General features: G+C 36.4%; 49 protein-coding genes and 4 pseudogenes (1 of these 53 only partly in view). 6 read left to right on the top strand and 47 right to left on the bottom strand.

Features of this window, described 5'->3' with window-relative positions:
• Positions 1 to 89 precede the first annotated feature (89 nt).
• Together JCM19043_RS04835 and JCM19043_RS04830 are read left to right on the top strand one after the other, a co-directional pair.
• Positions 90 to 1088: a response regulator gene (locus JCM19043_RS04835; RefSeq protein WP_062320478.1), complete on the top strand. Its 999-nt coding sequence runs from the start codon at positions 90 to 92 to the stop codon at positions 1086 to 1088.
• A 144-nt stretch (positions 1089 to 1232) separates the two neighbouring features.
• Positions 1233 to 2213, top strand: a complete 981-nt coding sequence (locus tag JCM19043_RS04830; RefSeq protein WP_197274741.1) for a hypothetical protein — start codon at positions 1233 to 1235, stop codon at positions 2211 to 2213.
• A gap of 177 nt (positions 2214 to 2390) precedes the next feature.
• Here JCM19043_RS04830 and JCM19043_RS04825 read toward each other — a convergent pair whose 3' ends face one another.
• From JCM19043_RS04825 to JCM19043_RS04760, 15 genes are all read right to left on the bottom strand, one after another.
• The gene (locus JCM19043_RS04825; protein ID WP_062320476.1) at positions 2391 to 3221 is read right to left on the bottom strand and encodes a carbohydrate ABC transporter permease; all 831 of its coding nucleotides are present in this window, start codon (positions 3219 to 3221) and stop codon (positions 2391 to 2393) included.
• Positions 3218 to 4099, bottom strand: coding sequence for a carbohydrate ABC transporter permease (locus tag JCM19043_RS04820; protein WP_062320474.1), 882 nt, complete (start codon positions 4097 to 4099; stop codon positions 3218 to 3220). The genes JCM19043_RS04825 and JCM19043_RS04820 overlap by 4 nt, the downstream gene beginning before the upstream one ends.
• A gap of 85 nt (positions 4100 to 4184) precedes the next feature.
• Positions 4185 to 4382: a hypothetical protein gene (locus tag JCM19043_RS04815; protein WP_062320472.1), complete on the bottom strand. Its 198-nt coding sequence runs from the start codon at positions 4380 to 4382 to the stop codon at positions 4185 to 4187.
• Positions 4383 to 4567: 185 nt separating this feature from the next.
• Positions 4568 to 5473 (bottom strand): ABC transporter substrate-binding protein, encoded by a 906-nt coding sequence (locus tag JCM19043_RS04810; protein WP_062320470.1) that lies wholly within the window; start codon positions 5471 to 5473, stop codon positions 4568 to 4570.
• Positions 5474 to 5657: 184 nt separating this feature from the next.
• Positions 5658 to 6074, bottom strand: coding sequence for a TIM-barrel domain-containing protein (locus tag JCM19043_RS16285; RefSeq protein ID WP_156321338.1), 417 nt, complete (start codon positions 6072 to 6074; stop codon positions 5658 to 5660).
• A gap of 14 nt (positions 6075 to 6088) precedes the next feature.
• A complete protein-coding gene (locus JCM19043_RS04805) occupies positions 6089 to 7171 on the bottom strand; it encodes a glycoside hydrolase family 31 protein (RefSeq protein WP_197274740.1) in 1083 nt (360 codons plus the stop codon).
• A gap of 94 nt (positions 7172 to 7265) precedes the next feature.
• Complete coding sequence (locus JCM19043_RS04800) at positions 7266 to 8840, bottom strand: response regulator (RefSeq protein ID WP_062320468.1); 1575 nt, start codon at positions 8838 to 8840, stop codon at positions 7266 to 7268.
• Positions 8815 to 9477: a sensor histidine kinase gene (locus JCM19043_RS04795; protein WP_062320466.1), complete on the bottom strand. Its 663-nt coding sequence runs from the start codon at positions 9475 to 9477 to the stop codon at positions 8815 to 8817. The genes JCM19043_RS04800 and JCM19043_RS04795 overlap by 26 nt, the downstream gene beginning before the upstream one ends.
• Positions 9438 to 10637, bottom strand: coding sequence for a sensor histidine kinase (locus JCM19043_RS04790; RefSeq protein ID WP_231631398.1), 1200 nt, complete (start codon positions 10635 to 10637; stop codon positions 9438 to 9440). Before JCM19043_RS04790 ends, JCM19043_RS04795 begins: the two co-directional genes overlap by 40 nt.
• 201 nt (positions 10638 to 10838) lie before the next feature.
• Positions 10839 to 13094, bottom strand: a complete 2256-nt coding sequence (locus JCM19043_RS04785) for a family 16 glycosylhydrolase (RefSeq protein WP_156321336.1) — start codon at positions 13092 to 13094, stop codon at positions 10839 to 10841.
• Positions 13052 to 13501: an InlB B-repeat-containing protein gene (locus tag JCM19043_RS04780; RefSeq protein ID WP_062320462.1), complete on the bottom strand. Its 450-nt coding sequence runs from the start codon at positions 13499 to 13501 to the stop codon at positions 13052 to 13054. Before JCM19043_RS04780 ends, JCM19043_RS04785 begins: the two co-directional genes overlap by 43 nt.
• A 394-nt stretch (positions 13502 to 13895) precedes the next feature.
• Positions 13896 to 14534: a nitroreductase family protein gene (locus tag JCM19043_RS04775; RefSeq protein WP_062320461.1), complete on the bottom strand. Its 639-nt coding sequence runs from the start codon at positions 14532 to 14534 to the stop codon at positions 13896 to 13898.
• Positions 14531 to 14974 carry a MarR family transcriptional regulator gene (locus JCM19043_RS04770; protein ID WP_062320460.1) on the bottom strand — a complete coding sequence of 148 codons (444 nt, stop codon included), beginning with the start codon at positions 14972 to 14974 and terminating at the stop codon, positions 14531 to 14533. The genes JCM19043_RS04775 and JCM19043_RS04770 overlap by 4 nt, the downstream gene beginning before the upstream one ends.
• A gap of 237 nt (positions 14975 to 15211) precedes the next feature.
• Complete coding sequence (gene glpX, locus JCM19043_RS04765; RefSeq protein ID WP_062320459.1) at positions 15212 to 16183, bottom strand: class II fructose-bisphosphatase; 972 nt, start codon at positions 16181 to 16183, stop codon at positions 15212 to 15214.
• Positions 16177 to 16644, bottom strand: coding sequence for an RpiB/LacA/LacB family sugar-phosphate isomerase (locus JCM19043_RS04760; protein ID WP_062320457.1), 468 nt, complete (start codon positions 16642 to 16644; stop codon positions 16177 to 16179). Before JCM19043_RS04760 ends, glpX begins: the two co-directional genes overlap by 7 nt.
• Before the next feature lie 334 nt (positions 16645 to 16978).
• Between JCM19043_RS04760 and JCM19043_RS17320 the strand changes: the two genes are divergently transcribed.
• Both JCM19043_RS17320 and JCM19043_RS17315 read left to right on the top strand, forming a co-directional pair.
• The gene (locus JCM19043_RS17320; protein WP_231631397.1) at positions 16979 to 17302 is read left to right on the top strand and encodes a DeoR family transcriptional regulator; all 324 of its coding nucleotides are present in this window, start codon (positions 16979 to 16981) and stop codon (positions 17300 to 17302) included.
• Positions 17254 to 17754, top strand: coding sequence for a DeoR/GlpR family DNA-binding transcription regulator (locus tag JCM19043_RS17315; protein ID WP_369813763.1), 501 nt, complete (start codon positions 17254 to 17256; stop codon positions 17752 to 17754). The genes JCM19043_RS17320 and JCM19043_RS17315 overlap by 49 nt, the downstream gene beginning before the upstream one ends.
• Before the next feature lie 253 nt (positions 17755 to 18007).
• Here JCM19043_RS17315 and JCM19043_RS04750 read toward each other — a convergent pair whose 3' ends face one another.
• From JCM19043_RS04750 to JCM19043_RS04685, 16 genes and pseudogenes are all read right to left on the bottom strand, one after another.
• Positions 18008 to 18778 (bottom strand): nucleotidyl transferase AbiEii/AbiGii toxin family protein, encoded by a 771-nt coding sequence (locus JCM19043_RS04750; RefSeq protein ID WP_062320455.1) that lies wholly within the window; start codon positions 18776 to 18778, stop codon positions 18008 to 18010.
• A complete protein-coding gene (locus tag JCM19043_RS04745) occupies positions 18762 to 19463 on the bottom strand; it encodes a type IV toxin-antitoxin system AbiEi family antitoxin domain-containing protein (RefSeq protein ID WP_062320453.1) in 702 nt (233 codons plus the stop codon). Before JCM19043_RS04745 ends, JCM19043_RS04750 begins: the two co-directional genes overlap by 17 nt.
• 720 nt (positions 19464 to 20183) lie before the next feature.
• A pseudogene (gene mmsB / locus JCM19043_RS04740) lies at positions 20184 to 21345 on the bottom strand (multiple monosaccharide ABC transporter permease).
• On the bottom strand, positions 21342 to 22877 hold the full coding sequence (gene mmsA, locus JCM19043_RS04735; protein WP_062320451.1) for a multiple monosaccharide ABC transporter ATP-binding protein: 1536 nt from the start codon (positions 22875 to 22877) through the stop codon (positions 21342 to 21344). The pseudogene mmsB and the gene mmsA overlap by 4 nt, the downstream one beginning before the upstream one ends.
• A gap of 89 nt (positions 22878 to 22966) precedes the next feature.
• On the bottom strand, positions 22967 to 24040 hold the full coding sequence (gene chvE / locus JCM19043_RS04730; RefSeq protein ID WP_062320449.1) for a multiple monosaccharide ABC transporter substrate-binding protein: 1074 nt from the start codon (positions 24038 to 24040) through the stop codon (positions 22967 to 22969).
• Between the two features lie 224 nt (positions 24041 to 24264).
• Positions 24265 to 25686, bottom strand: a complete 1422-nt coding sequence (locus tag JCM19043_RS04725; protein ID WP_062320447.1) for a response regulator — start codon at positions 25684 to 25686, stop codon at positions 24265 to 24267.
• On the bottom strand, positions 25683 to 27116 hold the full coding sequence (locus JCM19043_RS04720; RefSeq protein WP_062320445.1) for a sensor histidine kinase: 1434 nt from the start codon (positions 27114 to 27116) through the stop codon (positions 25683 to 25685). Before JCM19043_RS04720 ends, JCM19043_RS04725 begins: the two co-directional genes overlap by 4 nt.
• Positions 27113 to 28093: a substrate-binding domain-containing protein gene (locus tag JCM19043_RS04715; protein WP_082394417.1), complete on the bottom strand. Its 981-nt coding sequence runs from the start codon at positions 28091 to 28093 to the stop codon at positions 27113 to 27115. Before JCM19043_RS04715 ends, JCM19043_RS04720 begins: the two co-directional genes overlap by 4 nt.
• 405 nt (positions 28094 to 28498) lie before the next feature.
• On the bottom strand, positions 28499 to 30406 hold the full coding sequence (locus tag JCM19043_RS04710) for a hypothetical protein (RefSeq protein ID WP_062320441.1): 1908 nt from the start codon (positions 30404 to 30406) through the stop codon (positions 28499 to 28501).
• Between the two features lie 372 nt (positions 30407 to 30778).
• Positions 30779 to 30985, bottom strand: a complete 207-nt coding sequence (locus JCM19043_RS04705; RefSeq protein WP_062320440.1) for a hypothetical protein — start codon at positions 30983 to 30985, stop codon at positions 30779 to 30781.
• 28 nt (positions 30986 to 31013) lie between these two features.
• A complete protein-coding gene (locus tag JCM19043_RS04700; protein ID WP_062320438.1) occupies positions 31014 to 33929 on the bottom strand; it encodes a carboxypeptidase-like regulatory domain-containing protein in 2916 nt (971 codons plus the stop codon).
• Entirely contained in the window at positions 33914 to 34087 is a 174-nt protein-coding gene (locus JCM19043_RS16280; protein WP_156321335.1) for a hypothetical protein, read from the bottom strand. Before JCM19043_RS16280 ends, JCM19043_RS04700 begins: the two co-directional genes overlap by 16 nt.
• Positions 34088 to 34107: 20 nt before the next feature.
• Positions 34108 to 37107 carry a leucine-rich repeat domain-containing protein gene (locus tag JCM19043_RS04695; RefSeq protein ID WP_062320436.1) on the bottom strand — a complete coding sequence of 1000 codons (3000 nt, stop codon included), beginning with the start codon at positions 37105 to 37107 and terminating at the stop codon, positions 34108 to 34110.
• Between the two features lie 5 nt (positions 37108 to 37112).
• A pseudogene (locus JCM19043_RS16275) lies at positions 37113 to 37235 on the bottom strand (CpsB/CapC family capsule biosynthesis tyrosine phosphatase); the annotation flags it as partial.
• A gap of 570 nt (positions 37236 to 37805) precedes the next feature.
• On the bottom strand, positions 37806 to 38495 hold the full coding sequence (locus JCM19043_RS04690; protein ID WP_062320434.1) for a CpsD/CapB family tyrosine-protein kinase: 690 nt from the start codon (positions 38493 to 38495) through the stop codon (positions 37806 to 37808).
• A gap of 3 nt (positions 38496 to 38498) precedes the next feature.
• The gene (locus JCM19043_RS04685) at positions 38499 to 39236 is read right to left on the bottom strand and encodes a YveK family protein (RefSeq protein ID WP_062320432.1); all 738 of its coding nucleotides are present in this window, start codon (positions 39234 to 39236) and stop codon (positions 38499 to 38501) included.
• A gap of 546 nt (positions 39237 to 39782) precedes the next feature.
• On the opposite strand from JCM19043_RS04685, the gene galU reads away from it, so the two are divergent.
• Together galU and JCM19043_RS04675 are read left to right on the top strand one after the other, a co-directional pair.
• On the top strand, positions 39783 to 40655 hold the full coding sequence (galU, locus tag JCM19043_RS04680) for a UTP--glucose-1-phosphate uridylyltransferase GalU (RefSeq protein ID WP_062320430.1): 873 nt from the start codon (positions 39783 to 39785) through the stop codon (positions 40653 to 40655).
• Between the two features lie 207 nt (positions 40656 to 40862).
• The gene (locus JCM19043_RS04675) at positions 40863 to 41840 is read left to right on the top strand and encodes an LCP family protein (protein WP_062320428.1); all 978 of its coding nucleotides are present in this window, start codon (positions 40863 to 40865) and stop codon (positions 41838 to 41840) included.
• A gap of 48 nt (positions 41841 to 41888) precedes the next feature.
• On the opposite strand, the gene JCM19043_RS04670 is transcribed toward JCM19043_RS04675, so the two are convergent.
• The 16 genes and pseudogenes from JCM19043_RS04670 to JCM19043_RS04595 form a co-directional block, all read right to left on the bottom strand.
• Positions 41889 to 44648, bottom strand: a complete 2760-nt coding sequence (locus JCM19043_RS04670; protein ID WP_062320426.1) for a glucosaminidase domain-containing protein — start codon at positions 44646 to 44648, stop codon at positions 41889 to 41891.
• A gap of 98 nt (positions 44649 to 44746) precedes the next feature.
• Positions 44747 to 45340, bottom strand: a complete 594-nt coding sequence (locus JCM19043_RS04665; protein WP_156321334.1) for a hypothetical protein — start codon at positions 45338 to 45340, stop codon at positions 44747 to 44749.
• 100 nt (positions 45341 to 45440) lie between these two features.
• On the bottom strand, positions 45441 to 46043 hold the full coding sequence (locus JCM19043_RS04660) for a hypothetical protein (RefSeq protein ID WP_156321333.1): 603 nt from the start codon (positions 46041 to 46043) through the stop codon (positions 45441 to 45443).
• Positions 46034 to 48097 (bottom strand): glycosyltransferase, encoded by a 2064-nt coding sequence (locus tag JCM19043_RS04655; RefSeq protein WP_062320416.1) that lies wholly within the window; start codon positions 48095 to 48097, stop codon positions 46034 to 46036. The genes JCM19043_RS04660 and JCM19043_RS04655 overlap by 10 nt, the downstream gene beginning before the upstream one ends.
• Positions 48098 to 48269: 172 nt before the next feature.
• A complete protein-coding gene (locus tag JCM19043_RS04650; protein WP_231631401.1) occupies positions 48270 to 48860 on the bottom strand; it encodes a bifunctional 2-polyprenyl-6-hydroxyphenol methylase/3-demethylubiquinol 3-O-methyltransferase UbiG in 591 nt (196 codons plus the stop codon).
• 19 nt (positions 48861 to 48879) lie between these two features.
• Positions 48880 to 49083 carry a hypothetical protein gene (locus JCM19043_RS04645; protein ID WP_062320411.1) on the bottom strand — a complete coding sequence of 68 codons (204 nt, stop codon included), beginning with the start codon at positions 49081 to 49083 and terminating at the stop codon, positions 48880 to 48882.
• Between the two features lie 42 nt (positions 49084 to 49125).
• Positions 49126 to 50028 carry an ATP-binding cassette domain-containing protein gene (locus JCM19043_RS04640; RefSeq protein ID WP_062320409.1) on the bottom strand — a complete coding sequence of 301 codons (903 nt, stop codon included), beginning with the start codon at positions 50026 to 50028 and terminating at the stop codon, positions 49126 to 49128.
• 19 nt (positions 50029 to 50047) lie between these two features.
• Positions 50048 to 50844, bottom strand: a pseudogene (locus JCM19043_RS04635) (ABC transporter permease).
• A 27-nt stretch (positions 50845 to 50871) separates the two neighbouring features.
• Positions 50872 to 52136: pseudogene (locus JCM19043_RS04630) on the bottom strand (nucleotide sugar dehydrogenase).
• Positions 52137 to 52139: 3 nt separating this feature from the next.
• Positions 52140 to 53432, bottom strand: coding sequence for a glycosyltransferase (locus tag JCM19043_RS04625; RefSeq protein WP_062320407.1), 1293 nt, complete (start codon positions 53430 to 53432; stop codon positions 52140 to 52142).
• Positions 53429 to 54241 (bottom strand): glycosyltransferase family 4 protein, encoded by an 813-nt coding sequence (locus tag JCM19043_RS04620; protein ID WP_197274739.1) that lies wholly within the window; start codon positions 54239 to 54241, stop codon positions 53429 to 53431. The genes JCM19043_RS04625 and JCM19043_RS04620 overlap by 4 nt, the downstream gene beginning before the upstream one ends.
• A gap of 201 nt (positions 54242 to 54442) precedes the next feature.
• Complete coding sequence (locus JCM19043_RS04615) at positions 54443 to 54658, bottom strand: hypothetical protein (RefSeq protein ID WP_062320403.1); 216 nt, start codon at positions 54656 to 54658, stop codon at positions 54443 to 54445.
• An 81-nt stretch (positions 54659 to 54739) separates the two neighbouring features.
• Positions 54740 to 55270 carry a hypothetical protein gene (locus tag JCM19043_RS04610; protein WP_062320401.1) on the bottom strand — a complete coding sequence of 177 codons (531 nt, stop codon included), beginning with the start codon at positions 55268 to 55270 and terminating at the stop codon, positions 54740 to 54742.
• Positions 55271 to 55365: 95 nt separating this feature from the next.
• The gene (locus tag JCM19043_RS04605; RefSeq protein WP_062320399.1) at positions 55366 to 55713 is read right to left on the bottom strand and encodes a hypothetical protein; all 348 of its coding nucleotides are present in this window, start codon (positions 55711 to 55713) and stop codon (positions 55366 to 55368) included.
• A gap of 12 nt (positions 55714 to 55725) precedes the next feature.
• Positions 55726 to 56796, bottom strand: coding sequence for a glycosyltransferase family 4 protein (locus JCM19043_RS04600; protein WP_231631396.1), 1071 nt, complete (start codon positions 56794 to 56796; stop codon positions 55726 to 55728).
• 198 nt (positions 56797 to 56994) lie between these two features.
• Positions 56995 to 57671 carry the 3' end of a M14 family zinc carboxypeptidase gene (locus JCM19043_RS04595; protein WP_197274738.1) on the bottom strand. 2395 nt of this gene lie beyond the right edge of the window, so the window shows 677 of its 3072 coding nt (coding positions 2396–3072); its start codon lies off the right edge, out of view; the stop codon is at positions 56995 to 56997.

Genomic DNA, 57671 nt, shown 5'->3' with positions numbered 1-57671 from the left:
GCATTGAATTGACTAACTGAAAGTAAAAATTAAAGCGCCAGACTATATATATGTATTTATATCTATCAAAGCGAAAGGATGTGTCGGCCATGTATCGGGTGATGATTGTCGATGACTGGGAGATTTTTTTAAAACAACTCAAACGAAAGGCAGACTTTGAAGCACATGGCTTTACCGTCGTCCATGAAGCCCCTAACGGACAAGAAGCTTTTCACTATCTGTTGGAACATGACGTTGATCTCATTATTACAGATATTCGAATGCCCGGCTGGGACGGGATTGATTTACTAAAAGCGATGCGTGAAGCGTCGATTGAGACGCATGTCATTTTCTTAAGTGAATATGAAGACTTTCAATATGCCAAACAAGCGATTCACTACAACATTACCGACTACCTAGTGAAACCCGTCAATGCGCGTGAATTACAACGGAGCTTAGCAGCATTAAAACAACAATTAGACCAACAAGCTGTCCGTCAACATGTTGATGATGAACAAATAGCCGCTATCATCCAATGTATCACTCTTAAGCAAGACGCTCTGTCATGGATCCAACCATTTCTTAAAGACTTAGATGAAGCGACTGACATAGAGCGTCTTAAAGCACAAATAGACACGTGTCTCGAAGCCGTGACAAAAGGTATTCTACAGAGATTTCCTTGGTACTTAAGGTTTCAACTGCCTTTTACCGTAACAATAGATAACAAACAAGCCCTTACCGATGCGATGGAGACCATCGCTTGCCCAGTGAAGCGGTTGTTTTACACATCCGCTAAGCAGCCTCTGATTGAAAAGGTCTGTCAGTTTGCCTTAACAACAGATGACAAAGTGACGATTAAAATGATTGCGGATGCGCTATTTGTGAATAAGAACTACTTAGCGGATACATTTAAAAAAGAAACCGGACTGACGCTTGGTGATTACTTGATTCAGGTAAAAATCTATCGGGCCAAGGTCTTACTCCTGACCACAACCGATAAATTATACGAAATCAGTGACCGGCTCGGTTACCGCAATCCGGAATACTTCAGTCGCGTCTTTAAAAAAGAAACCGGACTCACCCCCCTACAATTTAGAGACCAAGCGTAAACGCTATTTTACTTTCATATCAGACCTGTACATTTTAACGGGTGGAACTGGACATAATGACTTAAAAATTCTGATCAACTCCTTTATGATGAGAAGCGTGCACAACATGTGCAATACATCACAATTGAAAAGGGAGTTCACAACATGAAAAAATATCTTGCGTCATTTATGATGGTTTTAGCTTTTAGCGCGCTGCTTTTACTTAGCGCTTGCGGGACAGAAAGTGATAGTAACGCTCAAGCAGAAGAACCAGAAACAGACAAAGAAGACACCACCGCCGATACGACAAGCGCGGCAACAGAAAATGGGGAATATGAAATGACCACCCTTGATTGGTCAGCTCAACCACCAAGTGGGTTAATTAAAGGGAGCTACTACTACACCGAAGAACGCTTTAGACAAGGTCACCTTGGGACACTTGAAGTTGTTAAAAACGATGACGGGATTGCGTATATTGAATTTAACGAAATGACACGTCCGAACTACTATAACCGTTTCTTCCAAAACGTACCGAAACGTCTATCTGAATATAACTTCAGTATGGGTGAGAAAAAAGGTGCGGCTTGGATTCAAAGTGTTGTCTTAGTTGAACAACAAATGTTAGACAATCAAACCTTAACAGGTGAATTTGATGTGGTGAGTGGGGCATCAAATAGTATTCATCAATCCATGTTACCAATGGCTGAAAAGATTGATGCGCAAATGAGTGAAGAAACAAGTCAGGTATACTACGGGATTGCTGAAGATATCGGTGGCGGCTTAACGGGATTCTTACAAGTCGTGTTAGATGGTGAGACAATTACATCTGTTCGCTATGATGAGATCTTTGCCGATCATCCAGATGATATTGAAGACCCAGCTTTAAAACAATATTACCGCCAATCAAAATATGAAAGTGTTATTTATGATGAACCCTCACGCATTGGTTTCAACGTTCAAATGGATGCTTTAAATGAAAAAGTAGTCGCAACACAAGACTTACTTGACCTTTCTGAGTTACCAGCGATTGACGAAAGTGGCGATTACGCTTCAAGCGGCTTTACCATTCGTAACGATGCGTGGGATAACTACTTAATGTTAGCGGAAAAAGTACAAGCAGAATTAGTTAAAGACGGTTTACGTTAAGACAAAAACGTTTGTGCTGACACGACAATTCCATTAACTATCTTCTCCTTACCTAAGTATACCCAGTGTCAGTCAACGCTTTGTCTTATGTAATAGATGTGAAGAAAGAACAACCAGCAAAAGCCCTTTATTAGCACATGCTAATAAAGGGCTTTTGTCATGAATAGCATTAAATGATTAACCTTTCACAGAACCAGCTACAACGCCTTCAATGACACGTTTTTGCATCATAATATAGAAGACAACAAGTGGTAAGACTGATAGGACTAACATTGGGAAGAACGATGTCCAGTTCGTTGAGAATGGTCCAACGTTTTTATAGACTTCTTGGAGTAAGACCGCTTTATCTGGTGACTGCAAGAACAGTAACGGTGTTAAAAAGTCATTCCAAATCGCCAACGCGTTCAGAATAACGACCGTTGAAATAATCGGTTTTAATAACGGGAAGATCACTAGCCAAAACGTTTTAAACGTCCCGCATCCGTCTAGAAATGCCGCTTCTTCTAATTCAACTGGGACGGTACTAATGAATCCCCGTAATAAGAAAATCGATAGCGGTAAGTTAATACAGAACACACTGACTAAAATTACGCCCGTATGGGTATTCATTAAATTTAAACCAGAAATGATTTGATATAACGGTACAATCGCAATTTGAAACGGAATAATTAAACCGACTAAAAAGATATTGTACATCGTTTTAAATAGTTTCGATTGACTGCGAGAAATCACATAGGCAGCCATAGAGGCGAAGACGACTAACAAAATCACGGCGGAAACGGTAATGACTAAGTTATTCTTTAACGCATTCCCGTAATTCATCGCTTCTAAAGCCCGTTCATAATTCGCAAAGTTTAAGGAACTTGGTAATCCAAGAGGACTTAACGCCGCTTCTTCTGGCGTTTTAAATGTCGTCACGACTAAGTAATAGAGGGGTAAGCCGACGACGATTGAAATAAGCACAAAGCCTAACCGATATAACCATGTGGTCGCTTTTTTTCTCATCATGATATTTTTCGCTCCCATCTATTTAAGAAGATAATGACTATGCGTGATAGGATAAAGACGACAATAAAGAACACGACCGCGAGCGCCGAGGCATAAGCATTTCGTCCACTGTTAAATCCTTCTCTAATCATCGTTGTCATGATGGTCTCTGTCGCATAACCCGGACCACCTTTAGTCATCGCAAAGATGACATCAAAGACTTTCATACCACCAATTAAGCTCATTAATATATTAAACGAGACTGCTGGATAAAGTAGTGGTAATGTCACCGTAAAGAATTTACGGACACTGCCAGCGCCATCGATATCTGCGGCTTCATATAGAGCAGAGTCAATGCTTTTTAAATTCGCAATATAGATCACCATAGACCAACCGGACCACTGCCATACTTGCGTAATTAAAACAGAGTATAAAGCAAGATCAGCATCCCCTAGCCAGTTAATAGGTTGACCACCAAAGAACTGAATGATGCGGTTAAAGAGTCCAAAATCAGAGGAACTCATAATGTATTGGAACAAGAAACCTGTGACTAAAATACTTAACACGGCTGGAAGAAAGACAAGTGACTTAGTAAAATTAGCCCCTTTCATTTTCTTATTCAGAAAGACCGCCAGTAAAATGGCGACGATATTTTGGAAGATAGTGATTAACACTGCATACTTGACGGTATTACTAATACTCGCCATTGTTTTTGTATCACTAAATAATTGCTTATAATTCGCTAAACCAACAAAATCTAAATCGGCATTATAAACAGACCAATTCGTTAAACTATAGAAAAATGACATCAGTGTCGGAACAATAAAAAGAATAAAGAAACCAACAAAGGCTGGTAAAATCATCAGTAGAAATACACGTTCTCTTTTCTTACCGTACATAAGAAAACCCCTTCACAGATTTTTAACGGTTTATTTGTGAGTGAAAGGATCGGGTCTCTGACCGATCCTTTCTGTCCACATCCGCTTAATTTAGCGTATCAATTAATGTTTGGTTCGTCTCATCGGCATCTTGAAGTGCTTCTTCTACCGTCTTCGTGCCACTTAATACCTCTTGAAGTGACTTACCGTATGATTCAACAATCGGGTTACCTGAGAACCATGAGGCAGTCCAAGGGGCATAAACATTCCCTAACTTGAACGCTTCTTCACTATCGGCATACACCTCACCTAAGTCAACTTCTACCCCTGTTAAAAATGAGCTACCGGCATTATCTGCGACAAGTTTATGTTGAGCTTCTTCAGTTGCGGTGAGTTCTAATACCGCAAGGGCTTCATCGACATGTTTTGAGTTCGCATTAATCGCAAGCGCGGAACCCGGGCCACCTATCAGCCAACCTGGACCTTCTTCTACCCCTGGAATAGGAACATTCCTAACTCAATATCACTATTTTTCTCATAGATCGTTTCAATAGCCCACGGACCACTTTGCCACATCGCTGCTTTACCTGTCGCAAAATCATCCAATGCTTGATCGTAACTTAAGCCAAGCATCTCTTCTTTTAAGATGCCTTCTTCAATCAGGCGGTACCATTCTTCTACGTACGGTAACCAAGCTTCAGAAAGCTTTGCTTCACCTTCGTTAAATTGATCGTTAAATGCCATGTTGTCTTCGTTTGAATAGAATTCATTGTTCACAATCCCAATGCTTTGTTTCATCATCGGTTCCCAAGACTGCGCTCCCATTGCTTGTGGTGTCATGCCTTGTGCTTCTAGTTCTTTACTGACCGCGATTAATTGATCCAGTGAACGCGGAACCTCTACGCCGTATTCATCAAAGATGGCTTTGTTGTAGAAGAAACCTTCAAACCATGATTGTAACGGTGCGGCATAGACACTACCGTCAACAGAATACGGGGCCGTTCCTGAGGCAGCGTATTTTGACATAAAGTCATATTCCGTTAAATCTAATAAGTAATTAGCACGCGCCAATAGTTTTGCTTCGCCACCGACTTCAATAATGTCAGGACCTTCTCCTGCTTGAAGTTGTGAATTTAACACGTTGTTAAAGTTATCAAGTGCCACAAACTCAAATTCAACCTTGATATTTGGCAGTTGTTCATCAAGATAAGCTAAGTATTGTGCGCGACTTGATTCTGGGTTATACCCCATCATTCTAAGGGTAATCACTTCTTCATTTGTCTCATCTGATGAAGGGGTATCAGCATCACTTGAGGTATCCTCTCCACCACACGCCATTAATAATAGCGAGGTTAATACTAAACTAATCAATAGGGTAAGCGTTTTCTTTTTCATGTTCATCTTCCTTTCAAATGTTATACACTCATCTTACAAAACTCTCAGTTGTTAATAAATCAAGGATATTATGCTCTTTCTATCAACAAATTACGTTCGTATCATAAAGCGATACGCGATCGAGTTAATCACGTGCTTAAGATAAATAAAAGCTACCCTAACGTACATTAAGGTAGCTCGTTAATTAATGCGCCTGGTACTCTAAAACGATCGGCACGCCAAACGTATTCGTTAACGTCATCATTTCTCCCTGGCTATCAATAAGCTGATCCGCCATTTTCCACGTCCCTTTCGGTACATAGACAGATCTGTTCGTTGCGCCCTTTTGATAGATTGGAGCAACAAGTAACGTGTCCCCTAACATAAATTGATCGGTCACCTCAGCAACTTCTTCATCTGGGAACTGATACACCATGTAGCGAACAATCGGCTCACCGGTTGTTTTTGCTTGTTGAACCGCTTGAAGCAACACCTCACTTAAACGCGCTCTTTCACTGACACCATTCAGAATCGCCGCCATATAATCCTCATCTAAAAATCGGTCCGGTCGAGCTGAAAACTGCATCATCGGCATCAGTGAGGCAATCTCACTATGACGCACGAATAATTCTTGATCTAGGCACGTGACTCCAGTTCTAAGAAGTTTAAATATTCGCCCCCGCCAATCATATCCGGTGAACAAAACGGATGCCCGGTAATGCCTTGTAGGAGACTATTAGGCATCAGTGAGGCAATACCTGTGTCGCCCCAATCATGGTCTTTATCGCAAAGTCGCTGCATTAATGATAGGCCACCGGCATGTGTCGTCACCCGAAATTCGTTAAAAGCGAAACGCGAGCCAAACTCTGCCCAAAGTAACGAATGCTCATCTGGCGTTACCGGTCGGTAAGTAACGTTATCCTCGCGGTAATATAGACTGTCTCCCCCATCAAATTTAAAGCCAGCCACCCCTAAGTCTTTAAGTTGTTGTAGCTGTTGGTCAAGCCAGTGACGCGTTTTTGGATTAGTCAAGTCGAGTACAGCGGAGTGTCCGTTCCACCACTCGGTGATAAAGATAGTCTCATCTGGATTTTTCACTAATAAATCATGATCTTTTAAATAACGGTACTCGACCGTGTCCGGTGTAATATAAGGACATATCCATAACATCACGTGAAAACCTTTAGCGTTTAACGTTTGAATCATTCTCTTCGCATCAGGAAATTTCCCTTGGTTAAATGACCATTTACCGTAATAATCTGACCAACCATCGTCAATCATTAAAACACCAGCCGGAAGACCACTCGAAAGAAGACCGTCGGCATAGCGAAGCACGTCTTTTTGATTTTGATTAAACGTTAATTCAATCCACGTGTTATAGACCGGTTGAGTAAATAATTCCTCGGCTAATGTGATGGATTGAAACGGGAAAAAGTGTTGCATCGCATATACATAAGCCCCGCGCAAATCTTTTTGTCCTGTAATCACCTCTACTGTATCAGGTAGTTCAATCGTGCCCTTATTAAACCTTACGACAAAACCTTCTTTTTGATACATGACCCGTCCTTTCGTTGATAAAAATAACGGCATCAGTTGATTAGGACTCGTATTTAGACGCGAGTCACACGTGTAGTCATCTCGCGCTGAGATGGGTTGTTTGATCCCATCGTGTACATAGCCGCCATACCAATATTCATTTGGTTCCATTGACATTATCATGCCATTTCCCTCCATTTATCTTCCTTTATTATGTCTCTATTTAACCTTAATCGTCTTTTGAGTGAATAAACAGTCAATCCATTCTTGATTTCTTTTACTTTATTACGTTCTTTTGTCGATATTGATTTGGCGTCATGCCTTCATATTTCTTGAACACCATCGAAAAATAACTCGGGTTATCATAACCGACTTGAAAAGCGATTTCATAACTTTTTAGCTCTGATTCTAGTAACAGTCGTTTCGCTTTCTTTAACCGGTACTCGGTTAAATATTGCCAAAGGTTCATACCGACTTCGCGTTTAAATAAATAACTAAAATAGTTTTTACTTACCGCGATTTCATCACAAATCGTCTCTAAGTTTAAATTCTCTTGGTATTTTGTTTTAATCACCCGAATACCATCTTGAACTAATCGACTGTACCGCGCATCTTGATGGTCATGATCATACAGTGCCACATACAGTAACTGATGCATAAACGCTTGGAGTTGTTTTAAATCGGTTAACTGTTTGATTTCCTCATACGATGTTTTAAGAAGACGGGTCGTCTCGTCATTCTCTATGTCTTGAGCAACTAAAGTGCTTTGAATGAGTGTCGTAATCTGATAGCACGTCTCATAAATCGTCTCTAGTGCTTCAGGATTAATATGTTTGGAGACAGCAAACAAATCATCCAACACCTTTTTCGCCTGTTGAAAGGACTTTTGTTTGATACTGTCATGAAGTTCTTTTAGTAAGCTTTCTGTATTTAGTTCTTTAAATGCTTTAGAGTCCATGTTGTAGCTAAAGCCAAGAACCGTATCGGTATCTAAATACATCGTATACCGTGTCAAAAGCTTCGCTTCTTCATAAGCTTGATTAAGGTCGGTTAGCGTATGATAGACGTGACTAAAACAAGCATGAAAGGATAACGGACTCACCTCTTGTAGCTGTTGCACGATTAGTTTGGCGAGATGACCCATTTCAGAGGGGGACACCTGTGAAATGAGACATACCCAAGCCTCTTGGTGATAGTCAAAGATGACATGCCCCGTATCACCTAACACACCTGACATCGTCCGCTCTACTTTCTGCTTATGATCCTGACTCATATGACCGGCTTTATTGAACTCCTCCATGGACTGATACTGTAGTTTAATAATTAAAACAAGGTAGTGACGAAAGTCCACCGGATAATCCTCAGCACGAACCGCTAACAAGTCGATCGGTTGGCCTGAGAATAAGTAATTTTTCAGATACAACCGTTTTAACTCTTGGTCATGTTGTTCAATCATCGTCTCAATCTGTCGTTCACCTAAGATTTTTTCGATAACATGGGTAATGGCTTGAGCTAATTCATGTTCATCAATCGGCTTTAAAATATAGTCATGACAACCGAGCTTCATCGCCTCTTGGACATAACGAAAGTCACTGTAGGCGCTAATTAAAATGAACGCCGGTTGGTGTGAGGCTGTTTTTGTCTGTTTAATAAGATCCAGTCCCGATTGCTTAGGCATATTAATATCGGTGATCACGATATCAGGCTTGGTTTCTTCCATCACTTCGAGTGCTTCCACCCCGTTACTTGCCGTACCGACGAGTGTTAAGTCAAGTGATTGCCAGTTTATAAGGTGCGTGAGTAATTGAATCGTTAAAGCTTCATCATCAACGAGTACGACAGATAGTGTCATCATTTTCCTCCTTATGCTGGTTTAATAATCGTTTAGGTAAGCTAATCACAACGGTGGTACCCGTTCCTTCCGTTGCATAGACAGCTAAATAGGCGGCGCGGGTAAATTCATGCGTCAAGCGTTTATATACGTTCGCTAGTCCAATGCTTTGAATATTCGTTTGTGACGCATCTACTTGGTCTAAACTCACCCGTAACGCCTGAAGTTCATCAGCTGACATGCCGCGGCCATCATCCGTCATTACGAGGACTAAATCGTCGCCTTCTTCTTCTACGAGTAACGTGATTTGGCCCGTTTTTTTGCCACTGAGACCGTGTAAGATGGCATTTTCAATCAGCGGCTGAAGCAGTAACTTTGGAATAAGAATATCTTCGAATTTTTTAGGTAATACAAGATCGAGCCTAATATGAGCATCAAAGCGAATGTTTTGAATCGCCAAATAATGTTCTAGATAGGTGAGTTCAACTTTTAACGGCACACGGGCATACGGTTGATAGACCGCGTACTCCAACATTTTACCGAGCAAGGTCGATAAGTGTGAGATTTTCTCACTTTCTTTATTTATGGCCAGTGCCTTAATCGACTGGAGCACATTATTTAAAAAGTGTGGATTAATTTGATTTTGAAGCACCCGCATTTGTTCCTCCGATACTTTTTTCTGTTCATCACTAAGTGCGCCGTTAGAGAGGTAATGTTATGGACCATCGTTTCAGCCGCATCTGATAGTTCTTTAATTTCGTCACTGCTTGACTTATCAAAAGTGACGTCATAATGCCCTTTTGAAATCTGATGAAAGTTATCGATCACATGTCTCATCGGCACTAGCATACTTTTTGATAACAGCCCTGAGACAATGGTAATTAAGATCGCGGAAGCGATGATGACGGTCAGAATGACCGTGAGTAAGTTCCACTCAAATGCGGTCACACTGGACATCTTCTTTACCCCAATCATTTGCCAACCGGTTGGCCTGATCACATTCGACCTAACGAGTAAATCAGCCCCCTGTCCAAATGGTTCTTCTATCACCGTATCAACGTCTGAATCAGACAATGTCTCCCCTACGGCCATGAGTTGTTGATGTGACAACGTCAGTGATTCCGGTAAGTAGACCCACTCTGTGCCATTACTAATTAGAATATTTAGGTCTTGATCGAGTGTATTTTCTAATAGAATGGCGGATAAATCGATATCGTAGACTAAGTAAGACCGGTCTGTCGGCGCAAATAAAAAGGTGTTTTGAATCTGCCTAATAATTGAAATCGTTTGTTTTTCTTGGTGATTGAGTAAATAGTCGGTTGGATGAAAGCCGGTAAAATAATTATCACTAAATCGGTCATTTTCAATCACATCGCTAAACCAAGGGGCATCATAAAAGTTATATTCATTCCGCACGTTTTTCTTATAAGAATACAACATATGACCAGATTCGCCGATAATATAAGCGTTTTTAATATAAGGCACCAGCGTAAGTTGTTGAAGGCGTTCATGAACGAGTCGTTGATTCTTTAACTCAATCGCGTAATCAATTTGTTCTGTCCGATTGCGATACCCGACCGCTCGCTGGACGTCTGGGTCATTGGCGATCAGGTTGGTGAAGCGGTCCAGATTATCTAAATGATTATGTAATAAATCTAAATTCGCCTCGACGACATGACCAAGGGTTTGGTCACTGTGCGTACGAAATGACTGATTAATCATATGAAACATAATCATCCCGACTAGAGAAATGATAACAATAAAAATGAGCGAAAAAGCTGTACGCATCTTCGCCTCGAGTGTGTTTTTCATTAACATACGTGACACCGCTTTCAGTTTAATCCCTATATCATAGCACACCTCGTTCAATGACCACATCGGCTTTTTTTACTGGTTCATTGAACATTTGTTGAGGCTATTCTTTCCATCCTTCATTGATATCCCATGACTTAAACAGGACTAGCTGCCACGCTGCCTTTATACAACGTGGCTCTTACCTGTTTTACAATTGACTCTTGACTACGAAGCGCGTTTCTTTTTTGTATAGGTAAAAACCATCACGCCACTACATATCAACATTAAACCTAACATGACAAACAGATACATGTTGGTTGCCGTATTAGGAAGCGTGTGACCTGTTGAATCATCATCTGACGTTGTATCATCTGTTGATGATGACGCCTGGTCTTCCGATGGTGTCGTTGGTTGATCATTAGCTGTGTGATCTTCTTCTTCCGCACCATTTATGTCTTCTTCTGGTTGATTGTCTGTATCAGGTTCATTAGGTACGACCGGTCCTTCTTGGTCGCCTTCATCAGGACTTGAGACAAGGGTTAAACCATTGAGCGCAGTTTCTAAATCAGCTAATAACTGAGACAATTCAGACTCTGTTGAAATACTGTCCATCTCGGTTTCAACGAGTCGGATGGCCTCTTGTAAAGCTCGGAACGATGGATCAGTATACGTTTGTTCATCATTACTGATTGCTTTCGCTTCTTCTAATCGCTCCATTAGAAGAGATTTATCTAGCGGTGTAATGGCTGGAAGTGTTTCGAGTGCATTCATCGCTGTTTGTAGGGCTAAGACGTGTGCATCAATGTCTGTTTGCGTGACATTCTCTTTCACTAGAAGTGCCTTAGCATCGTTAAGTACGTCAGTAAAGCTCGCGAATGAGGTTTCTGTATAGCCATCAGGCGTGTATGGGTCTGCTTCATTTATTAACGTTTGTAAAGCGATCCAATCAAGGATCACGTCGTGATCCGCAAAGGATAACTCCCGCATCGCCATTTTATTGACCCAACGCAGACCGACATCAGTTAAGATCATTTTGACTTGTGTCGTTTCTGGTACAGAAACTTCCACAACAAGCGTTTCACCACGTTCCGAATTACCGGCAGGTGCCCAAGGAACGGTATACGTGTCTTCTAACGTTATCCATGTATCTGTTTCGGCGTCATAGTAGGCCAGTTGGAAGGCTTTGATCCCTTGGTCATTCCCGTAGTTTGTCGATAGTTCAATGGTATGGAGTTGCACTGTCTGTTTAAAGTCATACGTGATACTTACTTCTTCATTCTCAGGTAACGTATTTGACTCGAATATAAACTCCCCACTATTACTTTCATAGTTGCCATCAAATAATTTACCGAGTTGGGTCTGATCATTTTGGCTACCGAGATTGATACTACTATAAGGAGGCAGCGGCGGTGCTTCTGTTACTTCTACTGTTAAGAGCGCCTCTGTTAAACCAGGCGTATTTTCTGGTAGATTAACTAATCGCCCGCGTTTCGTTAATCCTTCACCGTTATTGAGCTCGGCTAAGTCTGTTTCTGTGATTGGGTCCCACTTCACAAATTCTTGTGTCACAACGCCGTCGTTCCATTCCACATCAACATAAGATAAGGTGTTTGGTAAGTTTGGTTCAACATACTCTGTACCTTCTTCTCCTAATACAAAAGAGGTGTAGGTTGTCAGTTCAGCTTCACCTTCTGTCACAGTGACTGTAGACGGGTGAATCTGCGTTATTTCAAGTTCGCTCGCTGAGAGGGCTTGATTTTCTTCTGGTATCTTTTTATAAACCCTTACATAATCAATATCAAAACTATTTGGATAAGGCATCCATTCCCATGGACCTGTCCAACCACCGGCACGTTTTTCATACAATGAGAACAATTGAATCATAGGGTAATCAATTTTCGTATTGACTGCGCCAATGTCTTTCCCATCAACGTAAAAGACTAAGCGGTCAGGATGCTCCCCAGCACCTGTCCCCTCTTGCCAGTCAAAGCCATACGTGTGCCATTCATGATGAAAGTCAGCCGTTGGATCGGTATACGTACTCGCTCCACCGCTAAAAGGTTGTGATGGATCATTCCACGCGTGAAAGGCTCGTGGTACTCCGTGTTTGTTGTTACCTAACACTTCAAAAATATCAATTTCAGCTGAGTGTTCCGGACGGTCTTCAAAGCCGGTTAACCACCAGGCTGAATGTCGTGATGAACCTGGTTGAGTTTTCGCACGTATTTCATAATAACCATATTGATTAATATGTGTCACTTCTGTTTCAACAGGGTTTCTTACGACATTATTTTTCGTCCAATTATGAAGACCATTTCGGTTCCCAGTCGTAAAACCACTCACGACCGTTTGACCATCGTATTCTTCCGCCCACGGACGGGTCTCTTCATAAATTTCAAGTGACATAACGCCCTCTTCTAATGTATACGTCGGTTGAGCTAAAGCCGGCTCTCTTGTCCATGATGATAAATATTTATCCACCCAAGTGCCATCGTTAAGGTCCCATCCATATTGTTGAATTCATCTTGGAAGATTAAGCGGTAGCCATCTTTTTTTACTGGGCTTGGTGGTGTATGTACGCCCCACTTGGCAGTTAACACGACATCTTGATTAATCGTCAGCGGGAAAATCACCTCATACTCAAGATCGTCTCCGTAAAACCATCCTAAAAAATCATAGGCGTCATGTGTGATTGCTTCAAAAGGTACCTCTGTTTCTGTTAAGGGTTGTCCACTTGTTATCGTGACATTTGTCTCTGCTTCGCCATTGTTGGGATCAAAGGTTACCGTGTGACTTGCGGCATCCGCTAAGACTGATGGTGTTGCTAATACAATAAAAAATAAGACCATCGCTATGAGCGACCATACACTACGTTTCATCATCTTCATTTCATATAAACCTCCTTTAGATTTTCTACCCGGAACATTGAGGGTAGTCTTTATCCAATAAAACTTGTCGTCAGATAAGTTAGATTAAGTTAAGCGTTTACATTTTTAAATTTCACCTACCTTGTTTGTTTTAACTTATCTAACAGACATCGTACCAAAGGAGAGCGTCCAGATACATTCAGAATATTATTCGATTTATATGAATATATTATGTTCGTCGAACATAACCAATCAAGATTGATAACCACATAACCAAAACACACACGAATCAGTGTACCTTTTCTCTCATTTTGATCAACAAAAAACCCTAACCCCGTTGAAGCCTTCGCTCTCACGTTGTTAGAGTTTTTATCATCGTATTCTATATATTTAAATCAGGCTGTTTATCCGCAGATTACTTCCACTCTGAAATCACCTCAGGTGCCAGTCGCACTGACTCATAACCTGTTTCTTTAGCCTTACCAATGGAGAGAATCATAACAGGAACGTAACGTTTTGGATCGAGGTTAAAAGCTTCTGCGAGTTGGTCAGCTTCAAATCCACCGATCGGGTTCGTATCATAACCATACGCACGCGCCACTAACATGAGTTGCATCGCAAACAGACTTGAGTCAATTTTGACTATATCACTCATAACGTTTGTCGGTAAGCTCTCATAAAGTGGGACAATGGTTTGAAGTTGTTGGTCACGAACTTCTTCAGGCATTTTCCTTTCACTGACGGCTTGGTCATAAATCATCTCACCGTACTTATAGCACTCTAAGTCACCAAAAATCAAAAGCATCGCACTTGAGGTATCGTTTTGTTTTGTGTTAAAGCGAATCAGTGGTCTAAGCGTATCTTTTCCTTCAGCACTTTCAACCACAACCATCCGCCACGGCTGCATATTGACTGATGACGGCGCTTTCGCCGCTTCTTTAATCATTGCGTCCATTTCTTCCTTCGGTATCTTGACGTCTTCGTCATAGACGCGAATGGAGCGGCGGTTATCTAAAATATCATAAAAATCATTGTTTACAAATGGGTGAGTCATATTTGTTCCTCCTCTTGATCAAGCATATGACGTGATGCACTTTTTAATGAATTTAAGAAGTTAATCACGAAATCAATGTCTTCATCGGTATAGTTTTCAAACAGTTGATGCATCATCGTGACTTTACTTAATTCACACTGGTCAAGTAAGTCTTTTCCTTTAGAGGTCACTGTGACGAGTACTTCACGGTTATTATCTGGATTACGCACGCGTTTAAGAAGTTCTTTTGTTTCAAGCACTTTCACATGCCGCGTAATGGCCGCTTGGTTAATCATTAGTTTACGCTGTAAGTAGGTTTGTGTGACAGCTTCTTCATGATGAAGTAGACGCATGATTTCATAGCGGGTTAAACTAATATCAAGCTTGTCATCGAATAGCTGGGTCAACTGTAAATCGACTTGTTTTAACAGAAAAAACAACTCGGTGTGATTGTGGTTCATCGCATGCACCTCCATATATGATAAGTCAACTATTGATAAGTCAATTATAAATCTTCTTAAACGTAAGTCAACTCATTTGCACACCTATTCATTAAACATTTATCTGCTTGAAGTAAAAAACGGTCGCAACAATCGAGAAAACCAAAAAAGCTGATCACTCTCATGATGAGAACGATCAGCTTTTTCATTATTCACTTTATATATCAATGATTTCATTCAAATGAAAGACAATCAGGTTTATGATGACGTTAATGACAGCGAATGAACGGCACCTTTGGCGTAACTCGCTTGAATGATCCGACTATGTTGATCATAGCTTGAGAGTAATAATGATTCTGTCTGATAGACAGCTTCTTTATCTAATTTCACCCCTCGCATGATGATACTATCGGTAATACCGGTACCGACAAAGATACAGTCATCACCACTCACTAAGTCGTCATGTTCGAGTGTCGTGTCTACATCAGTGATGCCCATCATCAGACAACGGTTCACTTGGTCATCCGAGATTGGTTTGAGTTTCCCTTGCATGTTACCACCGAGACATTTTAGTCCAACAGCAGCGACGACGCCTTCTGGTGCGCCTCCTGTGCCGATAAAAAGATCAATGCCGGTATGTTCCATCGCGGTTGCGATCGCATAAGTCACGTCTCCCTCATCAAAGAGTTGTACCTTTGCCCCACACATCCGTACCCGGTGAATGAGTGATTCATGTCGTGGTCGGTTTTGAATCGCGACATTTAATTCTCTGACATCTTTATTTAGCGCGATACTTAGATTGTGAAGGTTTGTCTCAATCGATAAGTTAATATCAACCGCTTCTTTTCCTTTTGGACCAACCGCTAACTTCTCCATATACATATCCGGCGCATGAAGTAACGTTCCCCGCGGGGCGAGCGCTAACGTCGTTAACGCATTGCTTTGGTTATTGACCGTAAGTACCGTCCCTTCAATCGGATCCACCGCAATGTCAACAGGAATACCACCACGACCTAATAATTCATTGATGTGTAACATGGGTGCTTCGTCTAATTCCCCTTCACCAATCACCACTTTCGCATCGATGGGTAAAACATTTAAACCGTCACGCATCACCGTTGTTGCCGCACCGTCGGCACCATTTTTATCGCCACTACCGATAAAAGGGAAACTTGCGATGGCGGCTTGTTCACTAATTTGAAGGAGTTCTAACGCAAGAGATTTTAACACAGGTTCTCACCTGTTAGATCAGCTGTGTCTACATTTCGCTCGCTAAAAAGCGTGCTTGTCGATGAGTGGTTACCGTCTGTTTCAAAATCAGTTACTTCTAAGAAAGCAAGGATTGTTTTAACCATTGTTTGTTTGTCCATTTTGTCCGTCGCAATAATTAATAGATTGGCCCCATCATTATTCACCGCAGCTTGTGCCTCAGCGGCATCTAAACAACGAACCGCGTGAATCCCAGGTTGGTTAAATGACACGTCTTCATTTGATGTCGTCATGAGAATACCTCTGTCGACATTCCCACTTTGAAGTACTTCTGTCATTTCTACTAATGATTGTTCAATTGTTGTCCCGTCTTGTGTCATACCACCTAGATTACTTATATGATGCGCTGTTGGGCGTAAATAACGATTCATTTCACGTTTCATAAAAAAGCTTTGATAGTCACTTGCGATAGCTACCTTCATTTATCATTACCTTCTTTCGTTTGATTTCGTTTTATGATTTTAATATATCATTATCTTTCGTTTATGTAAATATATTTTTCTTTTATTTTCGTTAACTTGTGAAATTACTCGTTCATTTTCGTTTTTATCCTTATATATGTTAAAATGAAACCATCACAATGGATGGATTACTTTCACATGAAGAGGCAATCAATGGTATAATAGGGGTCACACACACTGTTGGTATTCAAACAACCTTAACTGAAGATAAATGATTCTGACTAAACTAAAACGTACGTTAACATAAAACATAAACAAACGTGGACCGTAAGGTCTACACTTAAGAGGTGACAAAATGACAAAACGATTTACGAAAGAACGACGCGAACATATACATGACCTTATTCTTGAAAGAAAGCGGGTCACGGTGAAACAACTATCCGAAGAACTTGATGTATCTGAAGTGACGCTGCGAACGGATTTAAAAGAAATGGAAAAGGAAGGTTTACTGACGCGAACACATGGCGGGGCCATTATGAAAGAACCAACGACACCGACAGGGAGCTTTAAGAAGCGGTCAGAAACGAACTTAAAAGAAAAGCAAATCATGCTAAGCGCGCCCTCTCACTCATTGAAGATAAGAGCTGTATTTTACTTGATGCCAGTACAACGGCGTTAGAGCTAGCGAAGGAAATGAAAAACTTAAATATGAAACTAACGATTATGACAAACGGGATGTCGAGTGCGATTGAATTAAAAGAAAACCCGTACTTTAATGTGATTTTAATTGGCGGGATATTAAGACCTGGTTCCATGGCCTTAGAAGGTTCTGTCGGTATTCAAGCGATGGATATGTTAAATAACATTGACTTACTGTTTACTTCCTCAAGTGGCTTCTCTTGTGAGAGTGGCTTAACGGACTTTAACTTTTATGAGACAGAGTTAAAGAAAAACATGGTCCAAAGAGCGAAACATGTCGTGGCCTTACTTGACCATTCTAAGTTTAATACGAACTCTATTTCATCGTTTGCGACGTTAGAAGAGATTGATACGATTATTACGGATCATGTTGTGGAAGAGGCAACGGCAGAAAAGATCAACACTGCTGGTGTTCAATTAATTGATCACTAAAACAAAAACAGCTAAACCAGAGTTCAAAAAGGTTTAGCTGTTTTTATGTCTATAAGTGAACATTTTCTAAAAAATAATTCATTCTCCGATTTCTAATAAGGTTTGATTTATATGTGCAAATACCCTTTCTACTTTAGACCAATCTTGTTTCTGATTTGTATAGAGTAATGTGTTGTGTAAATCTTCATAGCTCGCTTTTATATCATTTGAAAGTTTTACTTTCCAAGTTATAAAATCATAATCGTCTTCTGGATTATACCCTTTGGCGGTGTTTCTTTTTTCTAAATAGATAGCATCGGTTTTGTTTTGTGATTTGAATAATATTCTTTAGATTTTCTTTATCCTCTAGAAAGCTTTTAACCTCTTTCATTTCGCTAAGTTTAACGACATCATAAATATGTCTAACTTTTTCATGAAGCGTTCCACACATGGCATGTCTCTTAACAGACAATATTTTATCTACAAATGTTCTTTCAATACTCAACACATTTATCCGAAGCTTTTCTAACTGAAATTCCTCAATAGCTTCACTTTCATCCATATGCTCCAAAAAATCCTGGATATACGATTGAAGTTGCCTTATGCTGTACGGGTGTGGTCTTACACTGGAACCTATTTCTAGTTTTATTCTCTCGATCTCTTTGTGTTCATCAGTGAACCAAACATAGCTTGATTTGTTTCTATCATTTCGTTCTGCACCTATTTTTTCTACATTTCCACTTTCCACAAGTACCCTTTCGATGGCTTTTAGTTGTTTGCTTACCTGCTTATTTGACATGTCATCTTCAGGGATATAAGTTAAATCAATATCCTCAGAAAATCGTTCTATCGATCCTGGATAACATTTACTTAATGATGTTCCCCCTTTGAAAACAACTTGATTGACATAAGGGCTGTTTTGTAAATGACTGAGAATCCGTGTTATAAAATAGTCTTTTCTTACTGCATTTGAAGGAAGATTATATTGTTTCGCAGTTAATTGAATAAGTTCTTCAAAGATTTCTTCATTATGGTGTAAATTCATATAAGTCCTCCATTCTCATCGAATTATATTTAGACAGGCCATTTAAATACTTTCCAATGGAATGGTTAATTTTATAATAATCTAAAACATTCTTTAAAGAAGCAAGCGTACTCTTTTTATAACCAATGGCTATCAAGAGTTTTTCAAGTAATTGATCATTATATAATGCCACAGCATCTTCAATAAATCGAATAGCATGACGCTTATTAAATTCTTCTATCTTGTTAACATTCTCAAGAAAATCTAGTAATTCAATCATTTTAATCGAAGCAGTGTCAAACCTTATATTCACCTTTTTTATTGTAACGTCTAATACTTTCTTTTTTACTTGTTCACTTACATTTGAATAAACGTCAATACTATTAGAAATCTGTGTTGTCAATTTGTACTTATTATACATGCGATAACCAACGATCACGCCATTCTTACCATCTTTCCCAAGATAATGCTCTAGAATATGTTTTTCTGATGAAATGCGTCGGCCAAACCTTCCGGTTTTAGGTTTGCAATAAATACCTTTTGTCAACCTTGCTATCTCGCCACTTTCTGTCATCCGAGAGATTGTTTTATAATACGTTTGCTCCGGTACATCCTTACATTTACTTATATAAATTTGGTGCGCATCAATAATGTCAAGTTCAGCATATTTACTGATTGTTTCCTTTATCATTGTTGCGTAACTCATCACTTCTCACCACCTTAACTAACTTTAGAATATTTCTATTTTATTATTTTGTCAAGTTTTTTTAATTTTTACTTGACAATTTACAAGAAGATAACTTGTAATATCAAGGATGATAGGAACTTTATGAATCCCAATAACCTTATCAATACTACTGTAAAATAATGTTGAGTCATGTAGAGCGCTATATATTGCAGAACAATATATATTTTCGATATTTGTGGTATGTCAACACAAAACTGTACAACTTTTTTTAAGGAGCACAACTCGGACTATCGCTTCTTAGTATTTTAAATTCTTATATTAACACTGCTATCTTATTGTCACTTGACTGTCGCTCTGCTCACATGCGATTGAGCCCAGCAACCAGATGATGAAAACATCTGGCTCTGTCATACAGACTAGCACGCTCGCCTCTCCAAATAAAGTTCGCGTCTTTTATGATGCAGAATGTATTGCTCTATTTTTTATTTGAAAGAAAAAACTACGATATCTTTCTCACAACAAAAGACTTACCTTTCGGTAAGTCCCTGTCGAGAGAATTATAAAGTAACAGAAATAGGTGTGGTATTAAACATCCATTACTTTATATGAATAGGGTTATTATAAAATTCTAATTCCTCCTTCCTTTCAAAAGAACGGTCTGTAACGTTCTAAAGATTTTCACCAATGTAGCATTGGTTATATATGAACGTAATAGCGATGTTAACTTAAATGATCATCTTAACCATTACGTTTCTTATTGATAATATCAAAGGCTACAGCTCCGAGTAAGACGAGCCCTTTGATTGCTTGTTGCCAGTCAATCCCAACCCCAAGCAGTGACATCCCATTATTCAAGACACCCATAATTAAAGCACCAATAAGCGCACCAATGGCTGTACCAACACCACCCGTAAGTGATGCCCCACCAATAACAGTCGCAGCAATGGCATCTAATTCAAATAAGTTACCCGCTTGAGGCGTAGCGGCATTTAAACGCCTGAGAAAACTAAACCAGCTAATGCGGCGAGAACACCCATGTTGACATAAATCCAAAACTTGATTTTTTGTGATTTCACACCGGATAATCGCGCTGCTTTTTCATTCCCACCGACGGCATACACATGGCGTCCTGGAATCGTCTTCGACATAAAGAACGTATAGCTGGCAATCAATGCAACAAGAATCATAAGAATATAAGGAATACCCGCATAGACCGCTAGTCTTTCCGTAAATAATCCAATCAGTACTGAAATAAGAATCACTTTCGTTAAAAATAACGGGTATGATAATTCCGTTTGATTAAAGGCTGCTTTTATTTTTCTTGCTCTAAACTCACTATAGACATAAACAATGATTGCAAAGACACCAATAATAATAGCCATCATATTATAACTACCACCATTTAGAAGGTCTGGCATAAATTCAGAACTCATGATGCGGAAGTTACTTGGAAATGGCGCTAATGTGCGCCCATTTAAAACAACCATCGTTAAGCCTCTAAACAACAGCATACCGGCTAAGGTCACAATAAAGGCTGGTACTTTGACATAAGCAACCCAAAAGCCTTGCCATGCGCCAATCACCGCACCAACAAGCAGTGAAATAATAATAGATGGAATCACCGGTAGTTCCCATGTAATCATCAGCGTTCCCGCAATCGCCCCAACGAAGGCAGCAACTGAGCCAACAGATAAGTCGATTTCACCGGTAATAATCACAAGCACCATTCCGATAGCTAAAATGATCACATAGCTATTTTGCATAATGATATTCGTAATATTTAGTGGGGTGAGTAAAATCCCTGCGTGAGTATTTGAAAAATAACGACAATCCCTACTAGGGCAACAATCATGCCGAATTTACGGATATTATTTGTGATTAATTGCTTAAAGTTGTTCATTTTTTACCACTCCCATCAGCTGTCATATATGTCATTAGCTTTTCTTGATCGGCTTCATCTACCATAAAGTCTCCGGTAATATGACCGTTATTTAATGTGTAAATACGATCACACGTCCCGAGAAGTTCTGGTAATTCTGAAGAAATCACAATGATACTTTTACCTTCTTCAGCTAGTGTGTTCATAATTTTATAGATTTCATTTTTAGCACCAACGTCAATGCCTCGCGTTGGCTCATCTAAAATCAAGATATCAGGATTTGTAAACATCCACTTACCTAAGACGACTTTTTGTTGATTACCACCACTTAAATTCACGACGTTTTGTTCGATACTCGGCGCTTTAATTTTTAATTTATTTCGGTAATCTTCCACGACGTTGACCTCTTTACCTTCATCAATCGTCATCCCTTTAGCTAACGTTGTTAAATTCGCGAGCGTGACGTTCTTTTTAATCGTATCATCTAAAATTAACCCGTATTCTTTACGGTCTTCTGATACATAAGAAAGCCCCTGCTTTATTGCCTTGTCTACTGTTGAGACATCAATCACGTGATTATTTTTTAATACTTGACCTGATTTGACTTTCCCATAACTTTGACCAAAAATACTCATCATCAACTCTGTTCGACCGGCTCCCATGAGACCCGCAATCCCTAGCACTTCACCTTTTTTTACGTGGAAGTTGACGTTGTTGGCAATTTTTTTGCCAGGCAGATGGGCATGCTCAACAGTCCAATCTTTGACTTCTAATTGAATGTCTCCGATAGTTGCATGACGTTCAGGGAAAAGGTTGGCTAAACTGCGCCCAACCATACTACTAATAATTCGGTCTTCTTTTAACGTATCATCATTGACTAAGGTTTCAATCGTTTGACCGTCACGCAACACAGTCACGTGATCAGAGACTTTTAGTACTTCTTTTAATTTGTGTGAGATTAAAATTGAGGTTAAGCCTTCTTTTTTAAATTCTAATAACAATCGAAGTAAGTTTTCACTTTCTGCTTCATTTAAGGCGGCGGTTGGTTCATCTAAAATAAGCAGTTTCACACGCTTGGAGAGAGCTTTCGCTATCTCAACCAATTGTTGTTGACCGACACCAATATTTTGGATTAATTCCGTACTATTCGCCCGCATGCCGACTTTCTTGATTAATTTTTCAGTTTCAGCCGTCGTTTCTCCCCAGTTAATGATACCTTTTTTGGCGCGTTCATTACCTAAGAAGACATTCTCAGCAACAGATAGTTCTGGTATAAGTGCCAGTTCTTGATGAATAATCACAATCCCCTTCGCTTCACTTTGATTAATCTCTTCAAATCGACACGTCTCACCTTCAAACACGATATCCCCATCATATGTACCATATGGGTGAACACCACTTAAGACTTTCATCAAAGTAGATTTCCCAGCACCATTTTCACCGACAAGCGCATGAATCTGGCCTTTTTCTACTTTGAAATTCACACGATCCAGTGCTTTAACACCCGGAAATTCTTTCGTTATATTGTTCATTTCAAGAATGATGTTACTCAAGGTTAGCACCCCTTTATTATTAGGCGCGAATATATACTCGCGCCTAGTTATCGTTTAGTTATTGACTGCCTCTCTTATACGTGAATCACTTACAGTTCGTCTTCATCGTAATAACCTGAATCAATCAGTACTTCTTGATAGTTATCAATATCAACTGATACAGGATTTAATAGGTATGATGGCACGATTTTGACATTATTGTCATACGTTTCGGTATCGTTGACCTCGGGTTCTTCACCATTTAAAACACTATCCGCCATATTGACCGCTTGTTCTGCGAGCGCGCGTGTATCTTTAAAGACGGTTTGTGTTTGTTCACCAGCGATAATCGAACGTACAGATGACCGCTCAGCATCTTGACCGGTCACGATTGGTAACGGACGGTTCTCCGAACCATAACCAACCGCTTGTAGCGAGGAAATAACTCCTAAGCTAATCCCATCAAACGGTGAATAAACAACATCTAATGTTTCATCTGAATAATGAGCACTTAAGATATTATCCATCCGCTCCTGAGCTTCAGCTCCACTCCAACGCAAAGTTGCCGCTTGTTCAAAGTCTGTTTGACCACTTCTTACCACGAGTTGACCATTGTCAATATACGGTTGTAAGATCGACATCGCTCCGTCCCAGAAGAAGTAAGCATTGTTGTCATCTGGTGAACCGCCAAAAAGCTCAATATTAAATGGCCCTTCACCATCAGCTAATCCTAAGTTTTCTTCAATGTATTCCCCTTGGATGACACCTACGCCAAAATTATCAAATGTGGCATAGTAGCTCACATGATCATGATTCATAATTAAACGGTCATAAGAAATAACCGGAATATCTAAATTCTCTGCTTGGTCAAGCACATCTGTTAAGGCTTCACCATCGATTGATGCAATGACAAGAATATCAACCCCACGGGTGATCATATTTTCAATTTGTGATAATTGATTCTCTACAACATCCTCAGCATACTGTAAGTCTGTTTCATAGCCTAGTTCTTCGAACATGGCAACCATATTATCACCATCATCAACCCAGCGTTCAGACGATTGTGTTGGCATGGCAATACCGACAGTCTTCGTTTCATCGTCTCCGCCACTTCCGGAGTCCCCACAAGCTGTCATAACGAATAGACTAAAGATTGCAACCACTAATATTCCTAACTTTTTCATACATCATTCCTCCGTTTCAATAAGTGTTGTCTTAAGGTGTTTTCTTAAGATAGTTTCACTTTAACATCCAAATAAAGCGTTTTCACAATGTTCTTTCTGCACATTTTTGCGATGCACTAGACAAATTTGTGGTAACGCTTACAAATTGACCTATTAAATTAAAATAAGACAATATAAAAAGCCAACCAATAGAGTTGGTTGACTCAGGTTATCTTTTGTTACCTTTACGTATGAGTTGAAACGAATTTTGATGGCGGCATCCCTTCTGTTTTTTTAAATAGTCGACTAAAGTAATTAGGATCACTAAAACCAGATTCATAAGCAATCGCTTTGAGAGGCAACTCATTTTTTCTTAGTAATTGTTTCGCATACGTCAATCTTTTTTCTCGCACATAGTCGACAAAAGACAGGTGATTCTTTTGTTTAAAAGCTTTACTTAGGTGATACACACTTAAACCGACAATCTCTGCCAATTGTTCAAGTGTCAGATTCGGATCAGTAAAGTGGTCATCAACATAGCGAACGGCTTGCTCAACAGGTGAGGCCATCTCATGCTTCACTTTTAACGCTTGGCTATTTTTCACTAAAAAGTCTGTGATTAACGTATGAAACACTTCTTTACTTGTGACTAAATCAAGCTGTTGTTGAATGGATAAAGTAGAATCAATCAAGCCAAAGTTAACTAATTGGCCTAATAGAACATCACTATACCGCCGCATCTTTGTTAATTGATGCTGAGTCGTTTGTTTGAGCTGATAAAAATATTGATCAATCGCGCGTTTTAAAGACGGGACCTCACCTTTCTCAAATTGATGAATCACGTCTTGTTGATACGTATCAAGTGCTTTTAACTTAGGCGTAAAACCTAATTGATACGTGCTGTAGCTAATATCCTCACGGTCGATTAAATCATAGTAACTAAGTAAAGCTTCTTCATAACTTTGTCTTAAGTTTTCACCCTTAACAACACGTCCTAAACTAAAACGTATGACCGGGTCCGTTAACAAAGTCTCTTTTAAAATCTTCAGCGCATCCAGCGTTTTTTCTACACCGGTAACCGCAACTGGAATGTGCGCACCAAACGTTGGGCCAACAATGAGTCGCTCATTCTGAGCTTTTTCAAAGAGGACTTCTTCGTTATATTCAGCACTGACAAGCGCAATAGCAATGGTTTTAAACGTCTCGCTTTCTCCCCCAATTAAACCTTCCACTAATTGTGACCGGTCCCTCATTTGTTGGAGCTGTTGTTTTTGATGATCGGTTGATTTACGCTTTTCCATGACTTTATGATAGACGCTGATGACCTCTTCTTCAGGGGCCGGTTTTAATAAATAAGCATGAACCCCGTAATCAATCGCTTGTTTCGCATACGAAAACGTATCATACGCACTGACCATGATAATGTCGACTTCGTTGTCTGTTTGTTTTATCTTTTTCACAGCTTCAAGACCGTCAACCTTTGGCATATTAATATCCATGAAGATTAAGTCAACGGGTTGTTCTAAACAAATATGAATCGCTTCTTGACCATTATTCGCATGGAGAAAGCGGATGGCCTGTTTCGTTGACAAATGATTCTTTAACATTTGTTCAATAACTTGACGTTCAATTGCTTCATCATCGACGAGTAAGATAGCGTGTGTCATCGTTTATCACCTTCCATTCGTGTCATAGGTAAGATAATCTTAATATGTGTGCCTTGATTCAGCTTGGACTGAATATCAAAACGCATGTCGCTATAGTAATGACGTAACCTTTCTTTTACGTTCGTCATACCAAGGCCTGTTGAGTGACCTTTTGTATCAACGATTGGTTGAGTTGTATCAAGTAATCGTTTGACTTTAACTTGATCCATACCAATGCCGTTATCAATGACTTCAATTACCATCGTCTTTTTCTCTCTCGAGACTTTCACGATAATCACGCCTTGTTCATCGAGTGGCTCAATACCATGAATAAACGCATTCTCAACAAGCGGCTGTAAGGTGAGAGGCGGAATGTTGCTATCAAGACAGTTCTCATCAATGAATGTTTGAAAACTAAACCGCTGACCAAACCTTGCCGCTTGAATTTGAAAATATTTTCTCACCGATGCGACTTCAGCTTCAATCGTTGTGAGGTGATCAAGCTCACCGATATTATGGCGTAATAATCCTGATAAGGCATGGATTAATTGATCGGTTTCTTTTGCCTCTTCTAAGTATGCCGTTCGAGATATCACATTAAGCGTATTGAAAAGAAAATGGGGTTGAATCTGATTTTGAAGTGATTTAAGCTTCATCTCCCTTAACAATTCTCGCATAAGCGCTTTTTCTTTCATCTCACGCATCGCTTCTGTGATATTGTAGCGCATTAAATTAAAGCTGTCCGCAAGGACAGATAGCTCCTTCGTATGACAACCATCGACATCATTAATATAATAATCTCCCTCGGCTAAAGCTTCAGCGGATGTCGTTAAAGCATCAAGTGGGACAGTGATTCTTCGACTGACATTTAAAGCCACAAACAAGGTCACAACAATCCCCAATAACACTAAAGTTAAGACAAGGGTATTAAATTTCTCTAAACGTCTTGCCTCTAACTCAGCTAATGTTTGATGCTGGGTGATTGTTTTATCTAATAAGCGAAAAATTTCTTCTTCTATGTACTGCACGCGTTGTTCGACCTCGCGAAAGGTTTGGTTATAGATATCTACTGGGGCTTGGTCGACGTGAATAATGGTTTGTCTTGTAAGACGAATCATATTAGAGACGTATTGGCGTAAAGGAATGACATCAATCGCATCTCTAGCTCTTTGATTAAACTGACCAATATAGACTTCAAAAGCGTCGAGATTGGTTGCGAGTGGTTCGTGATTATCTTCTACAGGTTCTTCCACATATTGTTCCAGTTGTTGAAGAATGGTTTGCGTCTGTTGATTAATGGTGTTTAAATCATTTGTCTTTTCTGTTTGGTCTTGTTGTAACTTGGTACTGTATTGATAGGAACGGTACTGAATATAGATAACACCTAAGGCGAATGATAAGGTAATCACAAAATACAGCAGTAATTGTCGTTTCACGCTTAATTTTTTCATTGCGTCACGTCCCTTACTAACCGACTTTCCGTATGAATCATCTCAGGTACGTCATGACCGTCAAGAATGGTACGAATAACATCCATACTTCTCATGCCCATTTCATAAGGTTGTTGACTTACCAGTGTATCGACGCGGCCGTTAGCTAACAGTTCTAAATTTTCTTTTAATGTATCAAAGCCAACGACATAAATATCTTCTCGTCCTAACACATCCATTGCTTCTGTCATACCAATCACATCGAGGGCACTGACACCTACTAACACATTGATTTCAGGATAGTCTCTTAACATCTGGTAGGTTTTTTCTCTTGCGTTGACGCGTTTAATATTTGATACCGCAACGGAAAGAATATCCGCTTGGGCTGACTCATTTAAAACCGATTCAATTCCAGCCAGTCGTAATTGATGATGATCATTCGTTTCACTTCCAGTTATAACACCTGCTTTAATTGTCTCGACGTGACTGAGCACATCACGCGCCATCGCTTGTCCCATCGCATAATTATCTGTTCCAACATAACTGAGTCTGTTACTATCAGGTTGATCACTATCGACTGTCACAACGGGAATACCTCGGGCTATCGCTTCATTAATGAGGGGGATAAACGTATCTGATATCCCTTGAACAATTAATCCATCCGGCTTAATATCAATGGCTTGACGCAATAAATCACGTTGGTCATTAGGATTTGGGTTCTCTGGTCCCATGTAATGGAGATACATATGATGTGCCTCGGCATAAGCCTTACCACCATCTCTCACCAGGTTCCAATACGCATGGTCTTCTACTTCGCCAATCATAATGATATAAGGCCGTTCACCTAAACTTTCTCTTATTTTCTCATCTTCTATCTGTCCATGAATGGCACGCATATCGAGCATCAGAAAAACACCATAAAGTGAAAGCGCTAACATTATTATCACCGCAAAAATCGTCCATTCCTTCTTTCGCATCCGTTCATCACTCACTCTCATGATCTATATCGTCAGGATGATAGCACAATTTTTAGAGTTATTCTATTAAAAATGTACCACCTTACCGTCTTTTTTACCGTTAGTTTCTAATAAGAATACTTAATAGAATTACCATTACGCAAGCGGTCGCTGTTCTTTATACTTAGTGGTGGGTATGGTAGCTTCGTTTGACATTGGATTTACTTTAGGCGCAAATATATGTCGTATGTGATTAAAAGTTGTGACAATAACAAATGTTTCCGTTAGTATAACATGAGTACCATATATATATGACATATTAGTTCGTTATATTAATTAGCTATACAAACCAATATGTCGTTAATATCTCTTGTTTTATCCTGAATTAAAAGCTTAACTTTCTTGTTTTTAGCTTTGTAATAATGAAATCAGAGTTATTACCTTTAGTCATTCTTTAAATTTTATCGTTAAAATGTACATCAGGATAAAGATCCCATGATATTTAAGTGATTTCTTTGAAAAACCCCATCTAGAAAGTTTAGTCATCATTTTATTAATATTGAATTGATACACCAACCGATAATTAGGTAAATAAAAATGCTTCCCTTTTCTCAGTTGTCTTTCCTTTCTATTTTTAAAATACTCTCTAGCACTTATACAAACATAGATGCCTAGTAAAACTAAGTCTATTTTTATATCAAATGATAACGTATCAAAACGGTTTTTAGACACCATGAGAGAAATAAATAAAAGCAATAAGGCCAATCTTGATTTATTTTCCTCTAACCAAGCGTATAGATATCCGCACGATAGTTTAAATAGCTCAAGTAAATTATCATACATATACGTTTTAATACCAATGATTCTAGAATTTTCAAAGCTTTCCGTTGCATTTTTCTGGTTCTTAGATATTGTTTTGAAATCACTCGTTGTCCTATTAAACATAAGCACGTTAAAGTGCATCCGTCTTTTTTCAGAGAATGTTTCATGTTTTGAATTATTTATTGACAAATAAGAAACACCCAGATAATCCCATTCCGGTTCAATTGAAGATATTCCTAACTCAGCAACAATTTCTCTCCTCATTTCATTATCTAAATCCACACGATAATCTGAATGATAATCCATTGTCGGTAAATCTTCAAAAACACTCTTTTTATAAAAATCTACATGCTTATCCATAAATTCCGATTGACCGTTTGCTGAACAATAAAATTCATTCGCATCAATACTTTGATTACCTCTTTGTGCTGCAATTAAATAGTTATCTGCCGTCTTAAGATTTGCTGACACAGCAATTGTATGTGTATTCAGTGATTTTTTTAAGTACCGATTAATCCGATCGATTTCTTCCTGTTCATAATCACGTTGCTCGTATATCCCACTGTAACGATTCTTGTCCTCGCTATACAAGTGCTCATCTTGTGCACGATCTTCGTATAAATCAAGTTCTATTAACATGCCTTTATAATACTTCCCTAACGAAGTATCATTGAAATATGGATGTTTAAGAACCCCCGAATTATCCATCATATCAACCGTTGCGAAGGTTGTTCTGCACACATTAAAAGTCAATTGTTTAATAGATGCATTAGATGCCTGATTATGCATATATTCAAGTTTCATCACCCTCGGCATAACACCTGAATAATACACACCTTCATTCACAAATTCGAATGTCTCCAAATTATTAAATGTAAGTAGATCACCTAACTTATTATTCTTTGTTATGATTCCTTTATCAATATGTATTAACTTATCACTTAAGTCATCAATACTATAACGATTTGTCATGTATTTAATTACTTCATCTGACCAGATACCTATTAATTTTATATGATTATTATTTTTAGTAACCGAATACCTAGCTAGCATATTTTGATCCATGTCTAACTTGTCACAGATTTCTTTTAAATCTTGTCTAAAGTTATCAGCAGTATTCTTACTACAAACTAAGATAAAGCCATAACGAGAAATCATTTGTAAGATCGCCTTTCCAAGACAAGCGATTTTTAGAAACGTTATGTTATTCAAGTCATTTGAATCAATTCTATCATCATATAAAAGATCAAATACTTCATATTCACTTTGAATTTTTATAACACTATCCCAAAATTCCTTAGAAGTATTCAAATTAAATTCTTGTAAAACCATTCTCAAAAAAGATTCATCGAACATTGGGTGTAACCCATGATAGCGATCTTTATAGTTTTCAATTGGAGATAACGTCACAGATAATTTCCCTTCGTCTTTCATTGAGAACAATTTAAATGTATTAACAACTTTATTTGACACTAACTTTGCTAAATCATTATTGATATCCACAATTGAATAATTTCTTAATAACTGTTTCACTTACTTCCCCCTCATTTATATATGATTTATTCTCATTTTAACATTAAAGTAACATGCATAGAGACAAACATTATAAAATTAAACGACTAATATTTAATCCCGTCGCTTCAAAAGGATAATTGTTTGTTATTTACAAAGTGATCTATAAGTATAAATATAACGTACGTCCCCGCAGCGTATACTCCAATTGAGAATAAATAATATCATTATTCATTTCATGTGATTAGTTAATTAATCATTCGCAACCTTCTAATTTTACTTGTTTTGATTTCTTAATTCTATCTCATAGCTATAGCTTTAAAATGTCCTTCCTTCTTAACTTCCATAAATATATAGCAATGGCGTAGAGGAAAACCTCTACGCCCATCACTCTTATTTTTCTTGTTGTTGTTCTAACTGTTCCACTTGCTTTTCAAGCTTACCGATTTCCATCTTTAAGCGACTGTTTTCAGTAATAAGTTCTTGCATGTCACCTTCATATTTCACAATCGTTCCCTCAGTCTTAGATTCATCATTGTTACAACCGACTAATGATATGGCGATCAGTAACATAAGCATGAGTTGCATTAATTTCTTCATCATTTGCTCCTTTAACTGGTGAGACTATTTATGCTCGTTTCTTTCTGTAAAGTACAACACTACCTGTACCAAACAGAATGAATAAAGCGCCCATCAGTAATAATTGATACGTGTTGGTACTCGTGTTAGGTAAATCCGATGACCCGTCTTGATTACCAGTTGCTTCATTTGAATCATCAATCGCACCGTCTTGGTCATCATCAGCTGACAATTGTTCTTCACTACCAGCATCTTCTGAATCCGTTCCGGATTCTGGTGTTTGATTCGTATCATCACCTGGATTTTCTGGATCAATAACTTCATCATCTTCATTATCTTGAATAGTCACAGAATCATACACATATTCAGTTAATGTCTTACCATCATAATCACTTGCTAATGTTGAAATAACAACATCGTATGTTTCACCTGGGGTAAAACTGTCTTCTTTTAATTGAATGGTTATTTCATCTGTTAACTCTATTGATTCATCTGTTTCATAGTATCCAGATTGACCTTCTACTTCTTTATAGCCTGGTAAACTATGATAGTCGTAATCAATCGCTAGCGTTTGTTCTCCTAATTTAAGTTCAATGGCTTCTTTTAATGACGCAACATCCATTAAGCGATCAAATGTGATCGTAATAACTGATGCATCATGAGGATTTGTTTCAAGTGTGCCAAAATCAATCGTGTCAACAACAGGATCTGTTGTTCTTGTGAGTGGTACGTTTAATTCTGTTTCAGCTGGTGGGACAACGACACGTCGACTTTCATAACGAGCATAATCATCTTTACTAAAGACAACTCGCCAATCGCCTTTTGGCACATCCCAACCATAACGACCATTGACATCTGTTGTTTGTGGGTTGATTTGATTGATCAACGTTGTATCATAAAATGACCAACGTTCTTCATCCTCTAACCAGACTTCTAATATAGCCGTCGCTCCTTCTAAACGGTTTTCCATGCTTCCTTCAAACACGTAACCAGAAGGGTCAATTAAGACAAGTACTTCCATTAGAGGTACACGAATCGTTTCACCATTAACGATGTAACTAACTTCGAATAATTGTTCACCAAATGATGTCCATCCACTTGGGAAAGTACCGACAAATTGATTGTCCTCTTTTGTTAGAGAGACTGTTTGGCCAATGAAGTGAATAAATGCTTCTTCTACTTCACCGTCAAACGTGACAGATACTTCAATTGGTGTAAATTCCGCAATAGCGGTCGCGATCACACCTGTTTTTTCATTAATCGTCATATCACGGTTCCAACCAGCAGTCACATGTGCATCTGTCATGGAGACCATATCTGGACGATAAGACACTTTTACTGGTGCTGTGCGACTTTCTTGGTCGCCATCGATTACTTTTGCGGTTAATTGATAGTCTTTTGCTTCCCCAATATCACCTGGTAATTCAATGGTCGCATACCACCATTTACCTTCAACAACCGTTTCCGCAAGGAAACGCTCACCTTCGTACACTTCAACTGTTGTACCAGTCTTTGCTTGACCATAGACACTAAGTTCTTTCGTCTTGGTTTGTGCGGGTGCTTCTAAACTAATTGAAAGGACGTTGGTTGTTGCTGTTTTATTATATGTTTCATCATCTGCTTTGACGTTGATAGTAGAGACAAGTGTGTCTGTTGCTTCATCATTGACCGTCACTTGGAATGAAATAACACCCGAGGTTCCTGGCTCAACGTCTTGTAATGTAATGACCCCATCTTCATACGTGATGGTTTCATCGTCAAATAAGAAACTTTCTTCAATTAATGTCACATGTTCATCTAATTGAAGCGTTAATGTGGCATCACTGACACTCGCCTCGCCATTGTTTTGATAGTTATATCGATACGTAAACGTCTCTCCTGAAACAACTTGACGTTTATTAGCGGCGAATGTATTACCTTCACCACTGAGTGCGCCACTTTTCTCTTCTTCAAGAATATAGGTCGCTTTCTCATCATCTGGTGTAATATTCTTCACTTCTAAGCGTGGGTGTTGGTAACTTTCAAAGACTAAACGATAGTTACCATCTGACATATTATTAAATCTAAATTCACCTGTGTCACCTGTTTGTGTTGAACGTTCAATATAGCGCTCATTAGACTTATAAAGATACACGGTCACGTTACTCGCTTCCGTCCCATCTTCTAATAATACTTTTCCTTCGATATATTGTTCTTTTTGCAGTTCAATGTCACCTAAGTCATACGCACCGTCAACAAAGTCTGATTTGTTGATCGTCACTACTCGATCTTGGTAACCTGTCATTGAAAAGCGAAGAGTAACATCGTCTTTTGGTAAGCGAGTAATAGTAAAAGCAACATCCTCTGTCTCACCATAGTTCCAGTACTTACCTGACTCAATGCTGTAGCTCACACCTGCGAGCGACTGTCCTTGACTATTCACTGTTCGTCCTGTTACTTCATAGCCTTGGTCTAACATGACTTCTTGCGTGTCAATGTCACTTGTCACCGTTAGTGACTGTGAATATGATAAGTAATCTGTATCTTCGACCATGAGTCGGTAGTTAAATTGATCCGTCACCACAACATCTTTAATGATGTACTGACCATCGTTCGCTTTAGCCTCTGCTAACTCATAATCACCGTGACGATAGTTATGCGTTGTTGCGACACCATAGCTAAACAGTGATAATCTGTCGACTGATGTGACAGGTTCACCATCAGCATCAACAATCGACACGACAACATCAGTCATGTTAATATCGGTTGATTCTATCGTGATTGCCACTTCTTCTGTTTCTTCCGAAACAGTAAAGGTTGAGATGGTATCTTCATAAGGTCCAACACCGAAAATAGTTACCGTATAATCGCCTTTAACTAACGGAAGTTCTTGTTTGGATGAACCATATGTTTTTAGGTAACCTTCTGAATCAACATAACCATAATAGTAGTCTTCTGTCTCATCATTAACTAAATAAAACTCCATACGACGTGTAACGATGTTTGATCTTCATCAAATAATTGAAGAGAAACGGTATTTGTTTCTACTACCGGTGCGTCTTCGTCGTCATCAACATCATCTTCACTATCGGATGATTCCGTTGTAAAGGTTGTAGTATAAGTTTTAACTAATTCTCCGGTCATATAATGAGACGCTTCTACAGTTAACTCATATGTTGTTTCTGGTATAAGCGTATCAATCTCAAACTGTTCAACTCTGAACTGTTATTGAAATTCCCCATATATTCACCGTCTATATAAACATCATAGTTTATTGCATCATAATAACCATCTTGAATATAGAAGTTGATGGACGTATCCGTAATCTGATTAAAAGCAAAGTATCCATCCATAACAATATCGGGATTCCTTTGACTATAATCGATGTGCACGCCCTTCGATTCTAATGCCTGAATAATCTCACGATTCTCTGGCGTATCAAAATCAATATCTACGTTCTCTAAGGCAACATAAGATAAATTCGGTAATAACAGTAAAGGTTTGATTTCTGTTACATCCGTATAAGATAAATATAAAGTTTCAAGTGAACTTAATTCATTAAGAGCTGAAATATCACTAATAGGATTATAATCTAAGTCCAGATAACTTAATTCTGTGAGTGATGTTAACGGACTTATATCCTTAATGTTATTACTATATAGACTTAACTCTACTAAATTAGTCGCCAAACTTAACTCTGTAATGTCAGTAATGTCTGAATGACTTAACCATAAATATTCTTGTCGTTCTAGTACATTGCTATACACTTCATCCATTGTTGGATAAATATCATCTATTAATGCTTGTCTTAAATTCTCATCATTAAAGGTAACAATATCTCCCAATGGATACATCGTATCAATATAGTCCCATTCCTCTAATACATGTCCATTTGATAATTCCATGATGAAATAGACTTCGTGTGATGTCTCTGGTTCTAAACCAGTAAATGTATAAGAATTTTCATCTTCAGTTAGCTCAACACGTTCGTTATCAAAATACAATTCAAATCTTACCACATCCAAATCAAGCGCTTCTTTTTCCCACTCAATCGATATGGATTGATCTGTCACACTATAATTTGATAACCAAATGTATGGATTCTCATCATTTTCATAGTAATAATCAAAGTTAACATCCACTCCGCGTTCTCTTAACTCATCCATCACGTTATAATCATTGATGATGACATTGTTGATACCTAAGTATTGTAGGTTATCAATAGATAATAGCGGGGTGACATCTTCTATTGGATTTCCAGATAAATAAACTGTATTCAATTCAGGTAGAGTTTCAAGTACCGTGATATCTGTAATATTGTTATAATCAAAATCGACTGTATACAAGTTAGATAGTTGATTAATACTTGTAATATCTGATACTTCAGCATCATTGATTCTTAAGTATTTAAGATTAACCAATTCGTCTATAAGTGAGATATCACTAAGAATAGAATTTGTGATTGTTAAATCTCTTAAATCCACCAATGATTTGATCATTAATAAGTCATCATACGGATAGGCATTGTATAAATTTAAAGATCTTAAATCAGGCATTTTTTCTAGGAATAATAAATCATAGGATTTATTATGAATAGTCACATCAGTAATATCTGCTAAGTCTGATTCGCGAATCTCACGGTGATACACCCCCGTGATTTCTCTTAAATACTTTTCTGTATCTGCATCTGTGTTAATAACAGGTGATGAAGCATCGCCACCTTCTGTTCTAACAACTAATGTATTCTCTTTAATCTCGAGATTTTCATAAACGTAACGGATATAAAGATTGTATCGTGTATCAGTATATAACCCATCTAACACAATGACCGTCTCACCGTTATCGCTAACCTCAAAAGTATAGTCTTCTGACATATCTTCTCCATTAACATTGATGTGAATATCTGATATGAAATCATGATGCTTTACCTTCAATTCAACCGTATCATTCGTTGTTTGAGATACGTTAGTGGATGGTGCTGGTAAAGGATTGGACGTATCAATTTCTATTATTTTCATATGTGAAGAAGCATCCTCTAAATCAAATGCGAGTGTATGCTTTTCAACAATGGTACCGTCATAGTTTGACACGATAAGTTCATAATTTCCGTAAGGAATGCCCGTTTCTTCTAATTGTTCAAGCTCATAATCGACAGAACCTTGACTGTCAAAGTCTTGATTTGTTTCACTTATTCCTGTCAACTTATATTTAAAGTCATATTCAAGGTTACTTTGGTTCTCATCAATCAAATCAATGGTTGGATAAATGAGCGCATCATCTGCATAATAGGTTTTAAATGTTATATGCATGCTTTTTTCATTATAATCCCCATAATTCTCAACCAATTGGAAAGCGTATTCTGTTAGTGGTTCCAAATCACTAAAGGTATAATTGAATGTTTCATCAGGTGAGAAAGTCAAAGAATCGATGATCTCATTATTTCTGACAAGGTCATACGTTTTAGTTTCATCAATATCATAGCTATAAAATTCAAGTGTTACTTCCGTACCTGTTTGATTAATAATATTGTAATCAATACCTAACCAATCACTATAACCCGAGTATATACTTACACCTTGCTCATCCAGTTGATTAATGATTGCTAACTGCTGATCATCTACTGTATTTGCCAAAGGTGTTTTTGAAATATCCAAATACGTTAAGTTCTCAAGATATTCTAACCCTGTTAAATCATAAATATCTCGACCACTTAAGTTAAGATTAGTCTCTGTGACTCGTTTCAAATCTTCAACCGTAATGTCTCGGTGATAAACACCTGTTAATCCACGGAAGATTTCTAACATTTCAGGATCGTTATTTGTAATAATCTCTCCTTGACTTTCATCTTTAATATAGTTGAATTCAAAGTATGTTGATTGATTACCATAGTCAACAGATACAGAGAACTCATATACTTGATTCTCTTTTAAATCAGTGATGGTGTACTCATTAGCTGTCGCATCAAGTTCAAATGATTGTCCTTCATCTATGCTCGATACATATAAAGAAATAGACGTACCTTCTTGGTATTCTGGCCATGTGAGAGTCAAACTATTATCTGCTTCTGACTTCACTTTAATGCCATGACCTTTAATTTTTGTTAATTGACTCTTATCTATTTCAATATTAACAGGCGCCGCATCCGATACTGTTACCGTATCCAAATAAGTGGTGTGGCAATGACTGCATGTATGCCTTGATCAGCTGCTTGCCTTGCCATTCTAACACTCTCTTCCATATGTTTGGCGCCGTCATCTAACCCCGGCAATATGTGACAATGTATATCAATCATAAGCGTTCTCCTCTATTTATCGCATTCATTAAGAAAGTATAGCACGTTTTACCACCAATCGGAACCTTTCTCATGACAATTTTCTGTAATTTTTACGTTAAAGATGAAACTATTGAACTATCTATGAATTAATTAAGATCTCTTTAGGGACTTTTTTATTGAATTTTCATGGTTACATGTCAATCAGTAAAATTCTTAAAACTATTCTAAAACATATCTAGGTTATTTTCTTTTCCACTGTTCACAATGTTGTCATGTTTTTTTCACCGTTTCAGATTTAAAATATTACCTTTTACTTGCCTATCATGTTTATCCGCCACATCTCTGACTGTCCTATACCTAATAATAGGCTGACGACACTTTCAGTTTTAACGTCCATCTTAAAAAGAACTATAAAAAAAGCGGGCCACAAACTCACTTATGGCGCGCGCTTATTTTTACTATTAAATTCTGTAGATATTTCTGCTTACTAAGTATACATTTTCTATTATGTCCTATACAATTTAAAGATAAATGATTGAATAATTTATCTTTATCTTTTATAGCAACAATAGATGACTTAAGCAAAACTTATTGTCCGTAATAGTAATAATGGCCTTTCGGCATTTCTTTATCGTTTAATACGACACCTAGTAGCTTTGATTTTGCTGGTAAGAGTAATTCTTTTGCTTTAAGTGCGGCTTCTTTGTCTGTTACTTTACTACGTACGACGAGTAATGAGCCATCAACGATATTGGCTAGAATCTGCGCATCTGTTACCGCAAGCACGGGCGGTGTGTCAAAAATGATCAAGTCATAGAACTGTTTCGCTTCTTCAATTAATTTAATCATCGCTTTTGAACCAAGTAACTCTGACGGATTTGGCGGTATTGGGCCAGATGGTAGCACATGTAGTGTAGGTTCATCTGTTTTTGAGACGGCTTCCAATAGAGGGAAATCCCCTACTAATACACTACTCAATCCACGACGGTTATCTGCGCGGAAGGTATAATGAACGGTCGGTTTACGTAGATCTGCGTCAATGAGTAACACGCGTTTTTCTTGCTGGGCAAATACAACCGCAAGGTTGGCTACCGTCGATGATTTACCTTCTGATGGTCCTGAAGATGTCACAAGCATCGTATTTAAGTCACCATCAACCGCAGAAAATTGTAAATTCGTCCGAATTGTTCGGTATTGTTCAGAGATAGGTGAACGCGGATTATTTCTTGTAATTAAATGTCTAAATGTTTGTTTTGCTTGTTTTTCTCGTCTTGCCATAACTTACGCCCCTCTTTCTTTACGCGCACGGTGATGATGACTCGCTGCTTGTTGGATATCTGATTCTGCCATATGAGCTACCGTACCAATCACAGGTAGGTCTAGATAATTTTCAATATCTTCTTCTGTTTTCACTGATGTGTCTAAGTATTCTAGTAAGAATGTTAGACCAATTGAAAGCATCGCACCTAACACAAAAGCAATCGCAATGTTGAGTGTTAAGTTAGGACTGACGGGTGACGGATTTATACCTGCATCCGCTCTGTTTAATACACTGACGTTATCGACATTCATCAGTTCAAAAATCTCTTCTTGAAACACATCAACGGTAGTGTTGGCAATGTCTTCAGCTCGAAGTGGGTTAGTATCTCTTACAGTCACTGTTACAACTTGTGATTGATTTTCATTTGCCACTGATATTTTACTACCTAGTTGTGAAGCTGAAAGATCTAAATCAAGCTCATTTGCAACTTCTTCTAAAATACGACTACTTTTAATAATCACATTATATGTATTAATCAGTTCAATATTTGTTCGAATATCACTCTGATTAATGGTATTGGTCTGATCTGTTTGTTGTTGGTTTACTAAGAATTGTGTACTCACCTGATATTCTTTCGTAATAAAGAAAAAGGTAAATATACCACTTAATACGGCAAGTAGTAGGGATGTCGCAATAATCATACCAAGTCTTTTTTTAATAATCGCTGTCAGTTCTTTTAAGGAAATCGTTTCTTCCATATGGGATGGGCCTCCTGGAGTTTATAGTTAGGTGCAAGGCTTAGATGCTCGAATTTATGCACAAAGTAGATTATAACACAATACCAGCTAAAATACAGTCCGAATTGTCGATTTTTTCAAGGTAATTTGTCTTACCCTCTTACCTCTATAGTAATACTTAACAAATCGTTCAGAAGTGATAACCTCTCTTTATCGAAGTATGTGTAGTGACATCAATGTTATCACCTGAATCTTCTTTACATCTCTAGTTATCAAATTCCATCATATTAATAAAAGGTAAAAGAATAAGCTCATAAAGACGATTGTTATAGAATGTAGTTGAAATCTTAATATTTTAGGTCATATAGGAGACGTATATTATACTTTTCGTCTTTAATTGTAGTGTTTCCAAACTGGAATGACTTTATATTTTATAGTCGCTTTCTTATAAGTTATATTAAAGCCGCTTTTACAACATTTACAGAATGATATAGTTTTTCTTTTGGAAAAGTGTTACTATTTAAGTATTATATTTAACAAGTACTCACAACATAACGGAGGTTCACAATGAAAAAAGTAAAAAAAGCAATTATTCCAGCAGCCGGTCTGGGTACACGATTCTTACCAGCCACTAAAGCGATGCCAAAAGAGATGTTACCGATTGTTGATAAACCAACCATCCAGTACATCATTGAAGAAGCCGTTGCTTCAGGTATTGAGGACATTATTATTGTGACAGGTAAAGGTAAACGAGCCATTGAAGATCATTTTGATTTTGCTCCTGAACTTGAAGCGAATCTAAAAGAAAAGGATAAACTAGAACTATTAAGAAAAGTAGAACAATCAACGAAACTTGCGGACATTCACTACATAAGACAAAAAGAACCAAAAGGTTTAGGACATGCCGTTTGGTGTGCACGTAAGTTTATTGGCGATGAACCTTTCGCAGTACTCTTAGGTGATGATATAGTCCAAAGTGATATCCCTTGCCTAAAACAATTAATCAACCAATACGAAAAAACAGAGTCATCTATTATTGGTGTACAACAAGTAGAGGAGTCTGTTACTCATCGCTATGGTATTGTTGATCCTGGTAAGCAAGATAATCGTCTATATGAAGTTAATAATTTTGTTGAAAAACCAGCACCAGGAACCGCGCCTTCTAACCTAGCTATTTTAGGCCGCTATATTTTTAATCCTGAAATTTTCCGTTTCTTAGAACGTCAAGAAGTTGGTGCAGGTGGAGAGATTCAATTAACAGATGCGATTCAAATGTTGAATGAAATTCAAAAAGTATACGCTTATGATTTTGAAGGTAAACGTTATGACGTTGGAGAGAAATTTGGTTTTGTTCAAACGACATTAGAGTTTGCTTTGCAGAATAAAGAAATTGGTGAAGAAGTTCGTCAAATGGTAAAAGATCTTGCTACTAAATTGTAGATAACAGCATTTTGTAACTTATTTCTCTTTTTTTCGTCTAATTAGATAAACCTGCATAACAATACTAACCTTCTAAGTACTGAAGGTTAGTATTGTTTGTCTTAAAACATCAAAAATAGTTATCTTGATTGGTAGAAACAACGTGTTCTTTCTTGTATAATAGATTACGCTATACGACACTTTATTTTATAACTTAAGGAGATTATTATGAATAATAAACAACAAAGTAGACGAAGTCGAAAACAGCTTAAGCGAAAAAGACGACGTTCTATAACTATTGTATTAATCATGGCCCTATTGTTTGGTGGAGTAGGACTATTCGTAGTTGATATGTTTAATCAAGCTGCTAGTACAGTTAACGATTCCTATGAAGATGACGGAAGAGATAATGGCTCTGATTTGAGAAAAGAAGCCATTCAAACATCTAAAGATAATTTCAGTATCTTGCTTATTGGTGTTGATAATGGTGGAAGTAGACCTACTGAAAACACAAACGGTCTATCAGACGCTCTTATATTGGCTACTTTCAATAAAACAGAACATAGTGTTAAGTTACTGAGTATTCCTCGAGATTCTTATGTTTACTTACCGTTACGAGATGAATACACAAAAATCAACCATGCCCATTCATACGATGGTACCAAGGGTTCTATATTAACAATAGAGAACTTGTTAGATATCCCTATAGATTACTACGCTAAAGTTAACTTTGATGCTTTCATTGATGTAGTCGATACATTAGGTGGCATTGAATTTGACATTCCATACGAAATGTCAGAAATTGATTCTAATGACAATCAACATGCCATTCATTTAATGCCGGGCGAACAAATCTTAAACGGTGAAGAAGCATTGGCAGTGGCTAGAACTAGAAGGTATGACAATGACATTGAGCGCGGTAAAAGACAGCAAGAAATTTTAAAAGCTATATTCGATCGAGCTCTCTCTGTTAATGCAATTCTAAATTTCAACAACCTTTTAGATGCTGTCGGTAAAAACATGAAAACAGACATGTCTTTCGAAGATATTAAAAACCTATCAACTTATCTACTTGATTCCAATTTTAAAATCGAGACATTAAATCTTAAAGGATCTGATATGATAACAGATCTTTATTATTATCAACTAGACCAAGAACATCTAAACAAAGTAATTCAAGAACTAAAAGACCATCTAGAAGTATAAAAAGACCGCTTAGTCATAAAACGATGACTAAGCGGTCTTTTTTGTAAATTATTGATTTAAATATCGTCCCATTTTGTAAACTATCAATGGATTTTGAATACTATCATAGATTTTCTGTATATTTGACGTTTGTTTTTCAGCCCAACCTATATCAGTTGCATATTGAGATGTTCCTGGATTAGCAGGATTCCAACGCATTTCATATAAGGTATCTTGATTTCTCGCGAAAAAATTATTACTTACAAAAGCCGCTCCTTCTATAATTGCTTTGTCGACTTCCGTCCAATTCTTCTCGTAAGCATACTTTGCCCCACACGATAGTGGACAACTATCATAGGCGCCAATACCATACATATTATATACTTTCTTCACATTCTTAAGTGTGCCTTTATTGCTATTGGTTTGTTGAACAATATTATCATTTTTATCTATGCCCATAACAACGCCACTAGCAAGTTGTGATGTCCCATGACCTGTTTCTAGTAATGCATGACTGACTAAATATGCTTCATTAACGCCATGTTCTTTTCCAGCAAGGATAAACGCCGCTCCTTGTTGGTTAAGAACACCTTTTCCAGAAAGGATCTTATTTAATTCAGCCGTAGTGGCACCTGAAACTGTTGTTAAATCTAAAAATTGCAGGTGATTTTGTTTTAATGGGTTGATATATTGTTCTAAATCACTTCTAGTTGGTAATCTCCAACTACCTAAAGTCACTTCATACCAGGTATTATTTCCATTAATTGAATCACCTTTTACTGTGTTTTTTATCACAACCGTGCTGTTTTTAGGATAAACATCATAGGTATGAGCATTTACTTTTGTTGCGGCCATAATTGCAGCTTCATTAATAGTCCGCATTCCTTTTGATGATTCAAGTAGCGAAGAGTGAACAAATAATCGCTTACTATCATATTCTATCTCATACCATGTTGTATCACCAGAAACCAATGAACCTTGAACGCTCCTGATATATTTTACAGCCGTTCCCGAGTTAACTCGCATAGCAACAGTTGAAGTTCCTCCAGCTGTTGAAGGTTCTGTTCTTAATGCCACACCATCCCCAGAGATAAAATGACCTTCTACCTCTTGAACTAGTGAACTATGAATATAGCTCGGTAGATTTCTATATTTATCTGTTTGAGGTCTTGTACTCAAGTTTATTTGAATATCAATCATCTGAGAAAGAGTTTTGCTATATTCAGTTACTGGATAAACATTCTCAACTGATAAATAAGCTATTCTATTAGCATAATTTATTTCCACCCAGCCATTCTTAGGGTTACTGACTAGGCGGTATTTAGTGTCAGCCAGAACTTTTCCAATTACATCTGCACTTTTAGAGTTTGATGCATACACTAATGTATCTTCTTCAGGAATAACAACTTGATTGATAGTCTTTTTCTCACTAAGTTTATTATTAGCGATACTTTTGATTGGAAATGTATCACTTACACGAACATAACCAAAGTGATCTGAAAACTTTATTTTATGCCAATCAGTGAAACCTTCAACTCGCATATATTCTTGATCAGCTGCTAATTCGCCAACCTTCACCAATGATCCTGTACGATTGTCATAGACTGGTGTAGTTTGTTTTGTTTTGAAGTAATTGTCACTCTGAGTAAAATAATTATTTACATCAGCTTTTCGAACATAACCTTTACGTCCTCCAAGGGCCACTTCCCACCAATTACTAAAATCGCTTACAATACCATAGCTCTTGCCTTTTTTAATTGTAGCATATTGAACGAGCTTACCTGATGTATTGTCATACACTTCTAAATCCTTTGAGGCTACAAATAATCGAGTTCGTTGATTTATTTCAGTCTCATTTTTTAAAACATTCCCATTTGCTGGCTCAGTACTACTTCTTCTAATATAGCCATAGTAGTTATCAAATTTTATACGATGCCAATTACCAAAATGCTTATCAATTGGATAAACTTCACCTTTGATTAAGACACCTACTTCCACTAAACTACCTGAACGATTATCATAAATTGGGGTATTTTCCTCTGAAACTTTAAAATACTTATCTGTTTCAATAAAATCTGTTCTAACATCAGATTTACGCACATAGCCTTTTCGACCAGCATAAGTTATTTCCCACCAATTACTGTAATCACTGAGTACGCCGTAACTCTTCCCCTCTTTTATCGTACCATATTGAACGAGCTTACCTGATGTATTATCGTAGACTTCGAGGTCTTTTAATGCAACAAATTCTCTTATCCGACCATCTTCTGAACTTTCATTTTTTAAAGTCAATCCATCTGCTGGAGCAGTACTTGTTTTTCTCACATATCCATAGTAATTATCAAATTTAATTTGATGCCAGTTACCAAAATCCTTATCGATTGGATAAACTTCATCTTTCTCCAAAGTTCCTACTTCTATTAATGCACCCGTGCGATTATCATAAACAGGTACTTGATCTTCTTTTACTTTAAAGTAGTTAGCCTTTGTCGGAAATGCCGCATTTACATCTGATTTACGTACATAACCTTTACGTCCTGCGTAAGAAATTTCCCACCAATTACTGTAATCATTTGAAATACCATAAGTTAAGCCCTCTTTTATCGTACCATATTGAACAAGTTTACCAGATGTATTGTCATAGACTTCTAGATTTTTTAAGGTTGTGAATTCGCTAATTCTTTGACTCATATTTGTTTGATTTTTAAGTATAGAACCATCCGCTGGTACGGTACTGCTTTTTCTGACGTACCCATAGTAATTATCAAATTTAATTTGATGCCAGTTACCAAAGTCCTTATCAATCGGATAAACTTCATCTTTCTCCAAAGTCCCTACTTCTACTAAAGTACCTGTTCGATTATCATAAATAGGAGTAGACTCTTCAGTAACTTTAAAATAGCCATCAAAAATGAGAGGTGCTCTTGCTACATTAGATGTATTAAATGTTGAAGTGTTTGTTTCCGTTTCATTTGATAGGTTTGCCTCAGCATTTGTCTCTTCAAGTTGTTCTGTTTCTGCACAGGAGCCTTATTAGTATTTAGCTCCTCGACATTATCAGTTCTCAAAACACTTTGATGTCCACCAATCTCTACATAGTAATCATCTGTTTGTTTATCTATTACAGATAAAATAGGTAATTCATCCGTGATTTTACCTATATAATCACTAGTCTCACTAATTAGTAGATCCGTTTCAGTAATGACAGTTAAATTATTTACTTCTCTCAGATCAAATGATTGATTCTGACTATACATTGTTTTTTCAACGGCATTTGCATGAATATAACCCTTATGACCTAAAAAATCTATTGAATAAAAATCATCGACTTTTTCATTGAAAAAGTAAGTTTGATTTGAAGCTAAATCAATGGGATATTTTTCAGAATCAATTTGAGGTTTAGTGAAAACCTCTACATCATTATCATTAGTTAATAGAACATTATGATTATCTGCCTTTATCGGCGAAGCTAACACGTTAAACATCACTACAAACAGTATCATTATTACTATTTTTTTCATTCGATGAACCGCTCCCTTCATATGTTGAAATTCCTTAGTTACTATATTACTTAACTATCTAATATAAGTAAATATAATAGAAGTCTTAAATATCAATTTATTAGTTATGTTCATTAATAAACTGTCTTATATTTGGAGAGAATTCATTTAATTTTACATGGGGAATATATAGCATAAGGATAGCATATAAAATCTTTTTAGCTTCTTGAATATCATCACCTTTTAGTAACTCTAACTTTTTGAAATACCAATCTTCAACGTATTGATTAAGTTTAACAGCGATATACTCATCTAAAAGATTATGCTTTTTCAAATATTCTATTCTATACTCTTCCATCAACATATATTTTTTGAATGTTTTTAATGTTATATTGTTAACAGTCGAAGAAGTAACACCTGCATAATATATATGAATATTTTCATTTATCGCTGAAATCCATTCAGAATGAATCAATAATTCTTGGAAGAAAGTTGTATCTTGGCCTATTGCACCGACAGGCATTTTTAAATTATTTCCACGTATAACATCTGTTTTTACCATAAGCGCTTGATTACTTTGCGACCTAAACTTTGATTGTGAAAAATATTCCTTAATATTAGGTATTTTAGCACGTCTACTCCCATTCAAAATATTCTGTACTGTTAAATAATAATTCACCACACGTTCAGTATCACTTACTCTAATCATGTTTCCTATCGCCATGTCAACCTTATCCTCAACCATAAGTCATATAGCTTCGTATATCCATCATTAATAGCCTCATTGTCTGGGTCTAGGTATGTTATGAATGGCGTTGTAACGAGTTCAATTGCTTTGTTTCTCGGACGAGAAGCACTTCCACTACCACCATCATTAAAGATATAAGTTTTCACATTTAAATATTGTCGATCAAGTCGTCGAACAATTTGCTTAGTATAGTTATCGGTTGAACCATCGTCAACTATTATGATCTCCATATTATAAAACATAGACTGTCTACGCAAACTCATGAAGCACTTACTATATAAAAATTCACCATTGTTATAAACCGGAATTATCACACTGAATTTTCTATCCTGATAATTTAAGTCATACACATCAAAGTCTTCATTTGAGCTGTATTCTGTTCCATCAATACAATAACCATCAGCCTCACCACTCGTGTAATCTTCTTTAAGATTTATCGGGGTATATCTGTTTGAAAACATTGTAACAAATGGATTTATCCACTTCTTCACGTAATTATGCACGTGCTCATCATTAATCGAATTTGTGATAAATACTGAATTGGTATACTTAAAAGCGTTTATCATATCTTCTAAATAGTATTCAGTATAGATATATTGGTCATCAAAAAACGTATAATATGATATTTCACTGATCTGTTCTACTTCATCTCTTGTAAGTAAAACTTTATTAGGATATATTTGTCTGTTAAAGTTATCTACTGTTTTCTCGGTTTTGTTTTCTACAATCACTGCGACTTTTTTGGGTTTTAACAAATTACTATTAATTTTACCATTAACAATTGATACAATTCTCTGTATTCTATGGTAAGACGTGTGTGATTGTAATACTTTTCTCACACCATGGAGCTGATGCTTAAAAAGTTCCAATTCAGTTAGATTATTCATGATAGAAGGGATTTCATTTGCCGAAAAGCTTATGAATACATTTGGAAATAAATCATTTACACCTAAGCTATAATTCGATATGACTAACCTTCCCATTGCTTGTAATTCAATTATTCTATTAGCAAACATTGTTTTGCTATACTTAATACTATTTAGATTAAGAGACCATCTAAATAATTTAATTACTTTTTGTAATGTTTCGTGATCTACACTCGGCGAAATATTCGGTATATAAGCCTCTGGGAAAAAGTATGAGGCGTTTTTCTTCTCAAAGTTTCGATCTATGATTTTTAATCGATTTCTTGACTTTAGCACCCCATCGAATAAGTGCTTAGTTTCTTCTTGTCTAATTGGATATTTTTTGTACCAAGAACCCGCAAATAGCGCACCTTCTATCTGGTTAGCATTCGTTATATTAATTGGATTATTATATATAGGATTAACACCGAATTTAAGTACATGCACATTATCACTTAAACAATCTCTTTTATAATCCTCCACTTTTTCCTCTGCTGTTGTAAAAATAAAATCCGCTGATCTGGCAATATCTACAAATTGATTGTAGTTCGTAGGATCTTCCTTAGAATAAAATACAATGGGAACTTCAATGGATTTATAATAGTTAATGACGTCTTGCAATATTTTTCTAGCTTGAGAATTAATGTTACCTAAGCCACTCCATTCATCATTTAACCCTTTCCATGTTGACACCACCAAAAGAAAGTCTAATTGATTATAATTTTTATAATTTGTCGGAGTCAAGAATTCAAAGTTTGCAATATCTTTAAAAGAATTATATAAGAATTCATCAGAAATAATCCCTATATGATAGTCAAATTTCTCATAGTATTCAGATCCATTACTAGCTTTAATATCCTTTAAATAACTACTTATCTCATTTATAAAATCAAGGTCTGATTCATTCTCTAATTTTTCAAGGTATTGTGCTCTATCAATTGAGATTTTCCCTTGAGAAGACTGAGAATAGATTCTTTCCCTTTGCATCAAAAACTCTAAGTAATGCTGTAAATCAATATTATATTTTTCTTGAAGTTCAAATACATTTTCCTTGACTTGACTAATAGACTGCTCACGCTTTTTTTGTATTTCTTTTATTTTTTTATCAATCTTTTTTTTACTCATAGATTAGCGTCTCCTATTTCTTCTTTTCTTTTCCCAATATTTAATAGTGAGTTTTCCTAACTTAGAGTTTTTTAAACTATTATACCTTTTGTTAATATAGTGATAATCGGAACTGATCTTTTTATAATCAATTAATAGTTTTTCTTGTTGATCATACTCATTTATTAATTGATTATTTAAGTCGATATTTTTTTTTCTTCTCTTCTAGATACATTTTCTGATAATTTTCTTCATCATTACCCTTCAATTCTTGTTGTGCAATATAGTCCTCTAACTCTCCTTTTTTCTCATTTAATTCATTTTCAAGGCTGTCTAATTGCTTTTTAGTATCTAACCATCGATTAATTAAATTCCGTTCAATAACGTTAAATTGTTCTTCCACTGCATTTAATGTATCTATTGATAACTGGATACAAGTTTGCGGTTCTTTCTCGAAAATAATCCCAATCCACTTACCAAAGAATTGTACATTACTAATTTTTAATGTATCTGTTTGGAGACTATAAAACTCTGATAGATAAAAAGTGTTTTTATGGTCGATATAGTCATTGATTCCGAAAGGGGTCGTAATAATGATTCTCCCATTTTCACCTATAAGTTCTGTTGCCTTATTGAAAAATGCTTGTACATCTGTTATGTGTTCTAACACCTCACCTAAAATAACAGCATCATATTTTTCAGAGAAGTCTCTTATCATAAAATTATTATTCTCAAACTCAATTAAGTTTTTTGTTGATTCTTCCTCTTTTTCTAAATTATTTATGGCGGCATCGATTGCAGCGCTAGACGCATCGATACCAAAAAACTTTTTTACCTTCTCGAGCTAAGAGTATAGATAAAATACCTTGAGAACATCCAATATCAAGCATACTTTTTCCTTTTGCTTCTTTAGCAATCCAATGAATCCTTTCTCGGACTTCATTACCAAATGTCTTTCCAAACTTATAATAATAAGCATCATATATACTGTCAGTAATAGCTTTCATTATTATTCCTCCCATCGAGTGTTACTTTTAAAATGTAATTCCTCATATACCCAATAAAACCATTACAGCCAATAACATTAACGGCACTAGTTTAACAAAAGACATTAAAACACTTTTAAAAACATGTGATTCTTTGCGTAGATTAGTTTTATATTCGAATTGCTGAGTAAGCTTCTCTTTTTTATACTCTTTTCTTTGACTCTCATTCAATTCTTTAAACCATTTTGTAAACTTGACGTATTCTTTAGTGACGTCATCTGCATCACCTATAGCTTCGAGTTCACCATAATGAATCCACATGACTCTATCACAAAATTGACGCATTTGTGAAGCCGAGTGACTAATAAAGAAAATAGTTTTACCATTTTCTTTAAACTCATTAAGTTTGATTAAACACTTATCCGCAAATGTTGAATCACCTACAGATAACGCTTCATCAATGATGAGTATATCAGGATCAATGTGAATTGAGATAGCAAATCCTAATCTAGATCGCATACCACTTGAATAGTTTTTAACTGGTTGATAGATATAATCTCCTATATCCGCAAAATCGATAATACTTGGTTTCAATTGTTCAATTTGATTTCTAGTCAATCCGTGCATCATACATTTCAGCTCTATATTTTCAATACCTGTTAAGTTATTATTTAGTCCAGCAGAAATAGCAATTAATGATGGTTTACCGTTAATCTCCAACTCTCCACTGGTTGGCTGAATAATTTGGGCTAACATATTTGAAATAGTCGATTTACCTGAACCATTCAACCCGACAATTCCAACTGTCTCACCTTCATATACCTCAAACGAAACATTATTCACAGCCTTAAAATATTTCCCTTTATCTTTCTCTTTTTCTTGAAATAATCCTTTTATAAAGTCAATTTTTTTAGGATTCATATCAAAATGTTTAGATATATTTTTTGCATTAACTTTAATTTTCATTAATAATCACCTCCATCCATTACATGTAGTCCATAAAATCATCTTTAAACTTCACATGTGCATTAGCACCAAAGTAAAGTAAAGTGAAAGTCAACACCCAAAAATAAAGAGTATAAATTGGATCTTCAAAGAACCAACCTCTTGATAAGAAAGCATCCCGAAAACCTTCTATAATATAATAAACTGGATTTAATCTTAATATTTGTGCTAGTCTACCTGACGGTAACCACATGATTGGTGACATGTACATTAACACCCTTATTGTTGATTGTAAAAACACCTGAAAATCTCTAATTATTGTCGAGATTGTGGACGTAAATGTTGATAATGAAAACAAAAACATATACATAGCAAAAATATAATAAAAAATCTGTAAAAATTGTAATGTTGGTGTGATTCCATAAATAAGTGTAAGCACAATCAAGAAAGTCAGTAGGGTAAAGAATTGATAGCTCGCAACGACCATTTTAATTGTAGGTAAAATACTAATGGGAAAGTTCATTTTAGAAACTAACCCTATTCTCGAATACACACTATTTGAACCTTGAATTATAGATGGTGCAATGAAAAACCATGGTATTAACCCCATTAGTAGCCAAAGAAAGAAAGGGACATCCCCAATCGGACGTCCCCCCTAATCCCTAAACCGAACACAGTCCAATAAATAGCTACTTGAATTGCAGGATGAATATATTGCCATAATGAGCCCAAATAGTGTCCTTCATATTTACTTTTAGATTCAAATTTAGCCATACGCATAATTAAATCTCGACTTTTTATTTGTTCTTTTAAAATTGTTTTCACATTATTAAACATATATTTATTCCTTTTCTATGGTTTAGTTTATTTTTTTAAAATGTATTGATACAGATTTCCATAATTAACATAAGTTAATTTTTCACGATAGGTTTTGACAACATTTTTAGTATCAAAAACTACTTTATCATCTAAATCACAATATTCATCCGCAGATAAATCTTTAAATTCGTTATGGTCTGATAATATAAGAACCAGGTCAGTATCTTTAATTGCTTTGTGAAGATCCTTCTCTACGAAGTCATTTTGAACATGTGGATCATAAGCAACAATTTCAAATTTGTTTTCTGCCTTCAATATCTCGTATATGTCCATAGCTGGGCTTTCTCTAATATCATCAACATTTCCTTTATAGGTTAAACCGAATACCGTAACTTTTTTGCCGTTATTTTTATTCATTAAGTCATTTGTTTTGTCAACAACATATGCTGGCATTGAAGAATTAATCTCTCTAGATAGATTAATCATTTTCGCATTTTCTGGATCTTTTGCAATAATAAAATAAGGATCAACAGCTAAACAATGCCCACCTACACCTGGTCCTGGTGTATGAAGGTTTACACGAGGGTGTTTATTAGCCATTTCAATTACTTTTAACGCATCAATACCTAAATTGTTTGAAACTTTGGCTAATTCATTTGCCAAAGCAATATTAACATCTCGGAAAGTGTTTTCCATTAATTTAGACATCTCTGCAGTCCTTGCATCCGTTTTAATAATCTCACCCTTGACAAAGGTCTGATACACTTCAGCACCTTTTTCAGTACATGCTTCAGTGATCCCACCAACAATTCGGTTGTTGTATATAAGTTCATGCAATATCTGGCCTGGTAAAACTCTTTCTGGACAGTGAACAAGATAAATATCTTTACCCACTTCAAAACCTGCGTCCTCTACCATAGGTTTAACATAATCATCAATTGTTCTAGGGGCGATAGTAGATTCAACGATTAATACGTTTCCTTTCTCTAGAAAGGGAATAACCGATTTAGTTGCATCTAAAACATAAGTTAGATCACATGATTTATGTTGATCATCTTTATTAGGTGTAGGAACAGCGATGATAAAAACATCTGCTTGCTCTGGTTCTAATTTTGCTACAAATTTTTTATATTCAATTACTTCTTCTAAAGCTTCTTGTAATCCTGGCTCTTCAATGTGAATAGTCCACTATTTAAAGAATCAATGACATGCTTATGAACATCTACTCCTACAACATCAACACCATGTTTAGCAAACATAATAGATGTTGGTAAACCAATATAGCCTAATCCCATTGTACAAATCTTCATTTCTTAAATCTCCTCTTTGTAGTTATTATATATGTTTAACAAATATTGTTGCTCCAAATCCCAATTATATCTTTTTTGAGCCAAAATGCAAGATTCACTATACTTATTCCTAAGTTTTTCATCATCTAATAATTTGTTCACAGCTCTCGCAATATCTAATGGGTCATGCGGATCAACCGTTTCGCCTATGTGGTTTTCCTTTACTACTTTACCTATCTCAGGAAAATCACATGCTATGACCGGTACTTTACTCATCATGTATTCAAATAGCTTATTTGATGATGCTGAATAGTGATTAAAACAAATATTATTAAGAACTTGAAATCCGAGATAAGCATTTCTCGTATATCCTGGAAGTTGTCTCAAAGGTACCTTATCTAAAAATTTGATTTTATCACTAAGATTAGCTTCCTCTACTAAAGTTTGTAACTTTGGCTTTATCCTTCCATCTCCAATAAAAACTAACGTACCTTCTTTAAAAAACGGGAATGCTTCAATTAATTTCTCTAAACCTCGACCCTCTTGTATCCCACCTTGATAAAGAAGAATCTTCTCTTCTTCGTTAAGATTTAGCTGTTCATGCAAATTTACTGGTTCTGCATCATTAACAGCATCACTAACAGGATAATTATGCAGAACATGAGGATAATTCCCATACAATTCTTTATTGTACGCTGCTCTAGTATGATTTTCTACAATCATCTCATTTACTTTTTTAACAAAGAAATGTTCAAAGTGCTTATACAAAGGGCTATTATACCCCGTTCTGCTTGTTTGCACTTCATGAGAATCATATATTAATACTTTCTTTTTAAAACGGCACTTCGCGCTCACATAAGCTTGTGGTAAGGTATTTAAATCATTGGCATGATAAATATCATATTTCCCTTTATACCCTTTTAGAGTCATACGAAATATTAACGACCCTCTTATCCATAACACTCTCGTCTTAGGCAATAAAACTAGCAATAATAAAAAGGATAATACAACTACAGTTTTAGGAAATAAGATTCCTAAAGCAAACCATAAAATAATACTCAATATTAGATATAAAATGTGTCCTTTTAAAAATTTTAATACTTCAATAATAGAAAGTAAAGTTTTTGGATAACGATCTAATCGATACACATTGAAATTACCGTTAATTTCCTCATGCCTTGGAAGATCTTTTAGCTTTGGATCATGCAGACAGATTAAATCAACTATATAATCATTTTTCGAGAGCGTTGTACATTCTCGCAACACACGGGCATCATTAGTAAAGGTGTTCCACACAAACATTCCAACTCTAGTCATCTTTTTTCACATCCTTCCATAGGGCATTTAATCACTTGGATTAATTCTAAAATATTTTCTTCCCATATATAATTTTTCAAAATATAGTTTTTGCAATTTTCTTCTAATCTATTCATTTCCTCTTTATTGTTACTTAACGTCACAATAGTATCAATCATTTTGTCTATTTCACCAGGATTAAAGACAATTCCACCATTTGATTCTTTGATTACATTTGCTGCTTCTCCTTTAACTCCTGCAATTACAGGGGTTTCACAAGTCATATAATCAAGAATTTTCCCAGGTAATACTGTCGTAAAAACCGCTTCGTCTGCTAAAAACACCACAGACAGATTACAATTACTTATTATTTTTAAACTATCACGCCTTGACATCGGTTTGTGAAATATAACGTTCGATAATTCATTTTCTTCAATAAACTCTTTTAACTTCTTGCTCTTCAATCCATATCCAACTAGATTGACTAAAATATCATGAGCATGTAACTTCTTTATTAATAGCATCAATTGCTCAATATTTTGTGCTAAACCTAAATTACCAGCATATACAATTGAAAAAGAACTAAATCCATCTTTATTTGCCGAAGCTTTTTGTAACTCGTTCAATCGCGCACCATTAGGTAAAAATAAAATCTTTTTATTGTTATCACCGAGCATTTTGTAAATATGTTTTTCAAAAGCCGGACTATTAACAACAATTAAATCAGCCACATTATACATTTTTTTTTCAAATTTTCTAAGTGAATTAATCAGCCAAGAATAATTAAATACCTTGACTCCCTCCAAGCTATCTGGCCATAAATCTCGCACTTCTAGGATCATCTTCTTTTTTAAATAATTTCTTTCCTATAATCGCTGCTGGTACCAGAAAAATTGGTGGTGAAGATACATAAATATGTGTATAATCTTTTTTTGAGGTTTTTACAATTTCAATTATGAACTTCCACATCATTTCAAGATAGAATAGAAGACGACTAAATTTGTCGGAACCTAGTTTATTTGAAAGTAAACTTATTCTCTTAATTCTCGGGTTATCTTTATAAGAAACATCATCCCAATACTTATTATTGCTATACATTTTTTATTAGGATAACTTGGTTCAATAGTCACCACATCAGTCTGGACATCATGCTCGTTTAACAATTCAAAAATATTTTTCATTCTATTCCCAGCACTTCCTACTACGGGATAAAAATTTTGCGTTAAAATCAATACTTTTTTATTCATTATTTCATCAACCTAACTGAATCACATCTATAAGATTTAACTAGCAAATATAAATAACAGGTTTTATTTAACATGTACTATTTAGAAGAATACGGCTGGTTGTGTTTTAGAGTACACTTTAGATGCCGAATTTTTCGCGAATATTTTCAGGTGGTATTTCCCACTACCTTCTATTGAAAATCTATATTTACGTTTCTTTGAATATTTCATTTCTTTTACTTTTTCTCTGTCTTTATATAAGTAACAGGCAAATTCATTTTGTGAAGAGTCTGATTTTATTTTCACTGAATATTGATTCTTTTCTTCACTTCTTTTTATCATTTCTTCTATACTTAACATCGGATAATTAAAAGTCTCACGCACTTTATTTTTAAGTAAGTCAGGATAAAATTTCACGACATCTTTGTGCTCCGAATAATCTCCTAAATCTAATGTGTATTGTATTTCCTTTTTTTCGAAAGCGCCTATAAGGGGCTGAACATGGTTAAAATAATGTTTTTCTTGATTGCCAACATGAATAAATATATTTGGCTTAGTATTAGTTTTATTTAACATATCATTAAATATATTGTTTAAAAATTGTTTATCTTCAGCACCATCATTACCAGACATAAATGTTACTACATCATTCGTTTTGGTGTCTTCTAATAAATAATCTCCTAATAAGTACTGGGGAGACGCTACTACTATATTAGAGAAATTATATTTCAGCCCATAATATAAAGCGGCATACCCCCCTTACTAGACCCACATGACATTACTTTTTTAATTTTATATTGATTTATTATTTCTTGTATTAGAGCGGAGACAGATCTCTCAATTGAAAAATCTCTATTCTCGCAAAGATAATATGAGCCTCTTGCACCAAAATCATCCAAAATAAATAATTTATTAGCGTTGAACCCTTCTAATGTTCGAACATAATTGTATCTTGGTCTTGTTCCCTTTGAGTGAAATGCAGAGAACACAATTATTAATTCATCAGATTTTTTATAAGACTTTTGAAACAAATACTTAACTTTCCTCTCAGAATCGAAAACTTTTTCATTCTTCACTATTCTCTCTCCTTAATTACGCTTCATCAGTTTTAAGATTTTCTTAAAAAAGGTGGTAATATGCCGCTGCTCTTCACTTATTATATGTGTGAGTTCGGCAATCACTTGAATCCCAAGTATAACAGCTATTAATACTAATACTGATACTTGAGTACTTGCACTAGTAAACACAATAGCCATTAATCCAAAAAAAGCACTAAAAAAATAGATAATCAGGACGGCTGCTTTATGACTATAACCCATGTCTAGTAACCGGTGATGAATATGTTTTTTATCAGCGACTCCAATTCGTTGACCATTTATTGCACGTCTAATAATAGCAAAAAATGTATCGAAAATAGGCACAGCTACGATAATAATTGGCCCTAAAAAACTAAACACTGCAACATTTTTAAATAGCCCTAACATAGATATAACGGCTATAGAATAGCCTAAGAAAAGCGCACCTGTATCCCCCATAAAAATCTTTGCAGGATAAAAATTGTGATAAAGAAAACCAATTGTACTTCCAATAACTACCATCGATAATTGAATAACAATTAATCTTTGATCTGCGATAGCTATAATCGCAATACTAGTTAATGCTATTGAAGAAATACCGGCGGCCAAACCATCTAATCCATCAACTAAATTTATGGCATTTACCATACCTACAATCCAAATAACTGTGACTGCGTATGAAAAAAAACCTAGTTCAACCGAACCTAGAATTGGTACAGTCAATTTATCAATAAGTAAACCTGAAGATATAACTGCTATAGCAGCTAAAATTTGACCTAGCAACTTTACTGATGGTCGAATAGAGAATAAATCATCTAACACTCCAGTAAAAACAATGATTACACCGCCAACGTATACACCAATCAACCCAATATCATTAGGTTGTATGATTAATAAACCAATAATAACACCACTTACAATACTTAGCCCCCCTAATCGCGGCATTGTATTGACATGCATCTTTCTTGACGATGGAGCATCTGTAGCACCAATTTTAAAAGCTAACTTTTTGAATAAAGGTGTTGTAAATATTGTAAACAGCACTGTAATCACAAAACTAACTATTATTTTTATATACATCATATTATTAAACCTACTTTAATTATTTATCGCAATTAATGATAACACATTGCTTATTATATTCATACTAATCTTTAGATAATAAGGTGTTTTTTCCTACAATTAATACTTCTTTAGATAACATTATGATTGTTGTAATAACCTATCAAAAAGACACTAATCTCTTATGTATTAGTGTCTTCTCAATCTTGTTCGATTGTTTTACAGATTATTCACAAAATTAGCTAATTGTATTCCCACGGACTTATTTTTATTCCAGACACTATCCCAGTAATACAGCGGTACTGGTCTTTCATTTTGAAGGGGGGCAATTTCTATAGTCATACCAATTCTATTTTTCGTTCCTATGAACCAGTCTGTATATCCACCACCACTTACACTAGAAGATAAGTCAATTGGAAGATAGCCTGTAACTCTTCCAATCAGCTCTACCGCTTCTCTTATTGTTGGATTATGACGATAGCGACTATATATAACCTCGCCGGATGAATGGTAAGCAATCGTTGCTGAAAAATTCATCTGATTTGTAAAATTATATATAGATTTCACTTCTGGCTCTGATAAAGGATAACTCCCCTTATGATTTTCGTAACTTGGAGTTAACTTATTATACAAAATAGAGTTCCACAAATAGGGGTACTGTCTATTCAAGTCTACCCCATTAATATTAGACTTCCACCTTTGAAAGTTAGTACTACCATAATTATACGAAATTAGTTTTGAATTTGCAGCATTTATGCCTACTTGGGCTAAAGTCACCCCATCAGGATTAACCATTGGAACAAACCAGATACTAACATCATCTAAGACATCTTTCATCTTCAAACCATTGACTGAACCGTTTTTTACATATGTAGCCGCATAATAATCAATCATTT

Origin of the sequence: Halolactibacillus sp. JCM 19043 (assembly GCF_001310395.1) — a bacterium.
Classification (GTDB): Bacteria; Bacillota; Bacilli; order Bacillales; family Amphibacillaceae; genus Halolactibacillus; species Halolactibacillus miurensis.
The sequence above is the reverse complement of the archived record's forward strand: the minus strand, read 5'-3'. Positions and strand labels throughout refer to the sequence as shown.

What these genes read in the sequence shown, in the direction of transcription:
- JCM19043_RS04685 (WP_062320432.1), bottom strand. Translation starts at nt 39,236, where the DNA reads ATGGAAGAAACGATTTCCTTAAAAGAACTGACAGCGATTATTAAAAAA.
- JCM19043_RS04775 (WP_062320461.1), bottom strand. Translation starts at nt 14,534, where the DNA reads ATGACTCACCCATTTGTAAACAATGATTTTTATGATATTTTAGATAAC.
- JCM19043_RS17320 (WP_231631397.1), top strand. Translation starts at nt 16,979, where the DNA reads ATGACAAAACGATTTACGAAAGAACGACGCGAACATATACATGACCTT.
- JCM19043_RS04810 (WP_062320470.1), bottom strand. Translation starts at nt 5,473, where the DNA reads ATGAAAAAGAAAACGCTTACCCTATTGATTAGTTTAGTATTAACCTCG.
- JCM19043_RS04600 (WP_231631396.1), bottom strand. Translation starts at nt 56,796, where the DNA reads ATGATGTATATAAAAATAATAGTTAGTTTTGTGATTACAGTGCTGTTT.
- JCM19043_RS04835 (WP_062320478.1), top strand. Translation starts at nt 90, where the DNA reads ATGTATCGGGTGATGATTGTCGATGACTGGGAGATTTTTTTAAAACAA.
- JCM19043_RS04770 (WP_062320460.1), bottom strand. Translation starts at nt 14,974, where the DNA reads ATGAACCACAATCACACCGAGTTGTTTTTTCTGTTAAAACAAGTCGAT.
- JCM19043_RS04715 (WP_082394417.1), bottom strand. Translation starts at nt 28,093, where the DNA reads ATGAGAGTGAGTGATGAACGGATGCGAAAGAAGGAATGGACGATTTTT.
- JCM19043_RS04750 (WP_062320455.1), bottom strand. Translation starts at nt 18,778, where the DNA reads ATGAATTTACACCATAATGAAGAAATCTTTGAAGAACTTATTCAATTA.
- JCM19043_RS04660 (WP_156321333.1), bottom strand. Translation starts at nt 46,043, where the DNA reads ATGGCGATAGGAAACATGATTAGAGTAAGTGATACTGAACGTGTGGTG.
- JCM19043_RS04645 (WP_062320411.1), bottom strand. Translation starts at nt 49,083, where the DNA reads ATGAAAGCTATTACTGACAGTATATATGATGCTTATTATTATAAGTTT.
- JCM19043_RS04720 (WP_062320445.1), bottom strand. Translation starts at nt 27,116, where the DNA reads ATGAAAAAATTAAGCGTGAAACGACAATTACTGCTGTATTTTGTGATT.
- JCM19043_RS04790 (WP_231631398.1), bottom strand. Translation starts at nt 10,637, where the DNA reads ATGTTAATGAAAAACACACTCGAGGCGAAGATGCGTACAGCTTTTTCG.
- JCM19043_RS04745 (WP_062320453.1), bottom strand. Translation starts at nt 19,463, where the DNA reads ATGAGTTACGCAACAATGATAAAGGAAACAATCAGTAAATATGCTGAA.
- JCM19043_RS04700 (WP_062320438.1), bottom strand. Translation starts at nt 33,929, where the DNA reads ATGGAGTTTTATTTAGTTAATGATGAGACAGAAGACTACTATTATGGT.
- JCM19043_RS04625 (WP_062320407.1), bottom strand. Translation starts at nt 53,432, where the DNA reads ATGACTAGAGTTGGAATGTTTGTGTGGAACACCTTTACTAATGATGCC.
- JCM19043_RS04640 (WP_062320409.1), bottom strand. Translation starts at nt 50,028, where the DNA reads ATGAAAATTAAAGTTAATGCAAAAAATATATCTAAACATTTTGATATG.
- JCM19043_RS04610 (WP_062320401.1), bottom strand. Translation starts at nt 55,270, where the DNA reads ATGTCTGGTAATGATGGTGCTGAAGATAAACAATTTTTAAACAATATA.
- JCM19043_RS04795 (WP_062320466.1), bottom strand. Translation starts at nt 9,477, where the DNA reads ATGCGGGTGCTTCAAAATCAAATTAATCCACACTTTTTAAATAATGTG.
- JCM19043_RS04820 (WP_062320474.1), bottom strand. Translation starts at nt 4,099, where the DNA reads ATGTACGGTAAGAAAAGAGAACGTGTATTTCTACTGATGATTTTACCA.
- JCM19043_RS04675 (WP_062320428.1), top strand. Translation starts at nt 40,863, where the DNA reads ATGAATAATAAACAACAAAGTAGACGAAGTCGAAAACAGCTTAAGCGA.
- JCM19043_RS04805 (WP_197274740.1), bottom strand. Translation starts at nt 7,171, where the DNA reads ATGATAATGTCAATGGAACCAAATGAATATTGGTATGGCGGCTATGTA.
- JCM19043_RS04655 (WP_062320416.1), bottom strand. Translation starts at nt 48,097, where the DNA reads ATGAGTAAAAAAAAGATTGATAAAAAAATAAAAGAAATACAAAAAAAG.
- JCM19043_RS04705 (WP_062320440.1), bottom strand. Translation starts at nt 30,985, where the DNA reads ATGAAGAAATTAATGCAACTCATGCTTATGTTACTGATCGCCATATCA.
- JCM19043_RS16280 (WP_156321335.1), bottom strand. Translation starts at nt 34,087, where the DNA reads ATGACCGGAGAATTAGTTAAAACTTATACTACAACCTTTACAACGGAA.
- JCM19043_RS04665 (WP_156321334.1), bottom strand. Translation starts at nt 45,340, where the DNA reads ATGAAAAAAATAGTAATAATGATACTGTTTGTAGTGATGTTTAACGTG.
- JCM19043_RS04725 (WP_062320447.1), bottom strand. Translation starts at nt 25,686, where the DNA reads ATGACACACGCTATCTTACTCGTCGATGATGAAGCAATTGAACGTCAA.
- JCM19043_RS04780 (WP_062320462.1), bottom strand. Translation starts at nt 13,501, where the DNA reads ATGAAGATGATGAAACGTAGTGTATGGTCGCTCATAGCGATGGTCTTA.
- JCM19043_RS04800 (WP_062320468.1), bottom strand. Translation starts at nt 8,840, where the DNA reads ATGACACTATCTGTCGTACTCGTTGATGATGAAGCTTTAACGATTCAA.
- chvE (WP_062320449.1), bottom strand. Translation starts at nt 24,040, where the DNA reads ATGAAAAAGTTAGGAATATTAGTGGTTGCAATCTTTAGTCTATTCGTT.
- JCM19043_RS04690 (WP_062320434.1), bottom strand. Translation starts at nt 38,495, where the DNA reads ATGGCAAGACGAGAAAAACAAGCAAAACAAACATTTAGACATTTAATT.
- JCM19043_RS04760 (WP_062320457.1), bottom strand. Translation starts at nt 16,644, where the DNA reads ATGAAGGTAGCTATCGCAAGTGACTATCAAAGCTTTTTTATGAAACGT.
- JCM19043_RS04830 (WP_197274741.1), top strand. Translation starts at nt 1,233, where the DNA reads ATGAAAAAATATCTTGCGTCATTTATGATGGTTTTAGCTTTTAGCGCG.
- galU (WP_062320430.1), top strand. Translation starts at nt 39,783, where the DNA reads ATGAAAAAAGTAAAAAAAGCAATTATTCCAGCAGCCGGTCTGGGTACA.
- JCM19043_RS04825 (WP_062320476.1), bottom strand. Translation starts at nt 3,221, where the DNA reads ATGATGAGAAAAAAAGCGACCACATGGTTATATCGGTTAGGCTTTGTG.
- JCM19043_RS04615 (WP_062320403.1), bottom strand. Translation starts at nt 54,658, where the DNA reads ATGAATAAAAAAGTATTGATTTTAACGCAAAATTTTTATCCCGTAGTA.